The following is a 57,671-nucleotide window of genomic DNA, read 5'->3' as shown; positions in this document are numbered from 1 at the left end:
GGCGCCCCGAAGCCGTATCAGCGTTCGCCCATCGATTCCGATGCCGTCTTCAGGATCGGCTTGGTCAGATAGCGGAACACGGTGTTCTTGCCGGTGATGATTTCCGCGATCACCGTCATGCCCGGCTGGATCGCGATCACCTCGCCCGGATGCTTGGGCCGCATCTTCGAAATATCGACCTCGACGTTCACGCGGTAATAGATGTTCTGCGATCCGTCTTGGCGCTGCTCGGCCAGGGTATCGGGGCTGATATACGTCACCTTGCCATGGCCGGCGCCATAGATGCCGCTGTCATAGGCGTCGAACTTCACCGACGCGGTCTGGCCCAGCTTCACGAAGGCGATATCGCGCGGCGCGACCTGCGCCTCGACGATCAGCTTTTCGCCGGTCGGCACGATCTGGAGCACTTCGTCGCCGGGGCGTAGCACGCCGCCCACCGTCGTCAGGCGGACATTCTTGACGATGCCGTCGGTCGGCGCGATCAGGTCGGTCGCCTTCAGCGCGTCCTCGCGCTGCGCCATCACCTGCTGCGCCGTCACCAGATCCTCTTCGGTCTTGGCGAACTCGGTCTGCAGATCCTGAATATATTTGGCCTGCTTGCCGGAAATCTGACCGTCGACATCGACCATGCCGCGCTGCATGCGGATCACTTCGGATCGGGCGACGTCGCCGCTCTTCACCAGCGGCAGGTTCAGGTTGAGCTCTTCCTGCATCAGCGTACGCATCGATCGCAGCGCCGACAGATCGGACTGCAACGCCGCACGGCGCTTGATATAGAGCTGCCGCTGGTTCGCGACGAATTCGGTATAGGACGCGACATCCGCCGGAAAATTGAGCGGACGATCGTAGAGCTCCGCCTGGATACGGGCCATCTGGCTCTTGAGCGCCGCCGCCTTGGCGCGGCTTTCAGTCACCGCCGCCTGCAGCTTCACCTTGTCGAGCACGACCAGCAATTCGCCACGCTTCACCAGATCGCCTTCGCGAACACGGATCTCCCCGATCACACCGCCATCGGCACTCTGGATGATCTGGACGCGCCCAATCGGGATGACCTTGCCGGGCGCGCGCGTGATCTGATCGAGCTCCGCCCAGAGTGACCAGGCAATGAACGCGATCAGCGCGAACGCGATCGTGATGATGATCCAGCTCGACGTCTTCATCCGAGTCAACATGGCTTCAGGCTTTCAATGCTTGGATCAACGACCCGCCGTGGCGGTGATCGGGGAAACCGTCTTGGACGGCTGCTGCTGCGCGGGCGGCTTGGGCTGGAGACGCTGGATAACCTCCGCGGTCGGCCCGTCGAGCAGGACGCGCCCATTGCCCATCACGATCACACGCTGGACGCGCGCAAGCAGTTGCAGGCGATGCGTGACGATCAGCATCGTCTGCTGCGGACCCAGCGCCTTTTCCAGCGCCGCCAGCACCGCGACCTCGGTATTCTGGTCGAGATTGGCGGTCGGTTCGTCGAGCAGCCACACAGTGGGGTTGGCCAGCAACATGCGCGTCATGCCGACCAGGCTGCGCTGGCCGCCGGACAGCCCGCGCCCACCCTCCTGGATCTGGAGGTCGAGGCCGAGCGGATGCGCCGAGATCATGTTGACGAGCCCGGTCTTCTTCGCGGCTTCCATCACCGTGTCATCGCCGACATTGCCCATGCCCATCGTCAGGTTTTCACGCAGCGATCCGTTCACCAGGCGAAAATCCTGGGGCAGATAGCCGATATGCTGACGCAGCACGTCGTCGGCGATCTGCGTGAGATCGAGCCCGCCGATCTTCGCGGTGCCGGCCTGGGCATGAAAGATGCCGGCCAGGATACGCAGCAAGGTCGTCTTGCCCGAACCGACGCCGCCGATGATGGCGACGCGCTCGCCAGGCCGGAACTCCAGCTTGGGAACGTCCAGCCCCTCGCGCGCACCGGGATAGGCGAATTTGATATTGTCGATCTGGATCGGCCCGTTGAGGCTGCCCGGCCGGAGCGAGGATTCGCTCGACGTGCGGTCGAGGGGCAGCTTGAGGATACTGTCCAGCGCCTTGAGCGACGAACGCGCATAACCCCATTGGACGATCAGGTTGGGCAGCATCGCGATCAGCGGACCGTTGATCCGCCCCGCGATGATCGAACAGGCGAGCAGGCCGCCCGACGTCATGTTGCCCTGGCCGACTTCATAGGCGCCGACCGCCATGATCGCAACATAGGCGATCTGCTGGAGCGTCGAGAAGACCGAGCCGGCCATGGCCGAGCTGCGCTTTACCGGATCCTCGAAATGATGGACCTCGCGGATCAGCCGGTTCCAGCGGCCGAGCATGAACCAGCCGCCACGGCCCGCCTTGATCGATTCCGCCGCATCGAGCGATTCGACGAGCATGCCGTTCTTACGGTTGCCGCTCACCTGCGCGCGATCGGTGCCGTTGCGGATCATCTTGGCGAGGCCAAACGCCATCAGCAGCGCGATCGGCAGGCTGACGATGGGCACGATCGCGACGACGCCACCGAGCAGCCCGATCACGACGATGAAGAACAGCGCGAAGGGAAGGTCGGCAAGCATGAACAGCGATCCCGACGACATCACGCCGCGAACCTGTTCGAGCCCGCGAAGCTGCGCGGCCATGGTGCCGATGCCCGGTGGACGCGCGTCGAGCCGCACCGCCTGCGCGCGGGCGAAGAAATATTCGGAGACTTCCGCATCGATCTCGGCGGCTTCGCGTTCGATCATGAGCGCGCGCACCGATCTGAGCGTGAAATCGATGATCAACGCGATCGTCACGCCGATGGTGAGCACCCACAAGGTGGAATAGCTGCCCAGCGGAATCACGCGATCGAAGATCTGCATGGAATAGAGCGACGTTGCCAGCGTGACGATATTGGCGAAGACCGTCGCCAGCGTCGCCATCACCAGCACATGCTTGCGCCGCATGATCGCACGCCAGAAGACCGAGATCGCACTTGGCGTCTGCCCGGTCTGCAGCGGATCGGGGAAGGTGATATCGTAGAAGACGAGCCCGTCATGATATTCGAGCAACGGCAGATGAAGGCCCGAAAGCCTGATCATCTCCTCGCTCTCCCATTGCTCGGCGACGGCCCAGCCAATCTCCGCCTGGTAGACGAGCAGCGGAAACTGATCGGCGCGCGGCCGGGTGTGGAATGGCACCGGTGCCGGCCAGCCGAGCTGCGCGCAAAGCTGGGTCACGTCGGTGGCGCCGAGATCGAGCTCGATTCCGCCGAGTTCCTGATCCCATTTGGGCGCGAGCGACATGCCCTTGATCTGGGCGAAATGCTCCACGGCGCCGCGGATGCTGGTATCTGTCGTCATTTGCCTGAATCCACCTGTTCGCCGCCGATCGGCCGGGGCTGCCAGCCGCATGTGCGCAACCATATGCGCGCGTTCGAAGACATTGCGCCGACTTCCGCATCGGCCACGGACAATTCGGAGTTGGTCGCCTCGCGCACCGCGTTCATCACGTCGAGCCAGGTGCGCCGACCGGCGATGAACTGGCGCTTGTAGGATTCGGTGACCATTTCCGCTGAGCTAGATGCACGCGAGCCTGCGGCAACACGGTCGCGCGACGCGCGATTGGTCACGAAATCGAGCCGAAGCGCTTCACGCAGTTCGCGTTCGGCGGTCGAGATATTGAATTCGCTGCCCTGCACGCGCGCGCGCGCGGCACCAACCGCCGCGACTTGCGAAAGTCCGGCCCCGGTCTGTGCACGCAAAGCCACGCCGGCGCGCGTACCGGTGATCTCGTTGTGCGAAAGTTGACCGAGCAATTGCGGGAACAATCCCGCCTTGGCCACCTTCGCTTCGGCGCGAGCGGCAAGCACCTCGGCGCGCATGCGCTGCAACTTGGGATCGCAGGAAAGCGCGCGATCGATCGCCCCTGCTTCCGATGGATGCGAGATCGCCGGATCATAATCGGGCACGTTGCCGAGATTGATCGAGGTCGTGCCGACCAGTTCGACGAGCTGGCTGTAGCTGGCGGTGCGCTGGGCGCGCGCCAGCGCCAGTTCCTGCTCCATCTGCGCGGTTCGCGAGGTTGCCAGATCGAGATCCGATTCCGGACTGATTTCCTGCCGCACGCGGTTCGAGATCGTATCGAGCAACGTCTTGTGCTGCGCGAGCCCGCCTTCGAGCACGGCCTGCCGCCGCGCAGCGGCCGCGACGTTGTAGAAAGCCTCGATCACGCGCAATGCGACTTCGCGCGCGGTTTCGTCCACTGCGGCGCGCCGAACGAGCCAAAGCGCTTCGGCGCGATCGATCGTGCCGCCGATCCTGCCGAAGGTCAGGATTGGTTGCTCGACCGTCGCGTTGGCGGCGACGCCATTCTGCGAAGCGGTTTGCGACCCACGCGTGATCGCCAGCGCCTCCACCGTCAGGCTGGGATAACGTAGCCAGCGCGCGCCGCGCAGATCGGCGCGCGAGGCGCGCAACTCGGCCTCCGCCGTGCGGATGGTGGGATAATTCTCGGTCGCGATCTCGGCGGCATTGAGCAGAGCGGACGGCACGCCGGGCGGCGACGCGAGCGCGACCGAGCCATCATTCGCCGGATCGGCGGGCGGGCCATAGGATTGCGTCTGCTGTGCTGAAAGCGCGGTCGCCCCTGTCAGGCAAAGCGACGCGCAGAGAAGGGCCGGCAGGCAAATCGACTTCGTCATGCTCTATCCATGATCACGGGGCGCGAACCGGGCCGCCGAACCGGCCGATACCGGGTCGAGGCGTTGGGCTCTATCGACTGCTGGGCTGAATGGAGACATGGCGCCCCGGAGGTTTCCAAGGGCGCCATGCGAAAAAATCGGCTTATTCCGCCGAGGCCTGAGCGGCCGCATCCTGTTCGCGGATCTTTTCGATCAGCGCCTGGAGCGACTCGACGATCGGGACGACGCGATTGGTCGGAATGATGATATCCTGACCGTTGACATCCTCACCCTTGGCATTGCGGTGGAACGTCTCGATCCGCAGAACCCCGTTCGCCACGGAGGCGCTCCCCAAACCTTCTACGTACATGAAATCCTATCCTTCAAACGAGATGCAGGCAGGCGCGGTAAGGCGCGCCACGCAACGCGACGACTCCCCCGAAAATCCACCTACTTAACGCATATAATAGCGCAACAGAGCTTATGCAAACTGTTAACCTGTCAGGAAAATACAACCAAAGCGGACATATTCTCCGGTTTCGAATGCCACCGGTGCCAAGCCCGCGAATACTGTCTCATCGGGCACGCCGATCGATCTTTCGCGTCTCCGTCCGATTGAAATTCCTCTCCCGACCTCAGCCGACAGCGGCCAGACGATCGACCCATTCGATCTGACGCGGCAGGCTGACGGAACGAAGATCATATTCCGCGACGGCGCGCTTGCGGGCCTTGGCACCCAGTTCCGCGCGCCGCTTCGGATCGTCGAGCAGGGCCACTATCGAGTCGATCAGCGCATCCCGATCGAAGAACGGCACCAGCACGCCCTGCTCGCCATCGTCGATCGCCTCCCGAACCGGCGGCGTGTCACTCGCGACGATCGCGCACTCCATCGCCATGGCCTCGATAAAGCTCCACGAAAGCACGAACGGGTACGTCAGATAGACATGGACGGTGGAAACCGCGAGCAACCCCAAAAACTGCTGATAAGGAATCTTACCGACGAAGTTGACGCGCGACATGTCGATCTGGTCGCTCACTTCCTGAAGGAAGATGTTGCGCCAGCTCTTGCCCTTGGGCGGCGGCGCCCCATAGCTCACTTCATCACCGCCGACGATGATGACGCGCGCATTGGGCCGGCGCCGCATCAGTTCGGGCAATGCCCGCATGAAGACGTGATACCCGCGATAGGGCTCCAGATTACGGTTGACGAAGGTGATCACCTCGTCGCCCTGCCCGACTTCGATCTCGTCATTCAGCCGCAGCTTCACGCCTGGAATGCGCTTGGCCCTATCGGTGTCGATGCCATCATGCACGATATGGATGCGGCTGCGGAACGGTTCCGGAAAGCTGTCCGCCTGCCAGCGCGTCGGAGCGATCCCGGCCGCCGCCTGTTCGAAATGAAGCAGGTTTCCGACATTCTTGATGAGCATGCGGCAGGCGCTTTCGTCGCGGTCGCCGCTGGGGAACTCCGCATCGAAATTCATGTCCGCGCCATCGGCCGAATAGAAGAACTCGCAATAGATGCCGAGCTTCGCATCGGGCCATACCGTCTTGAGGAAAAGGCTTTCACCCCAACCCGGATGCGCGATGATCACGTCGGGCGTGAACCCCTCCTCGCGCAGCTTCAGTGCCGAACGAAAGCTGGCATCGGCGCGGATGACCTTGCTGTCGAAATCGCGTGTCCAGGGGTGGCCGTTGGTCGCGGTGTTGTGCTGGGCGGCGCTGCGCACATAACGAATGCCCGGAAATCCCGGGAAATCGTTCATGCCCATGGCGACGACGGTATCGCCCCGCGCCAGCAGGGCTGGCGCCAAGCTACGAAATTGCCCCGGGAAATTCTGATGGACGAAAAGAACGTTCATGCGCGTGCCACCAACCTCACGCGACGGCGCCAACCCGCCGCCAGCGCGGCAGGTTATTGTCGATGAAAGCGGCGGACATGGCGTCGATCCGTTCCTGTGCGGCCGGGCCATCGAGCGGCTGACCATTTTGCTGCAGCTTGCGGCCAAGCCGGGCCAGTCGTTCGCTGAGGCCCTTGCCCAGCTTCGCGGCATCGGACTTGGGCGCGGCCAGCCAGGCGTCGAAGAGCATGCAATCGATATCGCTCACCGATAGCGCGGACCCCAGAACCGGAACCGCGAGATGCGTATAGGGCGCACCCTCGCACACGGCTCGCGCGAGCATCGTATTGAAGCGCTGCGCCGGCTTCGGATCGACACGCTTCGCGGCGCCGACGCCGATCCCGCCGGTATGGATCAAGAGCAACAAGGTCTGGATCGCACTGCTGGTGCCCTGCTTCCTGAACTCAGGCAAAGCGGCGATCTCGCCAATGGTCTTCGGGCCCTGCTCCAATGCGGTGATCGCTTCGGCATAAGAAGCCCGCCTGAGCGTCAGTTCGCCGAACGAAGTGCTGATCTTGAGCGTGTCGTCCTCTTCTTTCGGCGGTGCGACGAGATGCAGCTCCGTTTCGAAGGCGGTATCGATTCCGCGGTTGAACGTCCGCCGGGCGCCCCGGCAGAAAATGTCGCGACGAAAGCTCTGGTTGATCGCACAGTCCTGAACTTCCTGGCGGAAGATCAGATCGCCTTGGCCGGCAATGATATCGCGCGTATCCGCAGGGAGGAGTCCGGGCAGCATCAGTTCCGCCATGGTCGCGGCGCCAACAAAATTGAGCTTGGCCGTGCCGAATTCGGCCGCCACCTCCGAGAACCAGAGCGGGTGCCAGTTCTCATGGAGATATTCCTGGACGAGATAGGCGCGATTTTGCGTCTTCACCGAATCGATGCGCGCCTTCAGTGTCGGCAAGACGCGGAAGATCGCGGAGTTGCTTTCTCCCAGGCTCTCGAAGAGTTTCACGGTATCGTCGATCACCGCCGGCCCCGGCTTGGCTGTGACCATCTGCAGCCGCCGCGCCATATGCTGGAACGGCATGGTGCTTACCCAACCGGGCTTGGTATTGTAGCTGTTGTAGACAAGCCCACCCGGCGGCACCGCATGGTCGAGGCAACGAACGAGCGCGCGACGGACCTCGGGCGGGATCCAGCTATAGATGCCGTGCATCACGACATATTCAAACTGGCCCAGATCGGCCGGCCAGTTCGCGCCGAGTTCCGCGAAATCACCCTCGATGAAGCGGATATTGCTCAGCCCGGCCGCAGCGGCGAGCCCCTTCGAATGCGCGATATGTTCAGGGTTGAAATCGATGCCGACGAATTCGGCCGCCGGATTGGCGGCGGCGAGCAGGCAAAGGCCAACGCCCTGACCACTGCCCAGTTCGAGATAGCGAAAACCGCCATTGACGCCACGCGTGGGCGGAACGAACCCCGAGATGCGCGTACAAAGATCAAGCCAATCGGGCGAGAGTTCGCGATAGAAACCATATGTATAGCCCAGCGATACATTATAGCCGTGCGACCAGTCGCTCATCGCTTCCCCCTAAATCCTGTATGAACCGAAATGCTTAGAGCCTGATCGACCGGGGAGGAAGCACTTCTTGCTTCCAGCCCCGTCGCGAAAACCCACTCCTCGCCACGGGCCGGACCGCATCAAGATATTCGGACCCCGATTATTTCGGGTCGATTTCATCCCAGAGATTCCGGGCTGAGCCTGCACCATCGGGACGGGCCACTCCCGCCCCGGCACCACGTCGCAGTCGGCTCGTTGCCCGTCAAACCGGAAGTCGGGCAGCGGCCGAAGTCCCTCTCCGGCCGCCGAACCAATCAGGCGAAATTCACCACGAAATTGGTCATTCCCGATTCCGTCGAATTGCGCGCGAAGAAGCTGTGATCGATCTGCTCGATGAGCAGATCGGCAACAGCGACATCGCTGGCGTCAAAGACAGTCGCGGCGGGAGCATCGAGTGCCGCAAGCGCGGCTTTCGCGGCGGCATGATCGTCCGACGCCGTGGATTCAATTGCCGGCCCCGCAGCAAGCGCCGGTGCGGGTGCCGACGCTGGGGCCACGGCGGTGACCGTCGTGGTGACGACCTGGCTGCCGAACATGATCTTGCCGTCGGTGAAGATCAGAGAGCGGCTATCGCCATAAACACCCGCGGCGGTCTCGAACTGAACCGTCACACCGGCGAGACCGATGGGAATACGAGCGACCACACCATCAGAAGTGCTGACGAGTTCAGCGTTGGTGCCGATGAGCTGAATGGTGAAGTCGGTAGCGGTGTCGGCCAGCTTCACCGTATCGCCGCCGCGGGCAAAGTCGCCCTGAAAATAGGCGATGGTGTTGTCGAACACGATGACTGTTTCCGCACCCGCATTGCTGCCGAAGACATCGTAGGAACCAAGGATCGCGCCCGCCGTCGAGCCGGACTGAACGATAAGACGATTATTCGCCATACTGATTTACTCCCGTTTACCCCCGAGCCGTCCCCGGCGCTCCGCCGCACATAACCAAAAAAAAAGCCTCCGCGAAACCCGCGGAGGCCGAATTTTTTGCCGTTTTCTGCGGCCGCCCGCCGGGGCAGGCGGCCGTATCAGGATCAGGCGAAGTTGCCAGCGGTCCAGTCGAAGCCAGCCGTGTGGCTGACAAGACCGATGAACTCCACGTCGAAGTTGCTGGTATCAAGTCCGGCAACAGCTGCCGAGGCGCTGACATTGACCAAGTACAGGCCGGACTGGCCGCCACCATTCGGGCTTTCCAGCACGAAGAGGTGAGCACCCGCATCGGCAGTGCCGATCGCCTGAGCGATCGCCTGTTCAACCTCACCGCCATTGCCGATATCGGTCAGATTGACCGAGGCAAGGCCGTTGATCACCACGACTTCGGCATTGCCAATATTCGTGTTGGTGGTCGCCGCCACGCCAACGTTGATCGCCGTGTTCAGATCGTTCGCGCCGACATTGATGTTCAGGACATCGTTCGACGAGAAGTTCGAGATGGTCACCGAGGAGTCAGTGCCCGCCGCCGAACTGTCGATCGCTGCGGTGGTGATCACGACTTGGCTGGCCGTGCTGCCCAGATCGACCGACTGGTTCTTGAGAACCGTATCGGCCCCGCCGAAGGTGATCGTGCTGTTGCCCTGCAGAATGTAGTCCTCGATCGCGTCGAAGGCGGTGTAGGTGCCGCCCGTGGTGATCGTGACACCATCCGACGTGCCTGCCCCCGTCACGACCGTGAAGCCGTTATACTGCTTGCCCGTCATCGTGATGTCATCGGTGATGTTCAACGTCTCGGCCGTGGTGGCGTTGCCGTTGTTAATCTCGACCAGGTTGGCGCCGTTGGTGGCGATGAGCGTGTCATCAGCACCGGCCAGGTTGAAGTCGGCCGTCGAGGTCATCACCAGACCGCCCACATTCACGGTATCAGCACCGCCCGCTCCGTTAACATCCACACCCGCGAAGGTGAGTGTGATATTGGTGCCGCCGACGCCGTCGCCGTTGAGCGTATAGGTCTCGATCGCAGCCCAGGCGGTGAGCGTACCATCATCGGTAAGGATCATGTCATGACCGCCGCCAGCGGCGTTCACCGTGGTGAAGGCGTTATGTTGCGCAACAGTCAGCGTCAGATTGTCACCGAGGTTGAGCGTTTCCGCCGTCGTCGCCAGACCGCCGTTCACGCCGCTGATATTCGCGTCGTCATCGATGGTCAGCGTGTCGTCTGTGCCGGCCAAAGCCCAGGTACCAGCCACGACCAGATCATCGTCCACCGTGATCGTGTCTGCACCGCCCGCGCCGGTGATCGACACGTTCGGGTTAGACGCGAACGCACCCAGGAAGACGGCGGCGGTGATATTCACCTTGCTGCCACCAACGCCATCACCGTTCAGGACATAGCCTTCGACCTGGTTACGTGCATCGATCGTGCCGTCGTTGGACAGCGTGACCGTGTTGGTGCCCGTCGCCACGAAGTTCGTTCCGGTCAGGACACCGTCCGTCAGGAAGCCTTCATGCTGCGCAACCGACATGGTGACATTGCCGGTGATGTCGGCATCTTCCGCCGTCGTTGCTGCGCCGCCGTTCACGCCGCTGATGTTTGCACCATCGGTCATCACGATCTTGTCCTGACCGCTCAGCAGACCGCCTGCCAGCGAGTAGTTGCCGGTAACGGTAAGACCGCCGACAACAATCGTCGTACCGTTAGCAGCCGTCGTATCGGTGACGTTCACGCCGGTCTCGTTCGCGTTCACGATCAGCGTGTTGGACGCATCCGAGAGATCGTAATTCTCGACATTGTCAAACGCGGTCACCGTACCGCCATCGATGATCACCAGCGTATCCACACCGGCAGTCGCGGTGCTACCCGTGAAAGCCTCATGCTGTGCCTGGGTGAGCGTCAGATTGTTAGTCGCGCCGGAGAGCTCGAGATTCTCCGCCGTGGTGTCGCCACCACCATTGACACCCTGGATATCCGCTACGCCGGAAGCTTCGAGTGTGTCGTCGCCGCTGCCGAGTGCCCAGGTACCCGTGGCCACAACACCGTCACCAGCCACGATGCGATCGTTGCTGCCCAAGCCAGTATCCGAGATGTTTACGGCACCGTTCAGCTTGTTGATCACGAGCGTATTCGAAGCAGCGCTGAGATCGTAATTCTCGATCGCTTCCTCGGCATTCACCAGTCCGGCATCGGTGATCACCACCGTTTCATTGCCCGTCGCGATGAACGGAGCGGTGAAGCCCTCGTGCTGATCGACGGTCATGGAGACGGTGAAGCCAGCGCCGAGCTCAAGCGTCTCAGCGGTGGTTTCGTTGCCACCATTGATGCCCGAGAGATCGGTGTTGTCGGTGGTCACGATCAGCTGGTCACCGACGAAGCCGGTGTTGCCCGCCAGATCCAGCGTGACGCCGACGAACGAGGTTTGCGTACCCGTACGGACGATGTCGTTGTTGCTGCCCGACGTGATCACGCTCTCCGTGCCGGTGCCCGTTGCGAAGGAGAAGTCGTTCCCGGCGATGTTCGCCAGGACGTAGTTCTCGATCGCGTTGCGTGCGGTGACCGCGGCAACCGGACCAACGAAGTTGATCGTGTCGACGCCGGCGCCGCCCGTGGGCTGCAGCGTGTTGTACTGGCCGTACTTCATCGTCACCGAGCCGTTCACGGTCACGTTCTCGAAGTTCGTGATCGACGTGACGTTGGTGATGTCCGTGCCGGTGTTGAGGACCAGCGTGTCCGGATCGCCCGCACCGGTGCCGCCGTTGAGCGTGCCGGTGATGGCCAGGCCGTTCACGATGACCGTCTGAGCGTTGGCGGCGTCGCCCGTCACGTTCTGCGCGGCGGTGCCGAGCGTGAAGGTGAAGGCGTCGTTGAGCACATAGGTCTCGATCACGGCATTGCCGGTCACGGCGCCGTCGCCGTTGGCGTCGGTCAGCGTGAAGGTGTTGGTGCCGCCGGCGTTGATCGTGGTGAACGCATCGTGCTGCTTCTCGGTGGCCGAGATATCGCCGGTCAGGTTCAGGATCTCAGCCGTGGTGGCATTGCCGCCGTTGACGCCGCTGACGTCCGTTCCGCTCGCCGCGTTCAGGCTGTCGGTGGTGCCTTCGAGGAACCAGGTGCCCGTAACGGCGAAGCCGTTGACGACAACCGTGTCCTCGAACACGTCCGGGAAATCGAATGCCGTGATGTTCACATCGGCATTGCCCGAGTTCACGACGAAGGTGGTGTTGCTGTTGCCGTTAGCGACATATTCGTCGACCACGACTTCGGCATTCACCGTGCCACCCGTGGTGAGGCTGACGATGTTGGTGCCCACGCCGTTGTCGGTGATCGCGGCGAAGGCCTCATGCTGGGCGACGGTCATCGAAACCGTGCCACCGGTGAGGTTCAGCGTCTCGATCGCCGAGGTGTTGGCGGCAGCAGTGATGAAATCACCATTGCCCAGGCCGTAGAGAGCCGCACCGTCATTGAGACCACCGATATTGTCATTGTCGTCGAGCGTCAGCGTGTCGCTGGCGCCAGCGCCGCCGAGCGTGCCGGTGATGTTGTCGACGCCCGCGCCAGTGACGATCTCGTTCGTGCCCAGGCCGGTGTTCACATTCTGCGAACCAATGCCGAGGGTGAACTTGTCGTCGCCATCCGACAGGACATAGTTCTCGATATCCGCAAGACCGGTGATGCCGGTGCCGGCGAACGCCTTCTGGTTGGTCGCGCTGACGGCCACCGCAGCGAGCGTGCTGGTCGTGATCGTGATCGTATCGGTCGAGTTCGAACCGGTGTCACCCGCGTCGACGATGTTGCCAGCATTGCCGTTCGAACCGGTCGAACCGTGCTGCGCGGCGTTCATGGTCACCGAGGATTCGGTGATCAGCGTCTCGTCGATATCCCAGAGGTTCGCACCCGAGATATCGTCGCCATGATCGAGGACGAGCTGGTCGTAGCCAGCGCCGCCGTCGAGCTTGCCGGTGACGAGATCGATCGCACCGGTGCGGATCACATCGTCATTGACGCCGGTCTGCACGTTCTGGCCGTTGGCGCCGAGGGTGAAATCGTCACCCGCGGTGTTGCCGTCCGGATCGACAGTACCGTTCAGGATGTAGTTCTCGATCGAAGCATCACCCTGAACCGCGTAGATCGCGCCGACCAGCGTGATGGTCTGCGGATTGCTGGCGCCGTCCGTCAGGTTCAGGAACGTGTTGTGCTGCTTGTAGGTCATCGTGGCCGAACCGCTGATCTCGGCGACTTCGACATTGCTGATGTTCGAGGTCGAGATGTCCTGGTTGGTGATCACGACAGTGTCGTTGCCGAGGCCGCCATCGACGGTCCACGGGCCAACACCCTGAAGCAGGAAGCGATCGTCAAGGAAGGTGCCGGTGACCGAGCTGCCCGTGGGCACCAGGGTCGCGCCGACCACCGCACCGGTGGCCGCCGTGTCGAGCACATCCTTCGCCTGGAGCGAGGGAACGCCGGTGAGCACGATCTGGATGTCGTTGCCGTTAAGCACGCCGTCATCGTTCAGATCGACCCAGAGAGCGCCTTCGTCCTGCTGATAGACGATGTCGAGGATGCCGTCGTTCGCGGTGACCGCGCCCTGGGCCTGGCCGAAATTGGCCAGGTTACCAGCGAACTTGATCGTCGCGCCTTCGCCATATTTCGTGATCGCTTCGGCCACGTAGCGGATGTCGATGACGTCCGAACCCGAGGTGAAGCCCGTGACGGTGTCACGTGCGGTCGAGGTCGAGCTCTCCATGCGGGCACGATACAGGATCTGGTCGATGCCAGCGCCCGTGTCGATCACGTCGGCGCCAGCGCCGCCGTAGATCTGGTCATTGCCTGCGCCGGTCGAGATGTTGTCGGTGCCATCGCCACCATCGACGATGTCGTTGCCCGAGCCGGTCACGACGCTGTCGTTGCCGGTACCGGCGAAGACAGTGTTGTTGCCGTTGCCCGCATTGACGGTGTCGTTGCCCTGGCCGGTCACGATCGAGTCGTTGCCGGAACCGGCCGTGACGCTGTCATTGCCCTGGCCGGTAGCGATGTTGTTGTCGCCCTCGCCCGCATTGACGGTGTCGTTGCCGCTGCCGGTGGTGATCTGATCACCGCCGCCGCCGCCGATGACGTTCAGGTTCGCCGTCGCGGCGGAGCCCTGAAGGATCAGGATTTCGGCCGGAGCGTCGAGATCGCTGGCATCGATCGTCTGGCTGGTCGCGCCGGCCGAGAGGTCACCCGCCGCCGTGTCAACGATCAGCGTGGTGCTCGCCAGGCCGGTGTCGATGACCTTGATCGTCTCAACCTTCGTGACGTTGGTCAGATCGGCCACGCCGTTGCCGGCGCTGACGTTCAGCACGTCATTGACGGTGGTGCCGCCCTTGATCTGATCGCCTGCGGTCAGGTCCGAGTCGAGCGCGTTGATCGTGAGCACAGCCGCCGAGGCAAGCGCGTTGATCGTGTCATTGCCCCCCGTCAGGTTCACCGTCGTCGCGTTGTTGAACGCGGCGTCGAAGGTCACCTTGTCGTCACCCGCGGTGTCGTCGATGCGGACGATGCCCGCCTGGTCGGCTTCGAAGCCGAGCGTGGCGTTCAGGTCGCCGGCCGATTCACCGGTCAGAATCTCGACGTTCGAGACGTTGACGAATGCGTCGTCGGTCAGCGCGGTGTTGCCGAACTGCTGGCTCTGCACGATCCGGTCGAGGCCATCGCCGCCGTCCATCGTCACGGTCGAACCAAGGTCCTTGCCGTTGATGATGAGGGTGTCGACGCCCGAGCCGCCGTGGAAGTTGATGTTGTTGTTGGTGCCAACATTGCGCTTCACGACCGTGGTGTCAGTGACCGAACCGAAGACGTTGAACTGGAAGTCCGCATCGGTCTGGCCAGCGGCCAGGGTCATGGTGAAGCTGTCGTTCAGATCGGTCAGTGCCGAGGCGTCGACCTTGATCTGGGTCAGCGTGCCGACATTGCCGCCAGTGAAGGTCAGCGAGTTGTCGTTGACGTCGGCGAAGCCGTCATTGCCGACATCACCGCCCGCGAGGACCGTGAAGTTCTCGACGTCGCTGAAGTTGGTCAGGTTAACGTTGGCGTTCACCGTGCCGTTGGTGTTGTCGAGAATGACCGAGTCATCGCCCGCGCCGCCGGCATAGGAGTCGAAGTTGGTCAGTTCGGTGCCCTCGACGATCACCTGATCGTCGCCGTCGCCAGTGGTGTAGCTCTGGATACCGACGCCAGCATAGATGGTGTCGTTGCCCGAACCGGTCTTCACGACGTCGTTGTTACCGGCAACCGTACCTTCGACGATGACGGTCACGCCAACGGTGAAGGCCGAGGCGTCGATCACGGTGCCGCTGGTGTCGTCGGTCGAGACAATCGTGCGGATGCCCGCTTCCTGCGCTTCGGCTGCCAGGGTGTTGGTCTTACCCTCGGCAACGAACAGCGTTTCGAAGCTGTTGGCGTTGGTGAAGTCCGCATCGACGATGTCGCGGGTCGAGTCCGAGGCGTCGATCGTGTCGTTTCCGGCGCCGCCGGAAACGCTGTCGCCGCTGGTCAGCTCGCCGCCGACTTCGAGATAGTCGTCGCCGTCGCCCAGATCGACGCTGTCGTTTCCGCCCAGTTCGATGTTGACATAATCGTTGCCGGTGCCGGTCGTGATCGTGTCACCGACCACACCCGAGAACACCGTGTCTGCACCCGCGCCGCCGATAACGCTCATCGCGAAGTCGGTGACCGAATTGCTGCTGATGAACACGCCCTCGTCAGACAACAGCACATTACCGTCGATGGTCAGCGTGCCGTTCGCGGTCGGCGCATTATCGTTGTCGAGCGTGATGCTGTAGAGGTTTTCGTCAACGCTCTGCTCTTCCTCGAGCAGCACGATCTTCTCGATCTGCGAGAAGTGGCTGTTCGTGGTCAGCGTGGTGTCGCCGTCGAGGACCAGCGTGTCTGAACCGGCACCGGCACGGATCGTGTCGTCGTCGGTGACATTGTTGTTGCCGGGGGCCTTGATCGTGTCGTCGCCCGAACCGGTGACGATGCTGTCGATGCCGCCGCCGACACCATCGGTGTCGCCGGTGTAGCCGCCGATATTGACCGTCAGGTTCGACGTGAAGCCGCCAGCGTCGACAGTGTCGTTGCCGGTGTAGTTCCAGTCGGTGTTGATGATCTGGATGCCCGCAGCCTGCGCCTCGTTGATCGCGTCGGCATCACCGCCGTCATTGAGGTTCAGGTTGTGGTTCGCGCCCGTCTGGGTCAGCACTTCGAGGCTGGAGACGTGCGTGAAGTGCTCCGCGCTCGCAACGCCCTGGTCGATGCGCAGCTCGTCGGTGCCGTTGCCGAACGAGAAGCTGTCGAGCGTGACCACGTCGCCGTTGGCGTCGAATTCACCCGCCGCGACAGTCACGGTGTCGTCGCCGTCACCAGCGATGACGGTGTCGAAACCCGAACCGGTGAAGATCGAGTCGTTGCCCGCGCCGGAATCGACCAGATCGTCGCCGCTGCCGGCATTGATCGTGTCGGCGCCCGCGCCGGTCACGACGACATCGTTGCCCGAGCCTGCATTGACGGTGTTATCGCCGTCGCCGGCATTGATGTCGTCATTGCCGCCGCCCGAGCTGATCGTGTCGTTGCCCGCGCCGGCACGGATCGTGTCGCTGCCGCCGCCCGAGGTGACGGAGTTCGCGCCCTCGCCGGCATCGACGAAGTTGTCGCCGCCCGCGGCGTTGACGGTGTCGTCGCCGGTGCCGGTGCTGATCGAATCGTCGGCATTGCCGGCTTCGACGATGTCGATGCCCGAGCTGCCGATATAGGTGACGTCTTCGTTGCCGCCATCGTTATCCGAGAAGTCGATATCGACAGTCGCGGTCGAGGCCGACGCGTCGATCGTGCGCACCGTGGTGTTCAGCGCGTCGTCGATCTTCAGGTTCTGCGTCGCCTTGATGTTCAGCGTCGTCAGATCAGTGTCGAGCGTGTCGATGACCGACGCACCCTCTTCGTTCGAGAGGTTGACGGTCTCGATGCCGCCATTGGCGTCCGAAACGCTGCCGATCTTCAGATTGTCGGCATTGCTCGTCTTGATGACCACATCGACGACAGTCGCGCCGGCAACGACGCTATCCTGATACTGGACGTTAACGTCCGGCGTCGGATCGTTCGGCGTGCCGTTGGTGACGTTGTTGAGCTCGATATCCGCGCCGTTCGCATTGAGCGAGGTCAGCTGCGAGAAGGTGATGTCCTGCGAGCTGTTCAGCGCGACGACGGTCTCAACGCCCTTGGCGCCGGACAGGTCGAGCGTGATCGGCTGATCGTCGTCGTTGGTGACTTCGATGCGCTGGATGTTGACGGTGGTGAAGCCGCCATAGGTGTACGGACCTTCGAAGATGCCGGTCAGCGCGGTGTCGGCCGACAGGCTCAGCGTGTTGTAGCCGGCGCCACCGTCGAGCTTGTCACCCGCGTTGAGCGTGCGATTGAAGCCGATGAAGGTGTCATCTGCCGCGCCACCAGGCGTCGTGTCGACGCCAGCGGTCAGAACGATGGTGTTCTGGCTGTTGCCGTTGCCGCTGGGGGCGACACCGGTCGAGCCGGTGGTGACGGTCTGGGTGCCGAGAACGACGTTGGTGCCGTTGTAGATCAGCACGCGGCTGTCGACCAGGTTGCCGGCCGAGTTCTCGAATACGATGGTGGTGCCGTTCGTGCCCAGGTTCGGAATCGGGATCAGCACCGTGATGCCGTCGCTGGCACTGGTGAGCAGGATGTTCGAACCCTGGATCCGGACCGTGAAGTCGGTGGCGACGTCGGTCAGACGAATCGTGTCACCGCCGCGCGAGAAGTCGCCCTGGAAGTTGACGATCGTGTTGTCGAAAACCGTGACGGTTTCGGCACCAAGATTGGTGCCGAAGATGTCGTAGTTTCCAAGGATAGCGCCTGCGGTACCGCCCGACTGCACTACGATACGATTGTTAGCCATGATTAAAATCCCCGCATTAATCTATTTGATGAGTTGAACGCATGCGCGTCAGGCATAGGAGAAGAAATCAAATCCGACATACGCTTCGAGACTCTGCAAACCACCCAGGAATGCATCCAGCGGCGGCGGAGCCGCGAAGAAGCCTTCGAGCGTAATCTGGTTGACGACACCATTGTTGTTCCAGGTGATCGTCAGGTCCTGATTATTGTCCGTGCCGAAGCTGTAGCTGTCGACCGGCGCGGTCGCGATGATATGATCGTCGGACGTGAAGTTCGAAATGATCACCGTGTTCGCGGTGTTGCCGTTTTCCGTGTAGGTCACCGCCGCACCGGCAGCGTCCAGTGCGGCCAGAGGCGGCAGAGGCGACGGGCCGCTCGCCGAAGCCGGCGTGTTAGCGTTGTTGTCGTTGTCGATATCCGCCGAACGCGTCACCGACGGGACAGAGCTTCCACGCAGATAGTCGATCCCCGTGGTGCCCAGCGCATTGTTCAGCGCCGTTTCCACAGCGGCTTCATTGTTCGCCAGCTGCAGGCCCGGATTGAGGATATTGTCGATCCGAATGGTGCTGACCACGCCGCCATTGTTCTGCGTGATCACCAGATCGCCGTTATCGTTGTTGAAGTTGTAGTTGGCGATGTTCGTGGAGAACAGGATGTAGTCGTTCGAACCGAAGTTCTGGATGACCACATCGCTCGGCAGGTTCGCGCTCTCGTTGAACTGATAGTTCACGTCGAGAATGTCCGCCGCATCGTTGCCACTGGCATCGATCGTCACCGGGGTGACGGGATCGCCGATGTCAGCGTTGAACACGTCGACCAGGTTGTTGACACCCAGCGTCACCGCCTGGCTAGCACTTGCGATGCCATCCGAAACCGTGACCGTGAAGCTGTAGCTCTGCTTAGCTTCATAGTTGGGCGATCCGAGGATCGTCACCGCGCCGGTCGAAGCGTTGATCGCCAGCAGGCCAGCGTCCACACCCGAGATGCTGTAGCTGAGCACGCTGCCCGCATCGATGTCGGTCGCCGTGGCGGTGTAGACCGTCGAACCAGCAGCGATATTCTCGTTGAAGTTGCCGGTAGCCGCCGAGGTCAGCACAGGCGCGTCGTTGGCGCCCGTGATGGTGATGCTGGCGGTTCCAACGTCGGAACCACCATGGTTGTCCGAAATGCGATAGTCGAACGTGACAACCCGCGTGGTGCCGGCAGCGATCGAGTCATACGACGGATCGTCCGCGTTAAAGCTGAACGTCCCGTCCGCATTGAAGACCAGACCAGCAGGCGCCGCGCCCACCAACGCGAACGTACGCGTGTCGCCGCTGTCAACATCGGTATCATTGAGACCGACAGCGCCGCTAAGCGCCGTGTCTTCAGCAACCGTGAAGGCGTCATCCACCGCAACCGGCGCATCGTTGACGCCCGTGACGGTGATGGTCAGCGTCGACGTGGAAGTCCCGCCCTTGCCATCCACAACCGTATAGTTGGCGACAACGTTTTGCGTCGCACCCGCCGCCAGGCTGTCATAGCTGGCCGGATCGAAGCTGTAGCTGCCATTGGCGTTGAGCGTGAGCCCAGTGACAGGCGCATTGAGCGTGTAGGTGAGCGTATCGCCGACGTCGACGTCGGTCGCAGCCAGCTGCCCGGTGACGACAGCACCGTCCTCGGTTGCGGCAGCCGTGGCCGCAACGGCGACCGGTGCGTCATTGACGCCGGTAACCTTGATGGTCAGCGTCGAATTGCTCGTCGCACCCTTGTCGTCGGTGACGGTGTAGGTCGCCACGACATCCTGCACCACGCCAGCACCGATGCTGTCGTAGCTGGCCGGATCGAAGCTGTAGCTGCCGTTCGAATTGATCGTCAGACCGGCAGGCGCCGTGCCCGAGATCGCATAGGTCAGCGTGGCACCAGTGTCGGCATCCGTCGCGACCAGCTGACCGGTGACGGCCGCACCATCTTCCGTGGCGGCATTGGTCGCGGCCGTCGCGACCGGCACATCATTGATGCCGGTGACGGTGATGGTCAGAGTCGAGGTGGCGGTGCCACCCTTGCCGTCAGAAACCGTGTAGTTCGCGACAACAGCCTGCGTCGCACCAGCCGCCAGGCTATCATAGCTGGCAGGATCGAAGCTGTAGCTGCCGTCGGCGTTGAGCGTCAGGCCAGTCACCGGCGCGTTGAGCGTGTAGGTGAGCGTATCACCATCGACGTCGGTCGCCGCCAGCTTGCCGGTCACGACCGCACCATCCTCGGTGGCGGCGCCGGTCGCCGCGACGCCGACAGGCGCATCGTTGACCGGCGTGATCGTCACGGTGACGGTCTGCGTCGCGGTGCCGCCCTTGCCGTCCGAAACCGTGACGGTGAAAGTGTCGGTGCCGTTGGCATTGGCGTTCGGTGTGTAGGTCAGCACATTGCCAGCCACCGTCACGGCACCCTTGGCGGGAGCACTGGCGGTGTAGGTGAGCGTGTCACCGTCGGCATCGGTGCCGGCGACGGTGATCGTCGCCTTGGTGTCTTCGTTGGTGGTGACCGCCTGGGTCGCATTGACCGTCGGGGCGGTATTCTTCTTGCCACCACCACCGCCGCCGGCCGCGAGCGCGGCGCCACCGCCGAGCAGAACAACGCCGCCGATGATCAGCGGGGTCGAATCACCACCGTCGTCATCCGAGCTGTCCGACGCGGAAGCGCCACCGGCATCCTGGCCCGCCTCGGGCGAAAGCGTGCCGACCGCGGCGCTCGCCGACGCGTCGACCATGGCGAGATGCTCACCCTTGCCCTCGGCTTCCTCGGAGGCCTTATTAATAAGCTTGCCGTCTTCGTCGCGCTCTTCCTTCTTGACCGCGTCGACATGGGCATTGGCTTTCACCGGCGCGGGCGCAGCGACACCAGCACCAGGCTTGCCGTTCAGCGCAGCCTTGACGGGCGCGGCGACAGCCGCCTTGGCCGCCGCGTCGACAGCCCCTTGCCCATCAACCGCTGCACGACCTTCCTTGAGACTGAAACCCTGGGCATTCGCCTTATTCGTAGCATTTTCAGACGCAAGCTTGGTCATACAGAACCCCTTTAAATAGCAACAGGTCGCCTAAGTCGGCCGCCCCACGGATCGCACAGCCCAACGCCACGCTAAACGCAGGTCGCATAAGCGCAAAGTCGTGATCGTTTGGTAGATGCGCCGCGCACGCAAAGAAAGCAGTTAATGGTATCCATTGTATATATATCGATCTGTGCAGAACATATATGCGTTAACTGTTCTCACCCTCGCCCATTGATGCGATAAACCACGGGTTGGGGCGGCTTTTACCCAACCTTGGCAGCGGAGGCCAAGGCATCCGGATCGACAAGATCGAGACATGATCGGCAGGGTGCGCACCGGACGGTGACCCGGCCGCGCACGGCGGAACGAGGCGAGGTACCAAGAAACGGCACAGTAAATCCGAGTATAGGCGAAGGTGACCGATCGGTTATACGTACGCATCGTTACCGGGTGTTTGCGCCGGATTGATATTCATCGATACACGATATGAATTCGCGGCGACCGACTTGCCGATACTTTGCGGTAACGCGCGTGTCGGCCGGCATGCGGCGAGATGTAACAGACGACCGGTGGAGCGCGAGATGTCGCCGGCGAGTGTTTTGGGGATCGGCTTTGCAGAACAATATGCACATCCAGGTGGAGAAGATTCTCGAAATCAACCGCCGATTTTCCGAGCAGGTGGGCATCGAGGCCTTACGACCCGAAGCGAAAATTCTCTTTACGCTGAAGACCAAGGGCAGCCTGAGCGTCAAGGAAGCGATGATTCTCTCCGGCCTGTCCTATCGCGGATTCTACATCGTGCTGGCCCGGCTGGCCAATAGCGGATGGATCACGATGGAGGCCGATCTGAAGGACCGCCGGGTGAAGCGCATCCTGCTCGCCGACCAGAGTTTTGGCGACTACCCCCTACGCGTCAACGTGCTTCCACCGGCTGCCGACTGAGCGCAACCGGTTTCGCCCCCACGCGCGAATCGTTGCGCGATCAATCCGAATCACATTGAATTTCCGACCTTTTCCGAATCGCCCCGCGCCGCGCTGGGGCGATCGATCCCGCATGGTTTCCGCGCGATCAACCGCTCGGATCGCGGAACTGCGCCGTTTTTCCGGATCCGCAACTCGGAGAAATCACGCCTTGCCAAGGCTCCGCCCGGAGGATAAATTTACTAAATATATATAACCCGTGGGGGGTGATATGGCGTCCAATAGTCAGGACGGAAGCGCGGTCGAATCTCGTAACAACACCGCGTCGAATGCCAGGCAGTATGATATCCTGTTGAATCTCAATCGGTATTTCCAAAGCGAGCATGGTTTTGAAGTGCTCACCCCGGATGCGAAGCTGTTCTGCGTGCTGGGCGCGAAGGGCAGCCTGAGCGTCAAGGAAGCCATGCTGTTCTCGGGCCTGTCATATCGCGGCTTCTATCTGGTGGCCGGGCGGCTCGCCGGGCGTGGCAGCATCGTACTCGAAGGCGATCCCCATGACGGCCGCGTAAAACGCATCAGCCTGGCCGCCAACGCCAAAGCCATGCTCGCGGCGCTTCAGGAAACGATGCCGCTGATGGACAGCCGCCAGGAAGCGGTGCCTCAGCTAAGAGCCGGCTGAAGGCGCGTAGCACGCCGGATGCGACCGTCGGTGGCTGCTCGCCCCAATATAAGCGCCAGCGTTTGCCGTTAAGGCAGTTGCATCCTCATCAGACAGCCGCGATGCTGCGGCGCATGTCAATATCGCCGCGCATGTCGGGAACCGTCGAGGAAGCGCTGGACCTGACCAACCGTCTGGTAAGGACCGATCCCGCGCGGGCGGCCGCGCAGGCACGCGAGATATTGGCGGTCGACCGCTTCAACGCAGATGCCCATCGCCTGCTTGGACGCGCGCTGCGCGCGACTGGTGACGCGGACGGTGCCGCCCGGGCCGAACTCGGCGCAATCTCCGCTTCCACCCGCGATCCCGTGCTCGTGGAGGCCGCGACCGCCCTGCTCGACGGCAAGCTGGCGGTTGCCGAACATATCCTGCGGCCGAGGCTGAAGGCGAATCCGTTCGACGTCGCAGCGATTCGCATGATGGCCGAGCTGGCCGGCCGGCTCGAACGCTATGGTGACGCGGAGAATCTGCTGCGCCGCGCGCTCGAACTCGCTCCAGCTTTCGCGGCGGCACGCTCCAATCTCGCCACGGTGCTCTATCGCCAGAATCGCCATGGCGAAGCGATCGCGGAGCTCGACACGTTGCTGGGCGACGATCCGGACAATCCGGCGCACAGCAACCTGAAGGCCGCGGCACTCGGCCGGGTCGGCAGCTACGAGGAGGCCATCGGGCTTTACGAGGCGGTGCTGGCGCGCGTTGAGGGCCAGCCGAAGCTCTGGATGAGCTATGGCCATGTGCTGAAGACGGTGGGTCGACAGGCGGACGGCATCTCGGCCTATAGGCGCGCGATCGCGATGCGGCCGCAGCTTGGCGAGGTCTGGTGGAGCCTGGCCAATCTCAAGACCGTGAAGCTCGACGATGGCGACGTCGCGACGATGAGCCGGGCGCTGGAGGACGAGAGCATCACGGAGGACGACCGCTTCCACCTGCATTTCGCGCTCGGCAAGGCGCTGGAGGATGCTGGGCAGGCGGAACCGGCCTTCACCCATTATAAGGAAGGCAATCGGCTGCGTCGCGAGTTGATCGAATACGAGGCGCAGGAGATCACCGGTCTGGTCGATCGCAGCATCGCGCTGTTCACGCCCGAATTTCTGCGATCACATGCGGGCGAGGGCTGTGCATCCCCCGATCCGATCTTCATCCTTGGCATGCCACGCGCGGGATCGACCCTGATCGAGCAGATCCTGTCGAGCCATCCGCTGATCGAAGGCACGCAGGAACTTCCCGATATCAGCCAGATGGCGCGACGGCTGAGCGGCCGCAAGCTCAAGAGCGACGACAGCGCCTATCCGCAGGAGATCGCCACGCTCGATCCGCAGGCGCTGCGCGCATTGGGCGAGGAATATCTCGAACGCACACGGATTCAACGCAAGACCGACCGCCCCTATTTCATCGACAAGATGCCCAACAACTGGGCGCATAGCGGGCTGATCCACCTGATCCTGCCCAATGCCAGGATCATCGATGCGCGGCGCCATCCGCTCGATTGCTGCGTCTCCAACTTCAAGCAGCATTTCGCGCGCGGCCAGGGCTTCACTTACGACCTGGACGATCTGGGCCGCTATTATGCCGATTATGTCCGGCTGATGACGCATATGGACAAGGTGCTGCCCGGCCGGACCCACCGAGTGTTCCACGAAGCGATGATCGAGGATACCGAGGCGCAGGTCCGCGCGCTGCTCGATCATGTCGGCGTCGCGTTCGATCCGGCCTGTCTGCGCTTCTGGGAAAATGACCGGGCGGTGCGCACGGCCAGTTCCGAACAGGTTCGCCGCCCGATCAATCGCGAGGGCGTCGATCAATGGCGGCGCTTCGAACCGTGGCTTTCGCCGCTGAAGCAGGCGCTCGGACCGGTTCTGGAACGGTATCCCGACAGCCCTTTCTGACATTTTCGTTGCAAATTCGCCACACGTCGGCAACCAAGTTGCGCGCCGAATTAGACACGTGTCGAATGAGAATTGACCCGTTTCGGAAAGCCACTCAGTTTCTTGCCTGGTCTGGAGTCAAGACAGGGGCATCGAGATGGCGCGCGTGACCAATCCCATCATCATCACCACAGTTCGCGGAGCGGCGATCGCGCTGCTCGGATCGACCATGTTGTGCACCAGCGGCGCGGCCTTCGCGCAGGATGCGCCACAGGCGGCCGAGGCGGGACCGATCGACGAGATCGTCGTCACCGCGCAGAAGCGCAGCGAGAATCTTCAGGACGTGCCGATCGCGATCACCGCGATGAGCACTGAAAAGCTTGAGCAGCTGCAGGTCACCGATTTCGACGATTATGCGCGCTATCTGCCGAGCGTCAGTTTCCAGACGCTCGGGCCGGGCGCGTCCAACGTCTATTTCCGCGGCGTCGCCAGCGGCGAGAACGCCAACCATTCGGCGTCGCAGCCATCGGTCGGCACCTATCTGGACGAGCAGCCCATCACCACGATCCAGGGCGCGCTCGATATCCATATCTACGATATCGCGCGCGTCGAGGCGCTCGCCGGCCCGCAGGGCACGCTCTATGGTTCTTCGAGCCAGGCGGGCACGATCCGCATCATCACCAACAAGCCCGACACATCGGGCTTCTACGGCGCCTTCGATGCCGAGGTGAACACGGTGGCGCATGGCGGCGAGGGCTATATCGCCGAAGGTTTCGTCAACGTGCCGGTATCACCCAATATCGCCGCGCGCTTCGTCGGCTGGTACAAGAAGGATGCCGGCTATATCGACAATATCCCCGGCACGCTGCACTTCCCGACATCGAATATCACGATGAGCAACGCGCCTTATGTCGAGAAGGACTATAATGACGTCGAAACCTATGGCGGCCGCGCCGCGCTGAAGATCGACCTGGACGACAATTGGACGATCACGCCGCAGGTGATGGGCCAGAAGCAGAAGAGCCACGGCATCTTCGGGCAGGAATCGGGCCTCGGCAAGCTGCAGGTGCAGCAATATAATCCGGAGCATTTCAACGATCGCTGGTGGCAGGCGGCGATGACGATCGAGGGCAAGATCGGATCGTGGGACGTCACCTATGCGGGCGCCTATCTGAACCGGCGCGTCTCGGGTTCCTCGGACTATTCCGAATATGCCTATTTCTACGATGCGCTTGCCGGATACGGCGCCTATTTCGTCGACAACAACGGCAATCCGGTCAATCCCAACCAATATATCCAGTCGGACGACCGCTTCACCAAGCAGAGTCACGAGCTGCGCTTCAACTCGCCGGCTGACAAGCGCGTCCGCTTCGTCGGCGGCTTCTTCTACCAGCGCCAGACGCATAATATCGAACAGAACTATATCGTCGACAATATCGCCGACGACATCACGGTGCCGGGAACGGCGAGCAATATCTGGCTGACCAAGCAGTTTCGCGTCGATCGCGACTATGCCGTGTTCGGCGAGATCACCGCCGACGTCACCGACAAGCTGAGCGCGACCCTGGGGACGCGCATCTATAAATACGACAACTCCCTGGTCGGCTTCTTCGGCTATGCCAGCGCCTATGGTGGCACGGGCGTCCGCCAGTGTTTCGGACCGCCGATCGTGGCGGGCAGCCCCTGCACCAATCTGGACAAGCGGACGAAGGACACGGACTTCCTCCACAAGCTCAACCTGACCTACAAGTTCACGCCTGAGCTGATGGTCTATGCCACACATTCGCGCGGTTATCGTCCAGGCGGCATCAACCGCCGCGGCACGCTGCCGCCCTATCAGGCCGATTTCATCGACAATTGGGAACTGGGCTTCAAGACGAGCTGGGCGGACAACCGGTTCCGGCTGAACGGCGCGATCTACCAGCTCGACTGGACCGATATCCAGCTATCCTTCCTGGGCGCCAATGGCCTCACCGAAATCCGCAGCGCGGGTGACGCCCGCATCCGCGGCGCCGAGCTCGACGCGTTCCTGCGGGTCTCGCCGCGACTGACCTTCAGCGCCGGCGCCTCGTACAACGACGCCAAGATCGTCCGCGACTTCTGCGAGAGTGCCGTCAACTTCAAGACATGCGTCCCGGTGGATACAAACCCGGTGCTTGCAACCAGTGGCACGCGATTGCCGATCACCGCGAAGTTCAAGGGCAATATCCTGACCCGCTACGAATTCCCGCTGGGCGACATGAAAGGCCATTTCCAGGCGAGCGCGGTCTATGAAGGCCGGCGCACCACCGACCTCCGCCGAACCGAGCGCAGGATCATCGGGGATCTGCCAGCCTACACCACGGCGGACATGTCGTTGGGCATCGAGGGCTCGCATTGGTCGGCAGAGGTGTTCGTGCGCAATCTGTTCGACAAGAATGGCGCGCTGGGCAAGACCATCCAGTGCGGCGAGAATATCTGCGGCGATCCCGAAAGGAAGACTGCGATCGGACCGAAGATCTACACGATCGTCGCCCAGCCACGCACCATCGGGTTGAAGGTCGGCACGAAGTTCTGAGGGCGCGCGCCTTTCCGGGAGAGCCTTTTGATAGCAGTCGCTCAACCGATTGCGTCACCCCAGCGAAAGCTGGGGTGACGCTGGAAACGGAATGCATGCCATAACCTCTTCGGAAAAGAGGGTTCGGGAAGGGGATATGAATTGACGCACGCTTCCCGATGACGGCGCCTTCGGAGCCGTTGCCCGCCGCCGTTCGCGGCCTGTCCTTTCCGATGTGCCTCGCGCTGGTCATGGGCAACATGATCGGATCGGGCATGTTCCTGTTGCCCGCAAGCCTCGCGCCCTATGGCTGGAACGCGGTCTTTGGCTGGATGCTCACGATCGGCGGCGCGCTCGCGCTGGCGCTGGTGATCGCCCGGCTGACCCGCGCCCTGCCGGACGCACGCGACCCGACCGGGTTCGTCGAAGCGGCGTTCGGGCGAACGACGAGTTTCCTGATAGGCTGGAGCTATTGGGTTTCGATATGGGCGGCGAACGTCACCATCGCGGTGGCCGCGATCAGCTATATCAGCATCTTCGTGCCGGCGATCGGAACAACGCCGCATCTGCCCGCGCTGCTCGCGGTCGGCCTGCTCTGGGCGGTCACGCTGATCAACCTGCAGGGCGCGCGCTCCGCCGGGTTGTTCCAGGTCGTCACCATGGCGCTCAAGCTGGTGCCGGTGGTCGTCGTTCTCGTCATCATGGCGCTGGTGTTGGTACGTGAAGGCACGGCGGCGATCGCTCCGTTCCCGACACAGGGGCTTTCGGTCTCGGCGATCACCGCCTCAGCCGCGCTCACGCTGTTCGCGCTGCTCGGCTTCGAAAGCTGCGCGGTCGCCGCCGCCAAGGTCGAGAATCCCGAGCGCAACATTCCCCGGGCGACCATGCTTGGCACGCTGCTGACCGGGCTCATCTACCTGCTGATCTGTTCGGGTATCGCTCTGATGCTGCCGGCAAGCGCAGTCGCCGGATCGGATGCGCCGTTCCAGATCTTCGTCGCCCGCTTCTGGGCGGACGGGCCGGCATTGCTGATCGGCCTGTTCGCCGCGATCAGCGCGCTGGGCGCGCTCAACGGCTGGGTGCTGATGCAGGGCGAACAGCCGCTGGCGCTGGCGCGGCGCGGGCTGTTGCCGGCCTGGTTCGCCGCCACCGACGCGCGCGGCACGCCCGTCCGCGCTCTGATCCTGTCGAGCGTGCTCGCCTCCGCCTTCGTGCTGATCAATTCGAACCGCGCGATGGCGGACCTGTTCACCTATCTCGCGCTGCTTTCGACTTCGGCGACGCTCTGGCTCTATCTGGCCGTCGCATGCGCCGGGCTGAAGCTGCGAGTCGCGATTCCGATCGCTGCCCTCGGCGCGCTCTATTCGCTATGGGCGCTATGGGGGGCGGGCATCTGGGTCAGCGGGCTGAGCTTCTTCCTGATGGCCAGCGGGCTACCGCTTTACTGGTGGGCTCGGAGAGCGAGCTAACGATTCCATCCGCCCCGAGCACGCGCTTACCCCCGCAGCAACCGTCCGAAGAAGCTGCGATCGGCCAGGATCTCGCGCGCGGCATTATGGCCGGGCGCGCCGGTGACGCCGCCGCCGGGATGGGCGCCGGCGCCGCACATATAAAGGCCCTTGAGCGGCCCCCGATATGCAGCGTTGCCGAGCACCGGACGCGCGGACCAGAGCTGATCGAGCGACATATGGCCATGCATGATGTCGCCGCCCACCAGGCCGAACTTGCGTTCCAGACCCTTGGGCGAAAGCTTGGTCATGCCGACCACCGATGCACGGAAGCCCGGCGCATAACGCTCGACGGTGTCGAGGATCACGTCCGCCGCAGCATCCTCCTCATCGTCCCAGTCGCGGCCGTCGGGCAGGACGGGGGCGAATTGCTGGCAGAACAGGCTGGCGACATGGCACCCCTCGGGCGCCAGGCTGTCGTCGACGATCGACGGGATCAACATTTCGACGATCGGCTTTTTGGACCAGCCATGCGCCTTCGCGTCGATGAACGCCTGATCCATATAGTCGAGCGTCGGCGCCAGGATGATGCCGCTCTGGAGGTGTTCGCCCGGCTCGGGCAGGCTGGAGAAGCGCGGCAGTTCGCTGAGCGCGACATTCATCCGGAAGGTGCCCGATCCCGCCTTGAACGCCTTTGAGCGCTTGAGGAATTCGGGGCCGATATCGGCCGGATCCATCAGCCGTTCGTAGAGCAGCTTGGGCCCGACATTGGCGATGATGCTGTCCGCCATCACCTCCTCGCCGCCGACCAGTTTCACGCCGACGGCCTTGCCGCCATCGACCAGCACGCGCGCGACCGGCGATTCCAGGCTGATCTCGACGCCCATCGCCTGACAGACCTTGGCCATGATCTGGGTGATCGCGCCCATGCCGCCGATGCTGTGGCCCCAGGCTCCCTTCTTGCCGTTCACTTCTCCGAAGACGTGGTGGAGCAGGACATAGGCCGAACCCGGCGTATCGGGGCTGGCATAGTTGCCGACGACTGCGTCGAAGCCGAAAGCAGCCTTCACCGCCTCGCTTTCGAACCAGGAATCGAGGAAGGTCCGCGCCGATTTCACGAACAGGTCGAGCACGTCGCGCTGCTGTTCGATCGGCATCTTCGCCAGCCGCTTGCCCTGGCGCGCGCCGTCGATCAGCGTCTTGAAGCCATCGCCGATATTGGGCGGTGACTTGAGCGCCAGATCGCGCAGCACCTCCGCCACATTCTCGAGCGATTCATAATAGGCCGGCAGCGCCGCGGCATCGTGGTCGCTGAACTTGCGGAATTCGGCCTGGGTCTTTTCCAGACCGCCGCCGAGCTTCAGATAACCGCCATCATCCTGCGGCAGGAAGTTGGAAATGGGCCGCTCGATCACGCGATAGCCGTGATCAGCCAGCTTCATGTCCGCGATCACCTTGGGCTGGAGCAGGCTGACGGTATAGCTGGCCACCGAGTTGCGGAAGCCGGGCGCGAATTCCTCGGTGACGGCGGCGCCGCCGACGACGTCGCGCGCTTCGACCAGCCGAACCTTGAGCCCCGCGCGCGCGAGGTAGAAGGCACAGACCAGCCCGTTATGCCCAGCGCCGATGATGACGGCGTCGTACTTCCTGCTCATAAACCCCTCCATTCGTCCCGAGCGAGTCGAGGGACGCTTGATGATCGGCGTGTCGCGGGGCGACACGCATTCCGATTAATCGACCGCGCTTACCGCCGCCCGCTGGCTCCAGCCTTGGGCGGGCTTGCGGTGCATCCGCGCCTCCGGAATGAGGTTGCGGATGCGCCCGCAGAAATTGCGCAGCGCCACCTCGCTCTCACCGAGCGGACCGACGGTGAAGCTTTCCGAGGCCATGCCGTCCTGCACGCGTTCGATCAGCCAGGTGTCCTCGGCATTGACCTGGCGGTTGATCCGCCAGTTGAGATAGCGCGCCGCCTGCATCTCGCGGCGATCGTCGGGCACCGCATAGGCGATCTCGCGGATCAGCGTCTCGGTGGGGGAGACGGGCAACCACTGCATGAAATCGACCTGGTCGGGATAGATGTCGAACGCGACGTTCGGCCAGAGCTTGAAATAGGTCCAGAGCCGCTGCCGATCGGCCGAGAGATGCGGCACGTCCGGCAGGAATTTCTGATAGGCGCGTTCCGACGGATTGGCAGAGGCGCGATCGACGATCGGCCCCCACATCTTGTCGACATGCGCCTGAGCCTCGACGCCATAGCCATTGCCCATCAGCCGCTTGAGGCCGGGATGCGCGACCGCGATGTGGAGCCCGTCGGAATAATTGTCGCCGACATTCTTCCAGTTCACGCGGCGCGGACGCAGGGTGACGCGGCCGAAGGCGCGCAGTTCCTCGAAGCGATAGGGCTCCACTTCATGGACATAAGGCGCCATCATCTCGGCCACGGTCGGGCCGCCGTCATCCTCCAGCCGGACGAAGATGAAACCCTGCCAGATTTCGAGATCGACGGGCACCAGGCCCAGCCTGTCCTGATCGAGCGCGGGATAGCTTGCCTTCATCGGCACGCCGGTCAACCGGCCGTCGAGATCATAGGCCCAGGCATGATAAGGGCAGACCAGCTTTTTCGCGCACCCCGACGGGCTATCGAGCAGCCGTGCGCCGCGATGCCGGCAGACATTGGTGAAGGCACGCACGACATCGTCCTGCCCGCGAATCGCCACCACGCTTTCGCCGAGATATTCGAGCGTATGGTAATCACCCACGCCGGGCACGTCGCTGACATGGCAGACCACCTGCCAGCTCGGCCGCATCACGCGCCGCATCTCCACCGAGAAGAATTCCGGATCCGAATAGGTCCAAGCCGGCAGACTCCAGTCCGCATCCGGATCGGAATTGTGCAATGGTGCTGGCGAAACACTGTGCATGGGCGGCTCCTTGTTATACACTTGTAAAATTAACCCGGTTCCACGTCAACTCCTTTTGCCCCGTGGCCGCGCTTCGGAGATCGGATGACGAGAGCAGTCTTTACCCGCGAAGATGCCGATACCCGCCGCCAGGCATTGATCGAGGCGACGGCGGCATCGCTTGCCGAAACGGGCATCGCCGGCACGTCGGTACGCGCCATCTGCACGCGCGCCGGCGTTTCCGCCGGACTTTTGCGCCATTATTTCGATGGCGTCGATGCATTGATCGCCGAGACCTATCGCACCGCGACCGCGACTGTGGGCGACGCCCATGCCGCGGCCGTGGCAGCAGCAGGCACCGATCCCCGCGCGCGCCTGATCGCCTATGTGACGGCCAGCTTCCAGCCGCCGGTGGCCGATCCGGCACTGCTCGCGACCTGGCTCGCCTTCTGGAGCCTGGTCAAGACCGACGCCGCGATCGGCGCGATCCATGCCGAGACCTACAAAGGCTATCGCGGAGAGCTGGAAGCCTTGCTCTCTTCATGCGGACTGGAGCAGACGCAATGCCGGTCCGCCGCGATCGCGCTGACCGCGCTGGTCGACGGACTCTGGCTCGAACTCACGCTCGATCCCACGACCTTCACCGCCGAACAGGCGAGCGCGATGGCGGTGCGCTGGCTCGACGCGCTGCTGGAAGGACGGGGATTCGGGTGAGGATGAGAACGCACTCATCCGTTGACTTGGAGCAGCGTCGAGCTTGTCGAGATGCGCCCGTCGAGAAGCATTTGTGCCGGACTTCTCGACTGCGTTTCTCGACAGGCTCGCACCTGCGCTCGAAGCGAACGGATAGGGGGTTGCCCCGCTTGAGCGTGATCCGCTTGGGCTGAATCGGATCACGCTCTATTTGCTATTTGTTTTCCGCATTTTGCGAGTCGTCAGGTGAGTCCACCTGACTTCAAAATGCTCTATTTGCTCCCCAATTCCGTCAGCACCGAATGCCATTGATCGAGCGCCCCGCCGATGCCCGCGACGGGCACGCGTTCGTTGAGGCCATGGGCGAAGCCATCTTCTGATCGCATGAAGAGCGATGCGACGCCGTAGCTGGGAATGCCAGCCGCGCGGAAATGAAGGCTGTCGGTGGCACCCGCCGACATGCTGGGCGTCACCGCCAGCCCCGGATAGCGCACGCGAACGGCCTTGGTGACCGCATCGACCACATCCTTGCGCAGCGGCGAGGCGTCGCTCGCGGTGGTGTCGGGATCGACGGTGATCACGGCGGTGGGATCGGCGATGACCTTGGTCAATTCCGCCTTCACCGCGTCGATCGAGATGCCCGGGAAGATGCGGCAATTGACGTTGGCATTGGCACGCTGCGGCAGCGCATTCTCGGCATGGCCCGCGCTCGCCATCGTGGCGGTGCAGGTGGTGCGGATCTGGCCGACATATTCGGGCTTGGACGCGATGATGTCCGCCGCGGCGGTGTCGTGCGGATCGGCGGCATAGCGCGCCATGGCGGCGCCCACCTCTCCGCCGACCTGCCTGCTTGCCGCCGCCAACGAGGCGCGGGTGAGCTCATTGATCATGTTGGGGAATTTATAGTCGCCAAGCCGCACCAGCGCGCGCGACAGGCGATAGATCGGGTTGCCGGGCGTCGGCGCGCTCGAATGGCCGCCGGGATCGGTGATGGTGACCTGGAAATCGGCATAGGTCTTTTCGCCGGCCTGCAGCGTATAGACGATCGGCTTGTTGTCCGGGCCGAGCATGCCGCCGCCGCCATCGCCGTTCAGCACCATCTCCGCGCCCGCCAGCTTCTTCGCCAGCGCGCGGGTGGTGATCATGGCGGTTTCCTCATCGCCGGAGGCGGCGAGGATGATCGAACGCTTGGGCTTATACCCTTCCTGCTTCAGCCGGGCGAGCGTCGCGACGACCATCGAGAGGTCGTATTTATTGTCCTCGGCGCCGCGCCCGAAGATAAAGCCATTCTCCTCCACCGCGGTGAAGGGATCACGCTGCCAGTCGGCGGGCTTGGCCTCCACCACGTCCATATGGACGGAGATCAGGATCGGCTTGGCGTCGGTCGTACCCTTCAGCGTCACTTCCAGCGTCGCGGTGTTGCCGATCGGGGTGATGACGATATCGCTGTCGGCATAGCCCGCCGCCTTGAGCACCGAGGCGAGATATTCGGCATAGGCGACGGTCTGGCCACGGCCTTCGACGGTCTGGTAGCCGATCGATTTCTTGAGGATATCCTTGGCCTGATCGACCTGGGCGGGTGTCGGCGGCTTGGCCGATGCGGCGGCGCCCCAGGTCAGCGCCAATGCCAGTGCCGTTCCCCCGATGATCCGTCGCATGCCGATCTCCCAAATCATTTCATGCGTTATCTTGTGTCGGCTGATGCAAGCGATTTCCAGTGCTTTGTGGGCGCGCGCTCAATGGAAATCGCGCGACTTGGGGATGATACTGACATTACGGGGATGGCGGTGCAGCCCCACGGGCAAGGGCTTCACGACATGGTCGGCGCGCGCGACTTCCGCGCGAAGCAGATCGTCGGACAGCGCGGCGAGCGTGCCGGTGGCGTCGACCAGTTCCTGCACCACGACATGGACGACATTCTCGTCGGTCTGCACATAGCCGCGCGCTTCCATCAGCCGTGCGGTCATCACCACCTTGCGATATTGCTCGAAAACCTTCGGCCAGACGACGAGATTGGCGATGCCGGTCTCGTCCTCCAGCGTGATGAAGCACACGCCGCTGGCGGTGCCGGGCCGCTGACGGACGAGCACGAGGCCGGAGACCGCGACCTTGTTTCCCGATTTCATCGTCGCCAACCGATCGTTCCGCGCGAAGCGGCGATGATCGTAATGGCCGCGCAGGAATTCGAGCGGATGCGCCTTCAGCGACAGGCGGAGCGTCTGGTAATCCGAGACGACATGTTCGGAGAGCGGCGTCTGGGGCAGAGCGACGGGCTGCGCCTCCGTACCTTCGTCGCGCGCCTCGGCGAAGGTGAAGAGCGGTAGGTCAGGTGCCTGGCGCAGCGCGCGGCTATCCCAGAGCGCCTGGCGGCGATCGAGCCCCATCGAGCGAAAGGCATCCGCCGCCGCCAGCTTGCGGATCGCGGTGACATGGATGCCCGATCTCGCCTTCAAATCCTCGACATCGATAAAGCGTTCGGTGCGCGCCGCCATGATCGACTGGGCGACATCTTCGCCGATGCCGTCGATCTGTCGGAAGCCGAGACGCAAAGCATAGCGCATACGGAAGCCGCCTTCGCGCATCGTCGCATCCCTGTCCCCCTTCCATCTGGAAAAGATCGAAGCAACGGCCGGATAATGCGGCCGGTGATCGCGCAACAGGCCGATCGGCTCCAGCGTGTTATCCCACTCGCTGATGTTCACGTCGGGATGCAGAACCTCCACCCCATTCTCTTTAGCATCACGGACGATCTGGGCGGGTGCGTAGAAGCCCATAGGCTGCGAATTGAGCAAGGCGGCAGCAAAGACCTCAGGAAAATAGCATTTGATCCAGCTCGACACGTAGACGAGGTGCGCGAAGCTGGCGGCATGGCTTTCGGGAAATCCGTAATCGCCGAAGCCCTTGATCTGATCGAAGCAGCGCCGCGAAAATTCGGGATCGTAACCGCGCCCGATCATACGGCCGACCATCTTTTCCTCGAGCTTGCCGATGGTGCCGCGCGAGCGGAAGGTGGCCATCGCGCGACGTAGCTCGGTCGCTTCCTCGGGCGAGAATTTCGCGGCGTCCATCGCGATCTGCATCGCCTGTTCCTGAAAGATCGGCACGCCGAGCGTACGTTTCAGGATCCTCTCCAGCTCGTCGGGAGGTCCTTCTTCCGGTGCCGGCGAGGGGAATTCGACGGCCTCCAGCTTGTTCCGCCGCCTGAGATAGGGATGCACCATGTCACCCTGGATCGGACCCGGCCGAACGATCGCGACCTCGACGACCAGATCATAATATTCCCTCGGTTTGAGACGAGGCAGCATGTTCATCTGCGCGCGACTCTCGACCTGGAACACGCCGAGCGATTCCCCCATACACAGCATGTCGTAGACGGTCTCGTCCTCGGGCGGGATGCTGGCGAGGTCGTAATGCTCGCCATGCTTCTCCTCGATCATGACGAGGGCCTTGCGGATACAGGTGAGCATGCCCAGCGCGAGCACATCGACCTTCAGCAATTCCAGATAATCGATATCGTCCTTGTCCCATTCGATGAAGCTGCGATCGGCCATCGCGCCGTTGCCGATGGGGACATTCTCGATCAGCGGATTGCGTGTCAGGATGAACCCGCCGACATGCTGGGACAGATGGCGCGGCAGCTCCATGAGCTGGTTGGTGATCGCGATGACCCGGCGCAGCGCGGGATCGGTGAGGTCGAGCCCGGCCTCCTTCACCTTGAGTTCGTCAACCTCGCTGCCCCAGCTTCCCCAGACAGTGCGCGCCATGGCCGAGGTGATATCCTCGCCCAACCCCATCGCCTTGCCCACTTCGCGCACCGCGCTGCGCGGGCGATAATGGATGACCGTCGCGCACAGCCCGGCATGGTCGCGGCCATAGCGATTATAAATATGCTGGATCACCTCTTCGCGTCGTTCATGCTCGAAGTCGACGTCGATATCGGGCGCATCGCAAGTGATACTGCCATCGTCACGTGTCACGACAGAGATGAAGCGCTCGAAGAGCAGTGAGACATTCTCGGGATCGACATTGGTGATCGCAAGACAATAGCAGACCGCGCTGTTCGCAGCCGAACCCCGGCCCTGGCACAGGATCGGCGGGTCCAGACCCCGCGCAAAGGCGACGATATCGTATACCGTGATGAAATAGCGTGCGATGTCGAGTCGACGGATCAGGTCGAGCTCTTTCCGAATCGCCGCCTCGACCTTTTCCGGCAGGCCTTTGGGATAACGCCATTTCGCCCCCTCCCATGTCAGCGCCTCAAGATGCTGCTGCGGCGTCCGCCCCTCAGGGATCGGGTCGTCGGGATATTCGTAACGCAATTCCTGCAGGGCGAATCGACACGCATCCGCCACTTCGCACGTCGCCGCGATGGCATGCGGCCAGCGGCGGAACAGCTCGATCATCTCGGCTGGCGATCTCAGATGCCGTTCGGCATTGGCGTGAAGCAGGAAACCGGCGCACGCGATCGTGGTCTTTTCGCGGATGCAGGTCATCACATCCTGCAACGGGCGACGATCAGGCGTGGCGTAATGCACGTCATTGGTCGCGAGGATCGACAGGTGATGCGTGTGGGCGATGGCGTCGAGCCGGTTGATCCGCGCCTTGTCATCGCCACGATACAGATAGGCGGCAGCGACGTGTTTCAGCGTCGGCAGCATCGCGGTCAACCGCGCAAGCTCTACGCTGAAGCCGTCCAGATCGTCGGGCGGCATGACGATCAGTTGTACTCCTTCCGAATGCGCGGCCAGCATCTCCAACGTCAGATGGCATTCGCCCTTGGCCTGCCATCCGCCATCCAGATCGAGCATCTTCCCGCGCGACAGCAATGTGCAAAGCCGGCCGTAAGCCGCGCGATCCCTGGGATAGGCGAGGAAGGACGGCGCATCGACCAGATCGAGCCGGCAGCCGATCAGCGGCTTCATGCCCCCGCCCGAGACATTCATATCCATCCGCACCACGCCCGCCATGGTGTTGCGATCGGCGACGCCCAGCGCGTGATAGCCGAGATTATAGGCATGTTCGGCAAGCTGCACTGCCGGCGATGCGCCGCGCAGGAAGGAATATGGCGTCGTGACGCCAAGCTCCACATAAGGGGCCGGCGGATTGGGCACGAAATCCTGCAGCTTGTTGATGGCAAGGACGCGCAGGCCGGGGGTGAGCGGCTTGTCCGGCATCAGGCGAAGAGCCCGTGGAGATACCAGTCGGGCGCCCCGCCCCGGCCATCGCCGATCAATCCGTTGCGATAGATCCAGAAGCGCGCGCCGGCATCATCCTCGACCCGGTAATAGTCGCGCAGCCGCGTGGTCGATCGTTCGCGCCACCATTCGGGCGCGATCCGTTCGGGACCTTCGACCTTGACGATCCGGTGCACCTTGCGGCGCCACTGGAAGCGGCGCGGCTCTCCCTCGGGCGTCGCATAGACGACGCCGATCGGCTCCGGCCGATCGAACAGACGGATCGGACGTTCGGGTGTAAGCGGCACGGGTACCGCGTCACCCGGCTCATGCGCCAGCGCCGGCCGCCATTGCAGCGCGCGTTCGGGCAGATGGCTTTCGACGAACAACGGCACGCACACATTGCGGGTACCGATCCGTGCGCTCAGCCGATCGATCAGTCGCGCGAGCGAGGTCGCGTCATGCTCGGCCTCGATCAGCCCTGCCTGTGCCGGATCGAGCGGCTCGTGCCAGAGCGCGGTGAGCGCGAAAGCATCGAAACCGAAACCGGCATCAAGCGTCTCGAACCGTTCGACGAACAGGCGGACCATATGGTGGGGATCGCGCATCGCCTGGCTGGTGCGCGCCTCCAGCACCTGAACATCGCCGTCGACGCGAAAGGCCTGGAACCCCAGATGCCGCGCCCCGGCATGACGCTCGGCAAGTTGGCGGCACAAAGCCTCGGCCATATCGACCACCAAAGCTTCGAGAATCGGCACATGCAGCACCGGTTCGACAACGCGGCGCATCACGCGGGGCAGCGGCGCGCGGACCGCCGGATTGACCGGTTCCTCGGTCCGTCCCAACGCCTGAGCCAGCCGCAGCGGCGGATCGGCCCAGGGACCGTCGGCGCGCGCGAAGCGGCGGGCGAGGCCGAGCGTCGGGATTTCGGCAAGCGCCGCGATGGTCTTGAGACCAAGCCGACCGAGCAGCAATACCGTTTCATCGTCGAGCCTGAGCGCGGAGACAGGCAGCGGGCCGAGCATGGCAGCGAGTGTTTCGGGCGAACAGATCGAACCCGAACTTTGCCCCTCACTCCGTTTGGACTGAGCTTGTCGAAGTCCTGCCCTTTTCTTCGACTGCGGTGTCCCAGAAGGACAGGACTTCGACAAGCTCAGTCCAAACGGTGAAGTTGATACATAACGCGCCAAGGCCCAGGCGGCGCCGATCGTCGGCGCGATCGCGATACGCGCGGTCAATCCCATCCCGCGAAAGCGCGCGCGCATCCCGGCCGCCAGCTTGGCTTCGCCACCGAAGAGATGCGCCGCGCCGGTGATGTCGAGCAGCAGCCCGTCGCCGCCATCAATCGCGACAAAGGGACACCAGCGTTCGGACCAATGACAGAGGCGCTCCAGCGCTGCGGCGTCACCGGATTTGTCCGACGGCCAGACGACAAGCGCCGGCAAGGCGGCCCGCGCGTCGGCCAGCCTCTGCCCGGGCCGCGCGCCACCGTCCCGCGCCAGCGCATTGACCGCATCAATCACGATGCCGTGTGCGCCTTCGGAAACGAGCGCGACAGACCCTGCCCTAGCCGCGTCGCCGTTCGCCCTCGCCCAGCGCTGGATCGCGAAGCGGGGAAACCAGATCGAGGCGATCCGCCGCCCCGTCATGCACAGCCTCCCATTGCCCGGGCCGCGCGCCGCGTGCGCGGAACAGTTCCAGCGACCAGACGGGCCTGCCCGGCGCATCGGGATTCCAGCGCGGCACCAGCGACGGCCGGCTGCTGGCACGCCAGCGCATCCGGGCGCCGCTGAGATCCGCCTGCGATCCCAGCCGCAGCAATAACGCCGGCACGCCGAAGCGTTCGGCTGCCACCGCCAGCCGGCGCGTGGCGGTGAAATCGAGCGCGCGCGGATTGCCCGCCACCTCGCCGATCACGGCGGAAAGCTCGGCGCATCTCAGCCCCTCCTCCATCGCCCACAGCGCCTGGCCGGCATCACGTGCGACGATATGGAGGATACCCGGCCCTTCCGATTTCGGCCGGGTGCGGCACCAATGCGGATAGGGCCGGCCATGATCGCGCAGCGCGACGCGATCCTGCACCCAGAGCGTGGTTCCCGTTGCCAACCGGGCGCCGAGCTGCGCCAGCGCGAAACCGCAGCCGGCCGCATCGCGCGACTCGGCGAAGACCTCGACGAGTCGGGGCTGGAGCGCAGTCGCCGCCGCAAAAACCTCCGCCGCGGAAGCGCGGCTTTCCGGCGATTCTTCCTCGATTTCAGCGGGCAGCAAGGCATGGCGCGTGGACACGGCAGGTCCGAATTGTTCATGATTTGTTCTATTTTCGCCGGAACGCGGCGAGAGTCAAGTTTGCTGCTGGACACTCTCTCCCTGTCGTTCCCGCGAACGCGGGATGACACAGTGCTTGTCGGACTTCTCGTTATTCCTGCTTACTCGGCGCCGGCGCGGTCCGCTTCGCGTTCGCCATCCGCCTGTTGCAGCGACAATTCGTGGAGCGCGCGCATCCGCGCGAAGGTCACCACCTGCTGCGCCAATATGTCGAGCTGGTTGCAGATGCCGGTGTCGGTGATCGTGCCGTCCGGGCCGAAGATCGGCACCATCGAATTGACCGCGACCGCCATCGGCGTCGGCCAGCCGCGCAGCGCATGGGTGATCGAGCGCAAGGTGGCGAGCGTGGTGCCCGTCGCCTGCCAGCCGGCGGCGGCGGCGATCAGGCCGACGGCGCGGCCCTCGAAATAGACCGCCTCGTCCTCCGCCATGTCCTGCACATAATCGAGCGCGTTCTTGATCAGGCCCGATACCGTGCCGTGATAGCCGGGCGAGGCGATGATGATGCCGTTCGCGCGGCGCAGGCCCGCGATCAGCGCCAGCGTCTTTTCGTCGCGCGCGCTTTCGCTGGGTGCGTACATCGGAATGTCGAGCGCCGCACCGTCAAACATCAGCGTCTCCGCACCGCGCGCCGCGCAGCGATCGAGCGCCTGGCGCAGCAGCTTTTCCGACGAGCTGTTGGGCGTTCCCGTTCCGCCCAGTCCGACGATCAACGGTGTATCGACCATGCGCAGGCTCCCTTGCTGACTGTCCGCCGCACGCCGGTGGAACATCGCCGCGCCGAGCGCAAGCGAATAGGGCGCGTCATCCATGATTTATAGGGCGATGCTCCATCACGGATCCGGGCGCCCGACAACGTGGGCCGGTTATCAGCCGACCGTCACCTGCCGCCCGCCGCGCAGGAACGCGATCGCGTTGCGGCGCAGATGATTGGTGCCGGGATTGAGGATCGGCTCCGGCGAATATTGCGCCAGATAGACGCGGCGCATCTTCGGCGTGGTGTTCGATCCGGTGGCGTGGAGCGCCAGGCTGGAAAAGGCGACGACGCTGCCCGCCGGCACCTCCAGCGTCACCCCTTGCGCCTCACCGCTGTAACCGACCAGATCGTTGCTGCCCGACTGGCGTTCATGCGGCACGATGCCATCGCGCGTGGCGGGCACTTGCGAGAAGGGCAGGATGCGCACGGTGCCGTTGGCGACGGTCGTGTCGTCGAGCGTACACCAGCAGGTGAGATAGGGCTTGTGATCGGGCGGACCGCCATTGCCGACGACATAGCCCGAATCCTGGTGCCAGCTGAACGGCATGCCCTTGTCGGCACCCTTCACGACATATTGGTCGTAGAAGAAATAGGCGTCGTCACCCAGGGTCGCACGACAGATATCGGCCATCGTCTCGCTGAACAGCATGACACGCAATTCGGGCTGAACGCGCTGGCATTCGCCGGCGAAATAGCGTTTGCCCTTGTGGCTGATGCCATCGACCTCGACGCCCAGCGCGTCGAGCCGCGCATCCTCGCGCTCGATCACGCGGCCGCATTCGTCACGCAACAGATCGAGCAAAGGCCCTTCGAGCACGCGTTCGAACACCGCATAGCCCTCGGCGGCGAATTGGGCGCGTTGAGCGGAATAGTCCATGATGCCTCTCCATGGTGCGGGCACCTGCCCGTCGACGCATCATCATCGCGCAGAGCATCCATCGCATCCAATCGAATTGCGCTGCTACGTCATATGTGAATACTATGGCTTATGCGCATGCGACAGGTCGAGGCGTTCCGCGCCGTCATGATGAGCGGAGGCATCACCGCCGCCGCCACGATGCTCAACATCAGCCAGCCGTCGGTTAGCCGCCTGATCGCCGATCTGGAACGCGCGGTGGGTTTTCGCCTGTTCGACCGGCGCGGCGCGCGCGTTCATGCGACGCCGCAGGCGCATGCGTTGTTCGAAGCGGTGCGGCGCAGCTATACCGGGCTGGACCTGCTCGATCAGGCGGCACGACGCATCCGCGCGCATCCGGTCGGCACCGTGCGGATCGCGGCACTGGCGGCGATCGCGATGTCGATCCTGCCTGCGGTGATCCAGCGATTCCGCATCCTCTATCCCGACATCAAGATCACCGTGGAGTCGCTGGGACAGCGTGCGATCGAGGAGCGCGTGTTCCTGGGCCAGGCCGATCTCGGCATCGGCGTGGAGATTCCCCCACGCGAAGGGATCCGGTCGACGATGATCGCGCGCGCCGAATATGTCTGCGTGCTGCCTGCCGGCCATCCGCTGGCGCAACGCGAGCGCCTGGCGGTTTCAGACCTGGCGGGCGAGGAGTTCATCGGCCCGATGCATGAGGCCGACGCGCTGTGGAACGGCATCGACGTCGCGCTGGAAACCGCGGGCATCCCGGTCTCGCGCAGGCTGGAAACCCAGCATTCGCAGATCCTGTACGCCTTTGTCGAAGCCGGCCTGGGCGTCTCGATCGCGGAGCCGTTCAGCGCGCCGCTGTTCAACCGGCTGGGCGTCGCGATCCGGCCGATCGCGCCCGCCGTCTATCTCGATTTCGCGTTGCTCGAACCCGATATCGGCCCGACGCCCGAGATCGTCGGCTGGCTGCATGACGAAGTGGCGCGCGCCACCACCGCCTGCCTCGACGATGTCCGTGCGCTTGTCGCGCGAAGGTCATAGTATTCGGACATGACCACGCGATAAATCTCGATTGGACTGCGATGACCGGTCAGGGCACCTTTCGAGATGGAGAGTTGACCATATTGTCAACTGATCTGATCGACATTAACGGCGCCATGTGCGCCCGGGCACATGTCCAAGCGGACGAAGATCCGGATGGACCCGGCAGGAGGGGAAGATGATGACCTATTCCAAGGCAAGACTCGGCGCGGCACTGACCGGCGTTCTCGCGATCGCGCTGGCGGGCGGCACCGCCCATGCGCAGGATGCGGCCGCACCCGAGGCGCAGGATGGCGGCGTCGCCGACATCATCGTCACCGCGCAGAAGCGCGAGCAGAATCTGCAGGACGTGCCGCTCGCCATCTCCGTCGTCAGCGGCGCCCAGCTTGAACGCGCCAACGTCAATTCGGCCGAGCAGCTTTTCCAGCGCGTGCCCACGCTGACCTTCCGCAAGGGCAACACCAACAAGGATTCGGCGCTCTCCATCCGTGGCGTCGGCACCATTTCCTTCTCTTCGGGTGTCGAGCCTTCGGTCTCCACGGTGATCGACGGCGTCGTCTATGCCCGCACCGGCCAGCAGACCTCCGACTTCCTCGATGTCGAACGGATCGAGGTGCTGCGCGGGCCGCAGGGCAGCCTGTTCGGCAAGAACGCATCGGCCGGCGTGATCAACATCGTGACGCGCGAGCCCGGCGACACGCTGGGCGGCTATATCGACGCCGCCTATTATGAGGGCAACGAGTTCCGCGTGCGCGGCAGCGTCTCGGGCGGGCTCGGCACCGGCATCGCCGCCTCGCTGACCGGTTTCTACGCCAAATATGACGGCAATGGCCGCAACGTGTTCAACAACCGCAAGGTCAATGGCTACGAACATTGGGGCGTGCGCGGCAAGCTGGTGTTCGAGCCCAATGACGACCTGAAGATCGCGATCATCGGCGACTATTCGAAGAACAGCGACAATGGCTATGCCGACAGCATCGGCACCGTCTTCAGCTCCGCCTTCAACAACGCGGTCTTCATCCCCTCGCTCGCGCCGCTGACGCTCGACGGCCGCAACAAGAATATCGACAACGACCTCGATCCCTATACGCGCGACAAGAACAGCGGGATCTCCGCGCAGATCGACCTCGATCTGGGCGCGGCCACGCTGACCTCGATCACCGCCTATCGTCACTGGTTCAACTATCAGCAGCGCGACGGCGATTTCCGGTCGGATGCGCCGCGCTACGTCAACACCGGCACCGCGTCGGGCGACGTGCTGTCGCACGATCGCGGCGACCTGAGCTTCGACCAGTTCACGCAGGAACTGCGCATCGCGTCGAACAGCCCGCAATTCCTCGAATATGTCGCTGGGCTCTATTACTACAAGACCAAGGAAGTCGACTTCTTCAACCGCACGGTGACCTCATGCACCGCGTCCACCCTGCCAACCGCCAACGGGCTGACGCCCTGCGCGGCGGGTTCGTCGACCTATGTCACCAATCAGGGCAATGCCGATTTCACGACCAAGCTGACCAGCTATTCGGCGTTCGGCCAGTTGACCGCCAACTTCACCGACGCGTTCCGCGGCATCCTGGGCGGGCGTTTCACCGAGGACAAGGTGGCGTACGACTTCGTCCGCGTCTCGACCTCCGCCGCCGCCTTCCCCGGCGTGAACCCCGGCTTCAGCGCGGCGGGATCGATCAAGGACAGCGGCTGGTCGGGCAATGCCGGCCTGCAATACGACCTGTCCGACGACGTCATGGCCTATGGCACCTACACGCGCGGCTATAAGGGCCCGGCGCTCAACGTGTTCTTCAACATGCGCGCGCAGGATACCGGCAGGATCAATCCGGAAAAGTCGAACGCCTATGAGATCGGCCTGAAGACCCGGCTGTTCGATCGCCGCCTGACGCTGAACCTGGCGGCCTTCTACGCCAAATACGACAATTACCAGGCCAACTTCCTCGATCTGGTCGCCGGTCAGGTCGTGACGCGCCTGACCAATGCCGGCACGGTTTCGACGCGCGGCATCGAGCTGGACTTCAACGCGCAGGTCACCAGCGACTTCTCGCTGAACGGCGGCTTCAACTATACCGACGCCCACATCAACACCTTCAACTGCCCGGCGGGCGCGGCGATCGCCTGCGCGGCGGCGATCAACGGCAAGCCGCTGCCTTTCGCGCCCAAATACAAGGGCACGGTGACGGCGGACTGGCGCCTGCCACTGGGGTTGGACGCGTTCGACGTCGATCTGAACACCTCGCTGGTCTATCAGAGCCGGACGCAGTTCGACATCAACCAGAACCCCAACGCCTTCCAGAACGGCTATGCGATCTGGGATGCCGGCATCACCTTCCGCACCAAGGACGAGAAATACAGCGTCTCGCTGATCGCGAAGAACCTCACCGACAAGCATTTCGTGATCCAGCGCATCCCCAACGGCACATCGTTCATGCGCCAGATCACGCCGCGCGACGCCGATCGTTATTTCGGCATCTCGGGCCGCGTGAACTTCTGACCGGACAGGCCAAGGGGCAGGACATGACGACCGCGTCCCGCCCCGCGGCCAGGGGCCTGCCATGCGCGGGCTGATGCAGAACTGGCCGCTGACGGTTGATCGGATCATCGACCATGCGGCCATATGGGACGGCGACCGACCCGTCGTGAGCCGTGCGGACGATGGCGCCTTATTGCGCAGCGACTATGCCGGGATCGGCAATCGCGCGCGCCGCCTGTCCGCCGCCCTCGCCGGGCTCGGCATCGAGCCCGGCGACCGGGTCGCTACCATGGCGTGGAACCATGCGCGTCATCTCGAAGCCTGGTTCGCGATCATGGGCATGGGTGCGATCTGCCACACGCTCAACCCCCGCCTGTTCGCCGAGCAACTCCGCTACATCATCGACCATGCCGATGATCGCGCCATCCTGGTCGATCCATGCTTCCAGCCCTTGCTCGCCGAACTGCTGGGTGCGATGGACTGGCGTGGCATCGTGATCGTGCTGGGTGCCGAGGCCGGAATCGATCGCGCGCTGCTGCCGCATGCGATCGCGCTCGAGACGCTGATCGCACCGGCCGACGCCGCCGATGCGCACTGGGGCGGGTTCGACGAGGAGACCGCCTGCGCGCTCTGCTACACTTCCGGCACCACGGGCAATCCGAAGGGCGTGCTTTATTCGCACCGCTCGACTGTCATTCATATGCTGATGACGCTGCAGCCCGACGTCTTCGGCCTGTCGATCGCCGATGTCGCGATGCCGATCGTGCCGATGTACCATGCCAATGGCTGGGGCATGCCGCTATCGACCGCCGCTATCGGCTGCAAGCTGGTGCTGCCCGGCGCCCGGCTCGACGGCGCGTCGCTCCACGACCTGATCGAGGGCGAAGGCGTCACCTTCTCGGCGGCGGTGCCGACGATATGGCAAGGGCTGCTCCATCATCTCGACATCACCGGCGGACGGCTGACCAGCCTGAAGCGCGTCATCATCGGCGGCGCGGCATTGCCCGAGAGCATCGTCCGCCGGCTGCGTGACCATGGCGTCGAGACCGTGCAGGGCTGGGGCATGACCGAGACCTCGCCGATCGGCACGCATGCCAAGCTGACGCCCGCCATCGCCGCGCTGCCGTTCGACGAACAATTGCCCTTCCGCCTGAAACAGGGGCGTCCGCCCTTTGGCATCGAACTCAAGATCGTCGACGACGCCGGCGCGCGGCTGCCGCATGACGGGACCACGCCCGGCCGGCTGCATGTGCGCGGGCCGACGGTATCGTCGGGCTATCTGGGTGGAGAGGCCGGCGCGATCCTCGACGCGGACGGCTATTTCGACACCGGCGATATCGCGACGATCGACGGCCAGGGCTATATGGCGATCGTCGATCGCGCCAAGGACGTCATCAAGTCGGGCGGCGAATGGATCAGTTCGATCGAGATCGAGAATATCGCATCCGGCCATGCCAAGATCGCGCATTGCGCGGTGATCGGCGTGCCGCATCCGCGCTGGGACGAACGGCCGCTGCTCGTCGCCGCGCTCCACCCCGGCGAGAATGCCGAAGCGGACGAGATCCTGGCGATACTCGACGGCCGTATCGCGCGCTGGTGGATGCCCGACACCGTCGCCTTCATCGACGCGATGCCGCTGGGCGCGACCGGCAAGATCGACAAGAGGGCGTTGCGCGCGCGCTTCGCCGCATTTCCCGAAACCGAAAGGAACATGGCTCATGGCGCTTGAGGCGCAGGATGGCGGATTCGTGCTGACGCTGAATGGCACGACGATCCTGGCGCACGACGCCGCAGCGCCCTGCCTGTTCGTCGGGCACGGCGTGCCGAGCATCGAAGGCGTGCGCGGCCATTACGAGATCGACGATTATGTCGTCGAGCGGATCGCACTGCGCCATGCCGAAATCGACGGCGACGCCGTTCGCCTGGCACCGCACAAAGGCGCACCGCTCGCGCTCGCGCTCCGCGTCACGGGAGAAGGCGGCAATGCCGAAATCGCGTTCGAAGCGCTCGATCCGGCGATCAACAGGCTGTGGCTGCGCACGCACGCCGAAGCCGGCGAACATGTCTGGGGCGGCGGAGAGCAATTCTCCTATTTCGACATGGCAGGCCGCCATTTCCCGCTCTGGACTTCGGAACCGGGCGTGGGCCGTGACAAATCGACCCTGCTCACCTGGCAATGCGACCAGAAGGGCGCGGGCGGCGATTATTACCACACCAATTACCCGCAACCGACCTGGATCAGCTCGCGCCGTTACGCGCTGCATGTCGACACCAGCGCCTATGCCGCCTTCGACTTCCGCCATCCCGGTTTCCACGAAGTCGAGATCTGGGAGGTGCCGGCCCGGATCGAACTCTGGGCGCGGCCGCGTTTCACCGAACTGGTCACCGCGCTGTCGGACCGGTTCGGCCGCCAGCCGCCGCTGCCCGAATGGCTGCTCAAGGGCGCGGTGATCGGCCTGAAGGACGGCGCCGAAAGCTTCGAGCGGCTGAAGGCCTATGAAGATGCCGGCGTCGCGATCGCCGGCCTGTGGTGCGAGGATTGGGTGGGGCTGCGCATCACCAGTTTCGGCAACCGCCTGTTCTGGGACTGGCAATGGAATGCCGATCGCTATCCCGACCTGCCCGCGCGCATCGCCGAGCTCGACAAGCGCGGCATCCGTTTCCTGGGCTATGTGAATCCCTATCTCGCGGTGGACGGGCCGCTTTATGCCGAAGCGGCGGCGAACGATTATCTGGTGATGCGGCCCGACGCCAACGAACCTTACGTCATCGATTTCGGTGAGTTCGATTGCGGCCATGTCGACTTCACCAATCCGCAAGCCGCGGCGTGGTTCGCCGATACGATCATCGGCGGCAACCTGATCGATTTCGGCCTGTCGGGCTGGATGGCCGATTTCGGCGAATATCTGCCGATCGACGTGCGGCTGGCCAATGGCATGGACGGCATGCGCGCCCACAATGCCTGGCCCGCCCTGTGGGCGGAGGTGAATGCGAGGGGCGTGGCCGGACGCGGCAAGACTGGCGAGGCATTGTTCTTCATGCGATCGGGCTATAGCGGCGCGCAACGCCATTGCCCGATGCTGTGGGCGGGCGACCAGTCGGTCGATTTCAGCCGGCACGACGGCATCGGCACCGTGATCTGCGCCGCGTTGTCGGCCGGGCTGCTCGGCAATGCCTACAGCCACAGCGATATCGGCGGCTATACCAGCCTGTTCGATACGATCCGCACGCCCGAACTGGCGATGCGCTGGTCTGAAATGGCGGCCTTCACCGCGATGATGCGCACGCATGAGGGCAACCGGCCGCGCCTCAATACGCAGATGGACAGCGATCCGGAAGTTCTCGCCCATTTCGCGCGGATGACGCGCATCTACGCGTATCTGGCGCCGTATCTGCGCAAGCTGTCGGACGAGGCGGTCGCGACCGGCCTGCCCGTCCAGCGCCCGCTGTTCCTGCATTTCGAAGACGATCCACGCAGCTACACGATCCAAACCGCCTATCTTTACGGCGCCGACCTGCTGGTCGCCCCGGTGATCGAAGCGGGGCGGAGCGACTGGTCGACCTATCTGCCGGCGGGCGCGGACTGGGTGCATGTGTGGAGCGGCGAGACGCATGTAGGCGGGCAGGACGTGACCGTGCCCGCGCCGTTCGGCCACCCCCCGGTCTTCTACCGCGCGGGATCGCCCGACACGGCGCTGTTCGCGGGACTCGCCAAGCTCTGATCGCGCGCATGCGCCGCCGCGCGCACTGCCCCGACAAAAGCCGAGACGAGCGCGCTGCGGCTGCGGTTGCGCAACAGATGGATGGCATCGCGCGTCTGTTCGGACGCCGGCAGCGCCACCGCGACCAGCGCGCCATCGGCGCAGGCCGGCAACGCCAACGAGCGGGGCACCACGGTGATGACGCGGCCGCCACGCACCATGGCGAGACACGCCGCCGTCGAATCGAGTTCGTAATCGGGAAAGTCGCCCGCCGCGACGCGGGTGCGGAGCGCGCGCGGAAAATTGCTGTTGGGCGCGGGACGCGGCAGCGCCCAGGGCCAGGCGGCGGTATCGAGCCGCCCCTCCGAACGGGCAAGCGGGTGATCGCGCGCGAACACCAGCATCAGCGGTTCGGGCGGCAGCGGGATGCAGAGCACCTCGTCGGCATGGCCCGACGCGGCGAATTTCGCGCGGTCGCAGACGACAAGATCGAGGCCCCGATCGACCAATGTTTCGAGCAGACGGTCGGAGGGGCCGCCCGTCACCGTCACGCGTACCGCGGGATGCAGGCGGGCGAAACGTGCGATCGCGTCGGTCAGCAATGGCTGGAGCGGATAAGGCCCGGCGCCGACGCGGACGGTGCCCGAGCTCGGCTGTTTCAGCCCCCGCGCCTCCTGTTCCAGATTGGCGGCGGCCGCGATCACGTCGCGCGCGGCGCGGATCAGCCGTTCGGCATCGTCGGTGGCGCGCACATAATGGGTGGTGCGATCGAACAGCACCGCGCCCAGCTCCGCTTCTAGCTTCTGGATACTGCGGGTCAGCGCCGACTGGGTCAGCCCCAGTTCGTCGGCGGCGCGCGCATAGCTGCCCAGCCGGTGCAGGGCCTCGAAGTGGCGCAGGCGCCGCAGGTTCATCCGATAGTCACCATCTCATTCCCGTTTTGCATTACCAGTGCCATGATCATTCGCATAGCGTGCATCCCATGACGACGACCGCTCTCGATGCCCGGGCACGCCGCGCAACCTTCGCCAGGCTGGAGGGCGGCGTGTTCGATCTCGCCGTGATCGGCGGCGGCATCACCGGCGCTGGCATCGCACGCGACGCGGCGATGCGTGGGCTGTCGGTCGCGCTGGTCGAGGCACGCGATTATGCGAGCGGCACCAGCAGCCGCAGTTCGAAGATGATCCATGGCGGGCTGCGCTATCTAGCGCAGGGTGACGTCGCGCTGGTGCGCGAGGCCGCGTCGGAGCGACAGGTGGTGCGCCGCATCGCCCCGCATCTGACCCGGCTTTCGCAATTCCTGATCCCGACCGTTTCGATGGCGATGGCCGCGAAGCTGCGCGCGGGCCTGTGGACCTTCGAGAAATTGGGCGGCGTTCCCGATTCCGAGCGTCACGAGGTGATCGGCCTGAGCGACCTGCAAAAGCGCGAGCCGCTGATGCGCACCGCCGGGCTCAACGGCGCGATCCTCTATCCCGAATTCCTGACCGACGATGCGCGGCTGGTGCTCGCCAATATCCGTTCGGCACAGGCGGCGGGCGCGGTGGTCCTCAATCATGCCGAGGCGGCGCAGCTCATCGTCGAGGACGGACGGATCTCCGGCCTGGTCGTGCGTTCGTCGCTTGGCGGCGAGAATGCCGGCGCGCGGATCCGCGCGCGGCTGGTCGTCAACGCAGCCGGCGCCTGGGTCGATCGCGTGCGCGCGCTCGAGGCGAACGAGGACGCAGCCCGACTGTCGCTGAGCCGCGGCATCCATCTGGTGCTGCCGCGCGCGCGGCTGCCGGTGAATGCGACCCTGATCATCCGCGCGCCCGACAAGCGCAGCATCTTCGCGGTGCCGCGCGGCGCCTTCACCTATCTCGGCACCACCGACGTCTTTCATGCCGATGCCGATTATTGGCCCGCGCCCGCGCGCGACGATGTCGATTATCTGCTGCGCGCAACCGACGCCGCGCTCGACATCGCGCCGATCGCCGATGACGAGATCGTGGCGCTCTGGTCGGGCGTGCGGCCGCTGATCGCCCAGCCCGGCAAAAAGGCCAACGAAGTCTCGCGCAAGGACGAGATCTGGACCTCGCCCTCAGGGCTGATCTCGATCGCGGGCGGCAAGCTGAGCGCCTATCGCGCCATGGCCGAACGCGTGGTGGACATGGTGGTGGAGCGGCTGGGTGCCACGACGCATCCCTGCTTCACCGCCGAGGCGGCGGTGCCCGGCGGCGGGCAGGTGATGCCGCTGGTCATGAACGGGCTCGATGCGCTCGATCCGACCGACGCCGAACGGCTGGCGGGATTGTATGGCGACGAGGCGACCGCGATCGTCGCGGCGGGCGGCGGCGTGGCCGCCGAAGCCGCACGCGCGGTGACGCATGAGGGTGCGGCAACGCTCGAGGATTATTGGGTCCGCCGCAGCGCGCGCGCCTGGTTCGACCATCGCGCCGGGCTGGACGCGCTCACACCGGCGGCGGAGGCGATGGGCGCGCTGCTCGGCTGGAACGCCACCGAACGCGCGGACCAGATCGCCGCCTGCGAAACCATCGAACGAGAGAGCCGCCTGGTCCTGACCGGCGCGGAACAGGGAGGAACCGAATGAGCGATATCGGCGAGGCGCTGATCCAGGCGATCGGGCCGGACAAAGTGGCGCGCGACGCGGCCGCACGCGATGCGCGGCGTTACGACCAATGGGCGGTCAAGCATCTGCGCGACTGGCGCGGCGAGGCCATCACGGCGCCCGGCTGGGTGGTGCGGCCGGGCTCGGTCGACGATGTCCGCTGCGTGGTGATGCTGGCGGCCGAACTGGGCGTGCCGCTCATCCCCTTCGGGCTTGGCAGCGGTGTCTGCGGCGGTGTCGAGCCTTCGGCCGATGCCATATTGCTCGACATGAGCACGATGAACGCCGTCCGCTTCATCGACGACCGCGATCTTCTCGCCGGTTTCGATGCCGGCATGAACGGGCTGGAGGCCGAACAAGCCGTCGCCGCGCAGGGCCTGACCATCGGCCATTGGCCGCAGTCGATCGCGATCAGCAGCGTCGGCGGCTGGGTGGCGACACGCGCCTCCGGGCAATTTTCGACCGCCTATGGCAATATCGAGGATATCATCCATTCGATCGAGGCGGTGATGCCCAATGGCGAGCTGGTGACATTGGGGAAGGCGGTGCGCGCGGCCGCCGGCCCCGATCTGCGCCATCTGCTGATGGGCGCCGAAGGCACGATGGGCGTGATCACCGCCGTCACCCTGTCGTTGCGCGAGAAAGCCGCGCATCGCGGTTACAGCATCTATTATGCCGACGACATGGCTGCGGGTTTCGAGGCGCAGCGCCGCATCATCCGTGCCGACTGGCGCCCGCCGGTGATGCGCCAATATGACGGGCGCGAGGTGCGCCGCCTGTTCCGCGAGCATGAGCGCGGCGGCAAGGCGATGCTGCTGATGATCCATGAAGGCCCGCAGGCGCGCGTCGATGCGGAGCTGGCGGCGATCACCGAGATCGCGGGCGCGGCCGGGCTGGAACCGGGCGATCCCGCCGCCGCAAAGACCTGGATCGAACGGCGCAACCATGTGCCGAGCTGGCGCGACATGTTCGAGCGCGGCTATGTCGCCGACACGGTCGAAATCTCGGGCCGCTGGAGCGAGATCGGCGCGATCTACGACGACGCGATCACCGCTCTCAATGCGGTGCCAGGCGTGATCAACGCGTCGGCGCACAGCTCGCACGTCTATCGATCGGGCATCAATCTCTATTTCAGCTTCGCCGCCACCTTCGAGGACAGCGCGAGGATGGAGCCCGCCTATTTCGCGTGCTGGCGCGCGATCATGGAGGCGACCGCGAAACATGGCGGCGGCGTCGCCCACCATCACGGTGCCGGGCGACTGCGCAAACCCTATCTCCATCACGATCTGGGCGAGAGTGGGGTGTCGTTGCTGCGCAGGATCAAATCCGCCGTCGATCCGCAGGGTATCATGAATCCGGGCAATCTCATCCCCGATGCCTGAGCTGCTGCTCGCGCTCGATGCGGGCACCACCGGTGCCCGCGCCATGCTGGTCGATCCGGCCGGCATGGTCGTCGGGCTCGACAAACGGCCGTTCACGACGGCCTATCCCGCACCCGGCCTTGTCGAACAGGATGGGGCGGCGGTGTGGGAAATCTGCCGCGCGGTGATCGCCGGGGCGCTGGCGAATGCCGGGCGGACGATCGCCGATGTGGCCGCGATCGGCGTCACCACCCAGCGCGCGAGTGTCGTGTTATGGGATCGGACAACGGGAGAACCGGTCGCGCCGATCCTGATCTGGAGCGACCTGCGCGGCATGGAGGCGTACAAGGCGCTGCGCGCCGCCGGCTTCATATCCTGGCCGCAAGTCCCCTCCGCCAAGCTGCCGGCGGCGATCGCCCTGGCCGATCGGCCCGTGGGTGATCTGTGCTGGGGCACGCTCGATTCCTATCTGGTCCATCGGCTGAGCGGCGGGGCCGCCCATGTCACCGACGCGTCCTGCGCGTGGATGACGGGCTATTTCGACTATGCCGGCGGCAATGGCTGGGACGGCGTGCTGATCGCACATCAGCGCCTGCCCGAAAGCCTGTTCCCCCGGCTGGCGGAAAGCTGGGGGCCGATTGCCATGACCGACGCCGCGACGATGGGCGCGGCGGTGCCGGTCACCGCGCTGGTCGCCGATCAGCAAGCCGGCATGGTCGCGCATGGCGCCCTGGCGCGCGGCGCATGGAAAGCGACCTATGGCACATCGGGCGTGCTGATGGCGGGCACCGGAGAAGCACCGCTCTCCCCCCACACCAGCATGCCGGCAGAGGCGCTGGCCTTTGCCGGCGGCCGGCGGCGCTTCTGCATCGAGGGCATGGTGATCACCACCGGGTCGCTGATCGAATGGCTGTGCGGACCGCTGGGCCTGTTCGCGTCACCCGCCGCGCTCGAGGCGGCGGCGCGGTCGGTGCCCGACACTGGCGGTGTCGTGATGCGCCCCTCGCTCCAGGGCATGGGCGCACCGCATGGTCGCTTCGCCGCGCGCGGACTGATCGGCGGCATGAGCTTCGCGACAACGCCCGCGCATATCGCGCGCGCGGCGCTCGAGGCCATCGCCTTCCGCTTCCGCGACATCGCGGACCTGATCGCGGCGGTGCCGGGACTGGACGTGCCGGAGGCCTTGCCCGTCGATGGCGGGCTGGCCGAAAGCGGCACGATGCTCCAGCTTCAGGCCGATGTGCTACAGCGGCCAGTGCGACGCCATGCGGTACGCGAGGGCACCGCCTATGGCGCGGCGCTCGCCGCCGGGCTCGGCGCGGGACTGATCGGCGAAAGCGACCTGCCCGACTTTGCGCGCTACGATGCCGAGTTCATGCCGGCGATCGGCCGTGACGAGGCCGATGCAGCTTATGCGAAATGGTCGGCCACGATCGGCGTGGAGGCGTGATCCCAGCCACCCCCACCCTGTCATCCCCGCGAACGCGGGGATCCAGAGTCGGTCGCGCGGACGTTCGACATCGCCTGGATTCCCGCGTTCGCGGGGATGACACAGACGATTCAGGGCGCCCCGTTCACTTCGCGCCACACCGCCCGGACGATATCGCGCATGTCCTGCGCCTCTTCCCAGCGATCGGTGAGTTCCCGCCCATCGGGCGCGGTGATCGCATAGGGCGGCGGGCCGAGTTCGCACATGAAGGTGAGCGCATCGTCTGCGCCTGCCTGCGCCAGCCAGAGTTCAAAGCCGCGACGCCACCACGCTATATGCTGGTCGAGCCAGCCGGCATGCTGCGGCGCGCGCATCGCCACCTGCACCTGATGCGTGGTCGAGACGCGACCGTGGAAATTGCGGCAGCGCTTCAGGATCGCCTCGATCGCGGCAAGCTGGTCGGCGCGCAGCGGCAATTCCATCTCGCCGGCGACGGGATAATGCGACAGGTCACCGGTCAGCGGCAGATCGGGCCGCGCTTCGAGCAGGCGCAATGTGAAGAGCAGATCGTTGGTCAGCCGGCCGCGATGTGTTTCGAACCAGACGGGCAGCGGCGCCGCTTCGGCGAGCGGAACCAGGCTGTCGACCAGCGCCAGCGCATCGGACAGATGCGCGACCGGCCCCGCGATCTGGACGTTCAGGTGATGCGCGCCCAGCCGGTGCGCCTCGTCGATATAGGCAGCGAGCTGGTCGGCATGATGGACGAGCACCTGCCCCTCCCAGGCCAGGCCCCGGGAATTCATCGCTCGCGCGACGCCGGCGGTGCGCGCGACCCGCGCGATATTGACGCCGACGCCGTCGAAGCCGGCCGCGACGACGCGCTCGAGCGCGGCATCGAGATCATTCTCGATATCGAAGCCAGGACATTTGTCGAGACCCCAGACCGACTGCAGGACCAGCAGATTCGCCATATCGCCCCTTTCCGACAACGCTGCCATAAGAGGCGTGCGGATCGGCATGTCAATCGATCCCGGAGAGGATGCCATGACTGAACCACAGGCCACGGCGCCCGCCGTCGCGCCGGTCTCGACCGGCTATCGCCGCTATGCGCTGTGCGTGTTGCTGGTCATCTACATCCTCAACTTCCTCGACCGCCAGATCGTCTCGATCCTGGCCGAGCCGATCAAACACGATCTCCATCTGGCCGACTGGCAATTGGGCCTGATGACGGGCTTGGCATTCGCTCTGTTCTACACGGTGCTGGGCATTCCGATCGCGCGCGTGGCCGAAACCGGCAATCGCCCGCGGATCATCGCGGCGGCGGCGGGCGCGTGGAGCCTGTTCACCATCGCCTGCGGCTTCGCGCAGAATTTCGTCCAGCTCGTGCTCTGCCGGATCGGCGTCGGCATCGGCGAAGCCGGCTGCACGCCGCCGGCGCATTCGCTCATCACCGACTACACCCCGCGCGAGAAACGCGCCTCCGCGCTCGCCTTCTATTCATTGGGCATTCCGCTCGGCGGGCTGTTCGGCATGGGGCTGGGCGGCGTCATCGCCGATGCTCATGGCTGGCGCACCGCCTTTCTCGTTGCGGGCATTCCCGGGATTTTGATGGCGCTGGTGGCGGCCACGACATTGGTCGAGCCGCGCAGCCGGCTCGCCGCCGACCTCGCCGCCCGCCGCGCCGCCCGCCCGCCCTTTCGGGAAGCGATGGCGGAGATCCGCTCCAAGCGCAGCTTCTGGCTGATCGCTTTCGCCGCCGCGATCAAGGCGTTTATCGGCTATGGTGCCGCCGCCTTTCTCGCCCCCTTCTTCTTCCGCAATCATGCCGCCGAACTCACCCTGATCGCGAAGGATTTCGGGCTGGGGCTCACCGGGTTCCTGGGCATCACGCTAGGCATCGTGCTGGGGCTCACCGGCGCCGTCGGCACCTGGATGGGCGGATATCTGGCGGACAAATACGGCGCGCGCGATCTGCGCGCCTATGTCTCGATCCCCGCCATTTCGACGCTGATGGGCATTCCCTTCTACATTGCCGGTCTGCTTTCGGAATCGGCGGTGTTCGCGCTGGTGATGTTCGCCTTCCCGCCACTGCTCAACACGCTCTGGTACGGGCCGGGCTATGCGGCCGTGCAGGGGCTCGTGCAGCCGCAGAACCGCGCAACCGCGTCGGCGGTGCTGCTGTTCCTGATCAACCTGATCGGCCTGGGGCTCGGCCCGCTCGGCGTCGGCGCCGTCAGCGACCTGATCAGCGGCCCCATGGGCCTGGGCATGGCGGAAGGGGTGCGCTGGTCACTGATGATCTTCATCCTGTTCGGCGCGCTTGCCTCCACTCTATTCTGGATGGCCCGAAAGTCGATTCGCGAGGAAATGGTTAGCTGATGATCGCCCACATATCCCTGCCCCGGATCTTCCGCATCGGCGGCGGCGCCAGCCGCGAGCTGCCACAGGTTCTGGGGATGCTCGGCCTGTCGCGCCCGCTGATCGTCACCGACGGTTTTCTGGTCGGCCAGGGCTGGGTGGCCCGGATCGAGGACGAGTTGAGGGCTGCCGGCATGGCATGCCGCGTCTTCGCGGATACGGTTCCCGATCCGACGATCGCCTCGATCGATGCCGGTGTCGCCTTTCTCGCCGCGGGCGATCACGACTGCGTGGTGGGCTTTGGCGGCGGCAGCTCGCTCGACAGCGCCAAGGCGATCGCGATGCTCGGCGTGCATGGCGGCGCGATGGCGGATTACAAGGCGCCCCACATCCAGGACGTCGCCGGCCTGCCGGTGATCGCGATCCCCACCACCGCCGGCACCGGATCCGACGCGACGCGCTTCACCATCGTCACGGACGAGGTCACCGACGAGAAGATGCTCTGCCCCGGCCTCGCCTATCTGCCGGTGGCCGCGCTCGTCGATTACGAACTGACGCTCACCAAGCCACGCCGCCTGACCGCCGATACCGGCATCGATTCGCTGACCCATGCGATCGAGGCCTATGTGTCGAAGCGCGCCAATCCGTTCAGCGACGGCATGGCGCTGCTTGCCATGCGCGCGATCGCGCCCAATCTTCGCCGCGTCTGCGCCGATCCCGAGGACCGCTCCGCGCGCGAAGCGATGATGCTCGGCGCGACCCAGGCGGGCATCGCCTTCTCCAACAGTTCGGTCGCGCTCGTCCATGGCATGAGCCGGCCGATCGGCGCGCACTTCCATGTACCGCACGGCCTGTCCAATGCGATGCTGCTGCCCGCCGTCACTGCCTGGTCGGCACCCGCCGCCCTCACCCGCTACGCCGATTGCGCGCGCGCCATGGGCATCGCCGACGAGCGCGAAGGCGACCAGTCGGCGGTCGCGCGGCTGCTCGAGGAACTGACCGTGCTCAACCGCGAACTCGATGTGCCCGGCCCGGCGGCATGGGGCATCGACGCGGCACGCTGGGACGCGCTGGTGCCCACCATGTGCGCGCAGGCGCTGGCATCGGGATCGCCGGCGAACAATCCGCGCGTGCCGGATGCGGCGGACATCGCCGAGCTCTACGCGCAGGTCTGGGGCTGACGATCCAAAACTGACCGTTGGCTTCGAGCGCAGGTTCGAGCTTGCCGAGAACCGCAGTCGAGAAGACCCCGGCTCAAGACCTTCTCGACGGTCGCGTCCCGGCTTCGCTCGACGCTGCTCGAAGCAAACGGTGGGGGATCAGATCAACGGCCCGTGATCGATCCGGGGCAGCACATGCCGGGCGAACAGATCGGCTTCCGCCGCATGCGGATAACCCGACAGGATGAACGCCTCGATCCCCATCGCGCGATAGCTTTCGAGCTTCGCGAGCACCTGATCGGGATCGCCGACGATGGCGGCGCCGCAGCCCGAACG

At 64.2% G+C, this 57,671-nt stretch carries 35 protein-coding genes (1 of these 35 only partly in view); 15 read left to right on the top strand and 20 right to left on the bottom strand.

The features are described from left to right. Positions 1-17: 17 nt before the first annotated feature. The 9 genes from ACODTA_RS20030 to ACODTA_RS19990 form a co-directional block, all read right to left on the bottom strand. Positions 18-1,172, bottom strand: a complete 1,155-nt coding sequence (locus tag ACODTA_RS20030; protein ID WP_489067881.1) for a beta-barrel domain-containing protein — start codon at positions 1,170-1,172, stop codon at positions 18-20. A gap of 24 nt (positions 1,173-1,196) precedes the next feature. Beyond that, the gene (locus ACODTA_RS20025) at positions 1,197-3,311 is read right to left on the bottom strand and encodes an ATP-binding cassette domain-containing protein (protein ID WP_489067880.1); all 2,115 of its coding nucleotides are present in this window, start codon (positions 3,309-3,311) and stop codon (positions 1,197-1,199) included. Further along, positions 3,308-4,651: a TolC family protein gene (locus tag ACODTA_RS20020; protein WP_489067878.1), complete on the bottom strand. Its 1,344-nt coding sequence runs from the start codon at positions 4,649-4,651 to the stop codon at positions 3,308-3,310. Before ACODTA_RS20020 ends, ACODTA_RS20025 begins: the two co-directional genes overlap by 4 nt. Before the next feature lie 142 nt (positions 4,652-4,793). Next, positions 4,794-4,970 carry a hypothetical protein gene (locus ACODTA_RS20015; RefSeq protein WP_489067876.1) on the bottom strand — a complete coding sequence of 59 codons (177 nt, stop codon included), beginning with the start codon at positions 4,968-4,970 and terminating at the stop codon, positions 4,794-4,796. A gap of 295 nt (positions 4,971-5,265) precedes the next feature. Beyond that, on the bottom strand, positions 5,266-6,444 hold the full coding sequence (locus ACODTA_RS20010) for a glycosyltransferase (protein ID WP_489067874.1): 1,179 nt from the start codon (positions 6,442-6,444) through the stop codon (positions 5,266-5,268). A gap of 64 nt (positions 6,445-6,508) precedes the next feature. Beyond that, a complete protein-coding gene (locus ACODTA_RS20005; protein WP_489067872.1) occupies positions 6,509-8,056 on the bottom strand; it encodes a methyltransferase regulatory domain-containing protein in 1,548 nt (515 codons plus the stop codon). A 293-nt stretch (positions 8,057-8,349) separates the two neighbouring features. After that, positions 8,350-8,979: a hypothetical protein gene (locus tag ACODTA_RS20000; protein ID WP_489067870.1), complete on the bottom strand. Its 630-nt coding sequence runs from the start codon at positions 8,977-8,979 to the stop codon at positions 8,350-8,352. A gap of 143 nt (positions 8,980-9,122) precedes the next feature. Then, a complete protein-coding gene (locus tag ACODTA_RS19995) occupies positions 9,123-17,966 on the bottom strand; it encodes a beta strand repeat-containing protein (RefSeq protein ID WP_489067868.1) in 8,844 nt (2,947 codons plus the stop codon). Between the two features lie 48 nt (positions 17,967-18,014). Next, on the bottom strand, positions 18,015-21,008 hold the full coding sequence (locus ACODTA_RS19990) for a beta strand repeat-containing protein (RefSeq protein WP_489067866.1): 2,994 nt from the start codon (positions 21,006-21,008) through the stop codon (positions 18,015-18,017). 606 nt (positions 21,009-21,614) lie between these two features. Here ACODTA_RS19990 and ACODTA_RS19985 point away from each other — a divergent pair. From ACODTA_RS19985 to ACODTA_RS19965, 5 genes are all read left to right on the top strand, one after another. After that, the gene (locus tag ACODTA_RS19985; protein WP_489067864.1) at positions 21,615-21,932 is read left to right on the top strand and encodes a hypothetical protein; all 318 of its coding nucleotides are present in this window, start codon (positions 21,615-21,617) and stop codon (positions 21,930-21,932) included. A 250-nt stretch (positions 21,933-22,182) separates the two neighbouring features. After that, on the top strand, positions 22,183-22,590 hold the full coding sequence (locus tag ACODTA_RS19980) for a hypothetical protein (protein ID WP_489067862.1): 408 nt from the start codon (positions 22,183-22,185) through the stop codon (positions 22,588-22,590). Positions 22,591-22,703: 113 nt separating this feature from the next. Then, the gene (locus ACODTA_RS19975) at positions 22,704-24,515 is read left to right on the top strand and encodes a tetratricopeptide repeat-containing sulfotransferase family protein (protein ID WP_489067860.1); all 1,812 of its coding nucleotides are present in this window, start codon (positions 22,704-22,706) and stop codon (positions 24,513-24,515) included. Positions 24,516-24,651: 136 nt separating this feature from the next. Continuing rightward, positions 24,652-27,051, top strand: a complete 2,400-nt coding sequence (locus ACODTA_RS19970) for a TonB-dependent receptor (RefSeq protein ID WP_489067858.1) — start codon at positions 24,652-24,654, stop codon at positions 27,049-27,051. 158 nt (positions 27,052-27,209) lie between these two features. Next, positions 27,210-28,499 (top strand): amino acid permease, encoded by a 1,290-nt coding sequence (locus ACODTA_RS19965; RefSeq protein WP_489067856.1) that lies wholly within the window; start codon positions 27,210-27,212, stop codon positions 28,497-28,499. A 26-nt stretch (positions 28,500-28,525) separates the two neighbouring features. On the opposite strand, the gene ACODTA_RS19960 is transcribed toward ACODTA_RS19965, so the two are convergent. Together ACODTA_RS19960 and ACODTA_RS19955 are read right to left on the bottom strand one after the other, a co-directional pair. Next, complete coding sequence (locus ACODTA_RS19960) at positions 28,526-30,133, bottom strand: phytoene desaturase family protein (RefSeq protein WP_489067854.1); 1,608 nt, start codon at positions 30,131-30,133, stop codon at positions 28,526-28,528. Between the two features lie 75 nt (positions 30,134-30,208). After that, positions 30,209-31,399: an aromatic ring-hydroxylating oxygenase subunit alpha gene (locus tag ACODTA_RS19955; RefSeq protein WP_489067853.1), complete on the bottom strand. Its 1,191-nt coding sequence runs from the start codon at positions 31,397-31,399 to the stop codon at positions 30,209-30,211. Between the two features lie 84 nt (positions 31,400-31,483). On the opposite strand from ACODTA_RS19955, the gene betI reads away from it, so the two are divergent. Further along, positions 31,484-32,092 carry a transcriptional regulator BetI gene (betI, locus tag ACODTA_RS19950; protein ID WP_489067851.1) on the top strand — a complete coding sequence of 203 codons (609 nt, stop codon included), beginning with the start codon at positions 31,484-31,486 and terminating at the stop codon, positions 32,090-32,092. Positions 32,093-32,343: 251 nt separating this feature from the next. On the opposite strand, the gene ACODTA_RS19945 is transcribed toward betI, so the two are convergent. From ACODTA_RS19945 to ACODTA_RS19920, 6 genes are all read right to left on the bottom strand, one after another. Beyond that, positions 32,344-33,729: a M20/M25/M40 family metallo-hydrolase gene (locus ACODTA_RS19945; RefSeq protein ID WP_489067849.1), complete on the bottom strand. Its 1,386-nt coding sequence runs from the start codon at positions 33,727-33,729 to the stop codon at positions 32,344-32,346. A gap of 78 nt (positions 33,730-33,807) precedes the next feature. Next, positions 33,808-37,245 (bottom strand): error-prone DNA polymerase, encoded by a 3,438-nt coding sequence (locus ACODTA_RS19940; RefSeq protein ID WP_489067847.1) that lies wholly within the window; start codon positions 37,243-37,245, stop codon positions 33,808-33,810. Further along, a complete protein-coding gene (locus tag ACODTA_RS19935) occupies positions 37,245-38,894 on the bottom strand; it encodes a Y-family DNA polymerase (protein WP_489067845.1) in 1,650 nt (549 codons plus the stop codon). The genes ACODTA_RS19940 and ACODTA_RS19935 overlap by 1 nt, the downstream gene beginning before the upstream one ends. Continuing rightward, entirely contained in the window at positions 38,812-39,531 is a 720-nt protein-coding gene (locus ACODTA_RS19930; RefSeq protein ID WP_489067843.1) for an ImuA family protein, read from the bottom strand. Before ACODTA_RS19930 ends, ACODTA_RS19935 begins: the two co-directional genes overlap by 83 nt. A 140-nt stretch (positions 39,532-39,671) precedes the next feature. Continuing rightward, a complete protein-coding gene (locus tag ACODTA_RS19925; protein ID WP_489067841.1) occupies positions 39,672-40,382 on the bottom strand; it encodes an NADPH-dependent FMN reductase in 711 nt (236 codons plus the stop codon). A gap of 57 nt (positions 40,383-40,439) precedes the next feature. Then, a complete protein-coding gene (locus ACODTA_RS19920) occupies positions 40,440-41,204 on the bottom strand; it encodes a phytanoyl-CoA dioxygenase family protein (RefSeq protein WP_489067839.1) in 765 nt (254 codons plus the stop codon). Between the two features lie 111 nt (positions 41,205-41,315). Between ACODTA_RS19920 and ACODTA_RS19915 the strand changes: the two genes are divergently transcribed. From ACODTA_RS19915 to ACODTA_RS19900, 4 genes are all read left to right on the top strand, one after another. Further along, the gene (locus ACODTA_RS19915; protein ID WP_489067837.1) at positions 41,316-42,239 is read left to right on the top strand and encodes a LysR substrate-binding domain-containing protein; all 924 of its coding nucleotides are present in this window, start codon (positions 41,316-41,318) and stop codon (positions 42,237-42,239) included. A gap of 178 nt (positions 42,240-42,417) precedes the next feature. Continuing rightward, complete coding sequence (locus tag ACODTA_RS19910) at positions 42,418-44,739, top strand: TonB-dependent receptor (protein WP_489067835.1); 2,322 nt, start codon at positions 42,418-42,420, stop codon at positions 44,737-44,739. Between the two features lie 61 nt (positions 44,740-44,800). After that, positions 44,801-46,447 (top strand): long-chain-fatty-acid--CoA ligase, encoded by a 1,647-nt coding sequence (locus ACODTA_RS19905; protein ID WP_489067833.1) that lies wholly within the window; start codon positions 44,801-44,803, stop codon positions 46,445-46,447. After that, positions 46,437-48,440, top strand: a complete 2,004-nt coding sequence (locus ACODTA_RS19900) for an alpha-glucosidase (RefSeq protein ID WP_489067831.1) — start codon at positions 46,437-46,439, stop codon at positions 48,438-48,440. The genes ACODTA_RS19905 and ACODTA_RS19900 overlap by 11 nt, the downstream gene beginning before the upstream one ends. Here ACODTA_RS19900 and ACODTA_RS19895 read toward each other — a convergent pair. Continuing rightward, positions 48,386-49,333: a LysR family transcriptional regulator gene (locus tag ACODTA_RS19895; RefSeq protein WP_489067829.1), complete on the bottom strand. Its 948-nt coding sequence runs from the start codon at positions 49,331-49,333 to the stop codon at positions 48,386-48,388. The genes ACODTA_RS19900 and ACODTA_RS19895 overlap by 55 nt on opposite strands. A 68-nt stretch (positions 49,334-49,401) precedes the next feature. Here ACODTA_RS19895 and ACODTA_RS19890 point away from each other — a divergent pair, with 68 nt between their 5' ends. Genes ACODTA_RS19890 through ACODTA_RS19880 form a run of 3 tightly spaced genes read left to right on the top strand, consistent with a single transcriptional unit; the run spans position 49,402 to position 53,838 of the window. Further along, the gene (locus ACODTA_RS19890; protein WP_489067827.1) at positions 49,402-51,009 is read left to right on the top strand and encodes a glycerol-3-phosphate dehydrogenase/oxidase; all 1,608 of its coding nucleotides are present in this window, start codon (positions 49,402-49,404) and stop codon (positions 51,007-51,009) included. Continuing rightward, positions 51,006-52,409 carry an FAD-binding oxidoreductase gene (locus tag ACODTA_RS19885; protein ID WP_489067825.1) on the top strand — a complete coding sequence of 468 codons (1,404 nt, stop codon included), beginning with the start codon at positions 51,006-51,008 and terminating at the stop codon, positions 52,407-52,409. Before ACODTA_RS19890 ends, ACODTA_RS19885 begins: the two co-directional genes overlap by 4 nt. Further along, positions 52,402-53,838, top strand: a complete 1,437-nt coding sequence (locus tag ACODTA_RS19880; RefSeq protein ID WP_489067823.1) for an FGGY family carbohydrate kinase — start codon at positions 52,402-52,404, stop codon at positions 53,836-53,838. The genes ACODTA_RS19885 and ACODTA_RS19880 overlap by 8 nt, the downstream gene beginning before the upstream one ends. Positions 53,839-53,948: 110 nt before the next feature. On the opposite strand, the gene ACODTA_RS19875 is transcribed toward ACODTA_RS19880, so the two are convergent. After that, entirely contained in the window at positions 53,949-54,788 is an 840-nt protein-coding gene (locus ACODTA_RS19875; RefSeq protein WP_489067821.1) for a sugar phosphate isomerase/epimerase family protein, read from the bottom strand. 73 nt (positions 54,789-54,861) lie between these two features. On the opposite strand from ACODTA_RS19875, the gene ACODTA_RS19870 reads away from it, so the two are divergent. Both ACODTA_RS19870 and ACODTA_RS19865 read left to right on the top strand, forming a co-directional pair. Continuing rightward, on the top strand, positions 54,862-56,196 hold the full coding sequence (locus ACODTA_RS19870; RefSeq protein ID WP_489067819.1) for a spinster family MFS transporter: 1,335 nt from the start codon (positions 54,862-54,864) through the stop codon (positions 56,194-56,196). After that, on the top strand, positions 56,196-57,356 hold the full coding sequence (locus tag ACODTA_RS19865; RefSeq protein WP_489067817.1) for an iron-containing alcohol dehydrogenase: 1,161 nt from the start codon (positions 56,196-56,198) through the stop codon (positions 57,354-57,356). The genes ACODTA_RS19870 and ACODTA_RS19865 overlap by 1 nt, the downstream gene beginning before the upstream one ends. A gap of 138 nt (positions 57,357-57,494) precedes the next feature. Here ACODTA_RS19865 and ACODTA_RS19860 read toward each other — a convergent pair whose 3' ends face one another. Then, positions 57,495-57,671 carry the final stretch of an LLM class flavin-dependent oxidoreductase gene (locus ACODTA_RS19860; RefSeq protein WP_489067815.1) on the bottom strand. 888 nt of this gene lie beyond the right edge of the window, so 177 of the gene's 1,065 nt are visible here — the last part of the coding sequence; the start codon falls outside the window, past its right edge; the stop codon is at positions 57,495-57,497.

The sequence above is a fragment of the Sphingomonas sp. FG14 genome (assembly GCF_057809675.1).
The sequence above is the reverse complement of the archived record's forward strand: the minus strand, read 5'-3'. Positions and strand labels throughout refer to the sequence as shown.

Coding starts and splice junctions, on each gene's coding strand:
- ACODTA_RS20030 (WP_489067881.1), bottom strand. CDS start 1,172: ATGTTGACTCGGATGAAGACGTCGAGCTGGATCATCATCACGATCGCG.
- ACODTA_RS20025 (WP_489067880.1), bottom strand. CDS start 3,311: ATGACGACAGATACCAGCATCCGCGGCGCCGTGGAGCATTTCGCCCAG.
- ACODTA_RS20020 (WP_489067878.1), bottom strand. CDS start 4,651: ATGACGAAGTCGATTTGCCTGCCGGCCCTTCTCTGCGCGTCGCTTTGC.
- ACODTA_RS20005 (WP_489067872.1), bottom strand. CDS start 8,056: ATGAGCGACTGGTCGCACGGCTATAATGTATCGCTGGGCTATACATAT.
- ACODTA_RS20000 (WP_489067870.1), bottom strand. CDS start 8,979: ATGGCGAATAATCGTCTTATCGTTCAGTCCGGCTCGACGGCGGGCGCG.
- ACODTA_RS19995 (WP_489067868.1), bottom strand. CDS start 17,966: ATGGCTAACAATCGTATCGTAGTGCAGTCGGGCGGTACCGCAGGCGCT.
- ACODTA_RS19990 (WP_489067866.1), bottom strand. CDS start 21,008: ATGACCAAGCTTGCGTCTGAAAATGCTACGAATAAGGCGAATGCCCAG.
- ACODTA_RS19985 (WP_489067864.1), top strand. CDS start 21,615: ATGCACATCCAGGTGGAGAAGATTCTCGAAATCAACCGCCGATTTTCC.
- ACODTA_RS19980 (WP_489067862.1), top strand. CDS start 22,183: ATGGCGTCCAATAGTCAGGACGGAAGCGCGGTCGAATCTCGTAACAAC.
- ACODTA_RS19975 (WP_489067860.1), top strand. CDS start 22,704: ATGTCAATATCGCCGCGCATGTCGGGAACCGTCGAGGAAGCGCTGGAC.
- ACODTA_RS19970 (WP_489067858.1), top strand. CDS start 24,652: ATGGCGCGCGTGACCAATCCCATCATCATCACCACAGTTCGCGGAGCG.
- ACODTA_RS19965 (WP_489067856.1), top strand. CDS start 27,210: ATGACGGCGCCTTCGGAGCCGTTGCCCGCCGCCGTTCGCGGCCTGTCC.
- ACODTA_RS19960 (WP_489067854.1), bottom strand. CDS start 30,133: ATGAGCAGGAAGTACGACGCCGTCATCATCGGCGCTGGGCATAACGGG.
- ACODTA_RS19955 (WP_489067853.1), bottom strand. CDS start 31,399: ATGCACAGTGTTTCGCCAGCACCATTGCACAATTCCGATCCGGATGCG.
- betI (WP_489067851.1), top strand. CDS start 31,484: ATGACGAGAGCAGTCTTTACCCGCGAAGATGCCGATACCCGCCGCCAG.
- ACODTA_RS19945 (WP_489067849.1), bottom strand. CDS start 33,729: ATGCGACGGATCATCGGGGGAACGGCACTGGCATTGGCGCTGACCTGG.
- ACODTA_RS19940 (WP_489067847.1), bottom strand. CDS start 37,245: ATGCCGGACAAGCCGCTCACCCCCGGCCTGCGCGTCCTTGCCATCAAC.
- ACODTA_RS19935 (WP_489067845.1), bottom strand. CDS start 38,894: ATGACGGGGCGGCGGATCGCCTCGATCTGGTTTCCCCGCTTCGCGATC.
- ACODTA_RS19925 (WP_489067841.1), bottom strand. CDS start 40,382: ATGGATGACGCGCCCTATTCGCTTGCGCTCGGCGCGGCGATGTTCCAC.
- ACODTA_RS19920 (WP_489067839.1), bottom strand. CDS start 41,204: ATGGACTATTCCGCTCAACGCGCCCAATTCGCCGCCGAGGGCTATGCG.
- ACODTA_RS19915 (WP_489067837.1), top strand. CDS start 41,316: ATGCGCATGCGACAGGTCGAGGCGTTCCGCGCCGTCATGATGAGCGGA.
- ACODTA_RS19910 (WP_489067835.1), top strand. CDS start 42,418: ATGATGACCTATTCCAAGGCAAGACTCGGCGCGGCACTGACCGGCGTT.
- ACODTA_RS19905 (WP_489067833.1), top strand. CDS start 44,801: ATGCGCGGGCTGATGCAGAACTGGCCGCTGACGGTTGATCGGATCATC.
- ACODTA_RS19900 (WP_489067831.1), top strand. CDS start 46,437: ATGGCGCTTGAGGCGCAGGATGGCGGATTCGTGCTGACGCTGAATGGC.
- ACODTA_RS19895 (WP_489067829.1), bottom strand. CDS start 49,333: ATGAACCTGCGGCGCCTGCGCCACTTCGAGGCCCTGCACCGGCTGGGC.
- ACODTA_RS19890 (WP_489067827.1), top strand. CDS start 49,402: ATGACGACGACCGCTCTCGATGCCCGGGCACGCCGCGCAACCTTCGCC.
- ACODTA_RS19885 (WP_489067825.1), top strand. CDS start 51,006: ATGAGCGATATCGGCGAGGCGCTGATCCAGGCGATCGGGCCGGACAAA.
- ACODTA_RS19880 (WP_489067823.1), top strand. CDS start 52,402: ATGCCTGAGCTGCTGCTCGCGCTCGATGCGGGCACCACCGGTGCCCGC.
- ACODTA_RS19875 (WP_489067821.1), bottom strand. CDS start 54,788: ATGGCGAATCTGCTGGTCCTGCAGTCGGTCTGGGGTCTCGACAAATGT.
- ACODTA_RS19870 (WP_489067819.1), top strand. CDS start 54,862: ATGACTGAACCACAGGCCACGGCGCCCGCCGTCGCGCCGGTCTCGACC.
- ACODTA_RS19865 (WP_489067817.1), top strand. CDS start 56,196: ATGATCGCCCACATATCCCTGCCCCGGATCTTCCGCATCGGCGGCGGC.